The following is a 50,360-nucleotide window of genomic DNA, read 5'->3' on the forward strand; positions in this document are numbered from 1 at the left end:
GTGTCCCACCTTGTGTATGGGGCCCCGGCCAGCCGCCCCGAACACTTATACTAGCACGCCCCCCCCCCACCACCCCTCCCCGCGGGCCAAGTGGCCCCGGCGGCTCCTTTTTCTTGTACCCGGGCTTTTCTTGTACCCGGGCTTTTCTTGTGCTCGGGGCCGGCGCCCGCCGGGTCAGCGCGTACGCCGCCACGGGCCGGTGACGGCCAGCATGATGCCCGGTTCCTGGATGTTCGCGAACAGCGTCCGCCCGTCCGGCGAGAAGCAGACGCCCGTGAACTCCGAGTACTCCGGCGCCTGCGGCGTCCCCCTGTTCATCTCGTTGCGGGCCAGCGGGTACGTGCGCCCCGACTCGGTCGCGCCGAAGAGGTGCTGCAGCCCCTGGCCGTCCTCCGCGATGATCAGACCGCCGTACGGGGAGACCGTGATGTTGTCGGGTCCGTCGAAGGGGCCGTCCCCCGCCGGGTCGGCGTTCACCCCGAACAGGACCAGCAGCCGCATCGTGCGCCGCTTCGCGTCGTAGAACCACACCTGGCCGTCGTGCGCGGCGCCCGGGCTCTCCGCGCGGGCGTAGGAGGAGACGAAGTAGGCCCCGCCGTCGGCCCACCACATGCCCTCCAGCTTGCGCGCGCGGGTCACGGCCGACGCTCCGAACTGCTTGCGCACCGAGGTGGTGCGGGCGTCACGGTCCACCACCGGCACCCAGTCGACCCCGTAGACGGTGCCGATCTTCGTCGCCCGCGAGAGGTCGTCGACGAACAGCCCGGAGCTGTCGAAGCACTTGGCCGCGGCCAGCACCCCGGCGTCGTCGGCGAGCGTACGGAGCCTGCCTCGCCCGTGGCGGAAGCCGGCCGGCGGGGTCCAGCGGTAGAACAGCCCGTTGGGGCCGGATGCGTCCTCGGTCAGATAGGCGTGGCCCTGCTTCGGGTCGATGACCACGGCCTCGTGCGCGTACCGCCCGAAGGCCTTGACCGGCTTCGGGTCGCGGTTGGCGCGGTGGTCGCTCGGGTCCACCTCGAACACGTAGCCGTGGTCCTTGGTCATCCCGTTCTTGCCGGCCAGGTCCTCGGTCTCCTCGCAGGTCAGCCAGGTGTTCCAGGGGGTCGCGCCGCCCGCGCAGTTGGTCGACGTACCGGCGACGCCGACCCATTCGGCGACCTCGCCGCCGCGGCGCACCTCGACCACCGTGCAGCCGCCGGCCGCGCCCGGGTCGTAGACGAGGCCCTCGGCGAGCGGGACGGGGTGGGTCCAGTTCGCGCGCGGGCCCTTCAGCTCGTGGTTGTTGACGAGGAGGGTCACTCCCCGGTGTCCCTCGAAGGCGGCCGTTCCGTCGTGGTTGGACGGGGTGATCTCGCCGGATTCCAGCTTCGTGACCCCGCTGTGGGTGATCACCCGGTAGCTGAATCCGGCGGGGAGGGCCAGGATTCCGGCCGGGTCGGGGAGGAGCGGGCCGTATCCCGGGCCGTGCCCATGCCCGTGGCCCTGCCCGTCGCTCAGCGAGCCGTCGTCTGCGGCGAGGGCCCCCGGGGCGGTGGCGAGTGCGCCGACCGTCCCCGTGAGCGCGACTCCCGCACCGGCGAGTGCGGTGCGGGCGGTGAAGTCTCTACGGCTGAGCGGCATCTGGTCTCCAGGGGTGGGGAGGGGTGCGCTGTCGTACGGTCGTCGGCGCACACGCTCCCGCCCGCACGTGAACGCCGACTGAACTACCCGGGAAAACGAACCAAGCCCTTCCCGGTGTCCGTGATGGCCGACTCCTTTTCGGGAAAGGCTTGTTCACCCCTGCCTCACGCGTTGCGGGACCGGGCCTTGAACGCGGCCTTCCGGGCCTCCTTCGCCGCCTTCTTGTCCGGGTGCAGCCGCCCCATCGCCTCCAGCACGTAGGCCGTCGCCGGGTGCTCCACCCGCCACGCCTGGTCGAAGAATCCGGCGTGGTGTGCGGTCAGCGACTCGATCAGGAGCGCCAGTTCCGGGGTGTCGCTCCCGCCGTCCGCAGCGAGCTGCGCCGCGATCGTGTCGACGGTCAGCCAGAACACCATCGCCTCGCCCGGAGCCGGTACGCCGGCCACCCCGCGCTCGGCCAGCCAGACCCGGGCGAGCCCGCCGAGCTCCGGGTCGTCCAGCACCGCGCGGACCGCGGGCTCGGCCTCCGCGCCCGTCCGGGCGAGGGCCTGCTGGCAGCGCAGCCGGCGCAGCGGGGCGCCCTCGTCGGCGCCGCGGGCCCCGCCGAGCAGCTCCTCGGCGGCTGCGTGCACGGGGCGCCCGGCCAGCCAGGCCTCGATCTCGGCCTGTGCGGCGCCCTCGGAGTAGTGGGAGACCACGTCGAGCAGCACGTCGGCGCCCTTGTCGGCCAGTTCGCCGACGGCAGGGGCCTCGACCCCGGCTTCCAGCATGCGCGCGCGGATCCCGTACAGGCCGAGCGGGGTCAGCCGGACCATCCCGTAGCGGGATACGTCCTCGTCGTCGGCCACCGCACCGGAGCCCGCGCCCCTGCCCGTACCCACATGGGCGCCCGCGGCGAGCTCCTCGTCGTCGGCCTCCGCCATCAGGTCCTCGTCGACGGGGCTGAACTCCACCAGTCCGATGGGCTCCAGCTGCCGGAACTGGTCGTCGAGGCGCATCATCGCGTCCGAGACCTGCTCCAGTACGGCGTCGGTCGGATCGCCCATGTCCTGCGGCACCACCATCGAGGCGGCCAGCACCGGCAGCGGTACGGGGGCGTCGGCCGCGCCTCCCTCGGCGACGGACAGGAGGTAGAGGTTGGCGAGGACCCCGTCGAGGAAGTCGGCCTCGCGGCGCGGGTTCCAGTCGAGCTGGTCGAAGTCGATCTCGCCGCCCGCGTCGAGGGCGTCCACCAGGTCGTCCAGGGCGGGCACCGCCGCGTCGGCGAGGACGGTGTCCAGGGCGGCCAGCCACAGGTCGAGCACGTCGCCGGGGGCTCCGCCGGTCACCAGCGCCAGGTCCTCGCCGGGCTCGGCGGTGCCGAACTCCCCTTGCTCCCCGCCCGGTTCCCCGGCGGCGGGGCCGTCCTCCTCCGGCTCGGTGACATCGACCAGGCCGGTGTCCACGGCCACCCGCCAGGCCTGGCTCGCGTACGCGGCGGAGTCCTCGTCGGCGGCGTCGAGGCCGAGCTCCCGGACGGCCAACGGCAGCTGCGCGGCGACGAGTTCACCGCCGATGTCCACGCGGGTGTCCGGTCCGGCCCAGCGGGCGAGGAGCACGGCGCGGGCGAACAGCGGGGCCGCGAGGGCGTCCCGGGCCAGTTCCGCGTCGGAGAGCAGCCGTACCGGCGGCAGCGTGGGGTGCGAGTCTGCGGACATGGGGGCGGTTCTCCTCGCGGGCACGGGTGATTCGGGTCGTAAGGCGCCGGGTGGTCCGGGCCGTACGGCGCCCCAGCGTAGACGCAATTCGGGCGCGCCCTGCGAGCCATCCCCTTTGGTTCATCCCACAGTCAGCCGCCGTATTCCCTGGAGGGCTTGACAACTTTGCTGGCCAAGAAGGAAATTGACGCGCGTAGATATCTCCTCCCTCCTCCTCACACCGGAGTTCCCGCCCATGCGCTCCTCGCATCCCCGTTCCGCCGCCGTCGCGGCCCTCGTCGCCTCCGCCCTGGCCACCGGCCTCCTCGCGGGCACCGCCGACGCGGCCGAGGGCGCCGCGTCCGCCGATCCGATACGCATCCACGACATCCAGGGCACCACCCGGACGTCCCCGCTCGCCGGCAAACAGGTCACCGATGTCGAGGGCATCGTCACGGGCGTCCGTACGTACGGCTCGCGCGGCTTCTGGATGCAGGACCCGAACGCCGACGACGACGCCGCCACCAGCGAGGGCATCTTCGTCTTCACCAGCTCGGCCCCGACCGTCGCCGTCGGCGACGCCGTCAAGGTCTCCGGCCTGGTCAACGAGTACGTCCCCGGCGGCGTCTCCTCCGGCAACCAGTCGGTCACCCAGATCTCCAAGCCGGCGGTGACCGTGGTCTCTTCGGGCAACGCGCTGCCCGAGGCCACCGTCATCGACGAGGACTCGGTCCCGTGCGAGTACGCCCCGGCCGGCGACCCGGCCGCCGGCGGCAGCATCAACGGCCTGACCCTGGACCCCTCGCGCTACGCCCTGGACTACTACGAGTCGCTGGAGGGCATGAACGTCAGGATCGGCACCTCCCGCGTGGTCGGCGCCACCGACCCGCACGCGGAGCTGTGGGTCACGGTCAAGGGCTGGGAGAACAACGTCAAGCGCGGCGGCACGCTCTACGGTTCCTACGAGTCCCAGAACACCGGCCGGCTCCTGATCCAGCAGCTCGCGCCCCTCGCGCAGCAGCCGTTCCCGGTGGCCAACGTGGGCGACAAGCTGGTAGGCAACACCGAAGGCCCCCTGGACTTCAACCAGTTCGGCGGCTACACCCTGGCGGCCCGCACCCTCGGCACGGTCAAGGCGGGCACCCTCGCCCCCGAGAAGACCAAGGCGCAGGCCAAGAACGAGCTCGCGGTGGCCACGTACAACGTCGAGAACCTCGACCCGACCGACCCGCAGACCAAGTTCGACAACCTGGCGAAGGCCGTGGTCGAGAACCTCGCCTCCCCCGACATCGTGGCCCTGGAGGAGATCCAGGACGACAACGGCGCCAAGAACGACGGCACCGTCTCGGCCGAGGCCACGCTGACGAAGTTCACGGCGGCGGTCGCGGCCGCGGGCGGCCCGGCGTACCAGTGGCGCTACGTCACCCCGGAGAACAACAAGGACGGCGGCGAGCCCGGCGGCAACATCCGTCAGGTGTTCCTCTTCAACCCGGCGCGGGTCTCCTTCACCGAGCGCGCCCCGGGCGACGCGACGACGGCGACCGAGGTGACGACGACGGACAAGGGCAAGGCCGCCCTGACCCACTCCCCCGGCCGCATCGACCCGTCGAACCCGGCGTGGGTGGACAGCCGCAAGCCGCTGGCCGGCGAGTTCGTCTTCCGCGGCAAGACGGTCTTCGTGATCGCCAACCACTTCGCCTCGAAGGGCGGCGACGAGGGCCTGACCTCCTCGCACCAGCCTCCGGTCCGTTCCTCCGAGGCCAAGCGGCTGCTCCAGGCGCAGGCGGTGAACGGCTTCGTCAAGAGCCTGCTGGCGGTGGACAAGAAGGCCGCGGTCCTCGCGGTCGGCGACATCAACGACTTCGAGTTCTCGGGCACGACGAAGGCGCTGGAGGACGGCGGCGCGCTGTACTCGGCGGTCAAGTCCCTGCCGAAGGCCGAGCGGTACTCGTACGTCTACCAGGGCAACTCGCAGGTGCTGGACCAGATCCTGACGAGCCCGGCGATCAAGCACTTCACGTACGACAGCGTGCACATCAACGCGGAGTTCGCGAACCAGAACAGCGACCACGACCCGCAGGTCCTGCGCTTCCGCCCGTAGCGGCCGGTGCGAAGGGGCCGGGCCGCAGCGCCGCCCGGCCCCTTTGGCACACTCGGGCCATGATCTTCCGCACCGCGACCCGCCAGGACCTGCCCGCCGTACTCGCCCTGCTGGCCCAGGATGACGGGGCGCCGGAGGAGGCTCGGCACGACGTGGGCGAGGCCCACGAGCGGGCCTTCGCCGCGATCGAGGCGGACGCGCGCAACGAGCTGCTGGTCCTGGAGGAGGACGGCACCGTCCTGGGCTGCCTCCAGCTGACGTACATCCCCGGCCTCGGGCAGGGCGGGCGGGAGCGGGCGCTCGTGGAGGCGGTACGGATCCGCGCGGACCGGCGGGGCGGGGGCCTGGGGGCCCAGCTGATGGAACGGGCGGCCGAGCGGGCGCGCGAACGCGGCTGCGGCCTGATGCAGCTGACCAGCGACAAGCGCCGCACCGCCGCCCACCGCTTCTACGAACGCCTGGGCTTCGCCCGGAGCCACGAGGGCTTCAAACTCCGGCTGCTCTAGCCTTCCGACCGGCCGCCGGGGGGACGAGACGGGGACCTTATAGGGACCTTTGGCCCTGGCGTGACGCTCAGCACATCCCTACCCATTCGGGCGGTTCTGGTGTTGAGTGTCCCCACGCCCGATCTTGTACCGCTCTCCTTTTGGAGGACCGCGTGTTCCCCTCGATCTCCCTCGCCCAGGAAATCGGCATCGCCGTCCTGCTCGTGGCAGCCCTCGTCTGGGTCATCGGCCTCGGCCACATGCTGTGGGACAGCCGCTTCCACCACCCGCAGCCAGGCGCCTTCGAAGGCCTCTCGGTCATCCCGGCCCAGCGCGGCACCTCCGCGCACCCGCTGGAGTCGGTGGAACTGACCGAAGCGGAACAGCAGGCCTTCGCCGGCCTGGTCCGCACGATCCCCCTCCGCTGACCGACCCGGCCCCGGCCTCGGGCGCCCGCACGGGCCCAGCGCACGCGAAAGCCCTCCCCCGCTCGGGTGGGGAGGGCTTTCGCGTGAGTCCGGGCCGAAGGGGCCGGAGGGTCAGTTGTGGCTGTGGAGGACCTCGTTCAGGCCGCCCCAGGCGGCCTTGTACGGGCGGGCCTCGACGGCTCCGGTGACCGAGTTGCGGCGGAAGAGGATGTTGTTGGCGCCCGAGAGCTCCAGGGCCTTGACGATCTGGCCGTCCGGCAGGGTGACGCGGGTGCCCGCGGTGACGTAGAGGCCGGCCTCGACGACGCACTCGTCGCCCAGCGCGATGCCCACGCCCGCCTCGGCGCCGATGAGGGTGCGCTCGCCGATCGAGATGATCTGCTTGCCGCCGCCCGACAGGGTGCCCATCGTGGACGCGCCGCCGCCGATGTCGGAGCCGTCGCCGACCACGACGCCCGCCGAGATGCGGCCCTCGACCATGGAGGTGCCCAGCGTGCCGGCGTTGAAGTTGACGAAGCCCTCGTGCATGACGGTGGTGCCCTCGGCGAGGTGCGCGCCCAGGCGGACCCGGTCCGCGTCGGCGATGCGCACGCCCTTGGGGGCGACGTAGTCCGTCATCCGCGGGAACTTGTCGATCGAGGTGACCTGGAGGTGCAGGCCCTCGGCGCGCGCGTTCAGCCGGACGGTCTCGACCTGGTCGACCGCGACGGGGCCGAGAGAGGTCCAGGCGACGTTGGCCAGCAGGCCGAAGACGCCGTCCAGGTTCTGGCCGTGCGGCTTGACCAGGCGGTGGCTGAGCAGGTGCAGGCGCAGGTACGCGTCGTGCGCGTCCAGCGGCTTGTCCTCCAGGGAGGCGATCACGGTGCGGACGGCTACGACCTCGACGCCGCGGACCGCGTCCTGGCGGATCGCCTTCGGCGCGGTGGCTCCGAGCAGCTCCACGGCCTGTTCGGCGGTGAGGCGCTCGGTGCCGGCCGGGCCGGGCTCGGCGACCAGCTGGGGGGCGGGGAACCAGGTGTCGAGGACGGTGCCGTCGGCGGTGATGGTGGCAAGTCCGGCGGCGACGGCGCCGGTGGTACGCGTAGCAGTCATGTCCGAAACCTAACCGGCGACGGCCCGCGGTTGCGAACCGGTCTCATGTGCCGGTCGCGCGCGTCGCCGCACCCCCCGCCCGCCCATGATCAGCACGGTCCCCCCGGCGGCCGTGCCGAGCACCGCGCACAGCGGCCACAGCAGGCCCGGCGCAGCCTCGTACAAGGCTCCGCCGAGGGGCGCGGCGAGGACGACACCGGTGACGGAGACGCCCGCGTACAGGCTCTGGAACCGGCCGACGGCATGCTCGGGCGATTCGTCGGCCACGTACGCCATGGCGGTGGTCTTGTAGAGGATCTCGCCGAGGCTGAGCAGCACCATCATCGCGGCGGCGGTCGCGGCGCCCACCCCGAGCATCAGCATGGCGTAGCCGCCGCCCACCAGCACCAGGCCGGTGCCGATGATGTGCAGCGGGGAGCGCCGCCGCAGGGCGAGCGCGGCCGGGATCTCCAGGAGCATGACGACGCCGCCGTTGATCGCGACGAGCAGTCCGTACGCGCGGGCGTCCAGGCCGTGGTCGGCGAGGAAGGCGGGGAAGGTCGTGTACTGCTGCCGGTAGACGAGGTCGATGACGACGATCGCGCCGAGCAGGACGAGTACGGCGGGCCGCGCCCGCAGCTCCCGCCACAGCCCTCCGCGGCCCAGACCCCCGTCCGGGGCCGCGGAAGGCGTGGCGGCTGCCCTGGCCGGGACGACCCGGGCGGTCCAGAGGGCGAAGAAGAGGGTGCCGAGGCCGTCCACGACGAAGAGCCAGTCGTACGAGAGCGCGGTCGCGACGAGGGCCCCCAGCGGTGCGCCCACCGTGAAGCCCGCGTTGGACAGGCAGCGGGTGACGGCGAAGGCCTGGCGCCGGGCGCCTTCCGGCACGGTGACGGCGACCAGTGCGGAATTGGCGGCGCGGATCACCCCTGAGGCGTACTGGGCCAGCGGCAGGACGAGGGCCAGCAGGCCGGAGGGGACCGTCGGCAGGACGATGAGGGCGGCTCCGCCGAGCGCGGAGGCGGCGAGCAGCACCCGGCGGTGGCCGAAGCGGTCGCCGTACCAGCCGCCGGTGAAGTTCCCGGCGACCAGTCCGACTCCGCCGACGCCGACGACCAGGCCCGCCTGGGCGGCGCCGAGGCCGCGCGGGCCGGTCAGGTAGAGGAAGACGAAGACGAAGGTGAAGCTGACGACGGCGTTGACGAAGATCCCCGCAGCCAGCAGCCACACAACCCGCGGTACGTCCTTGACCCCTTGCAGCACACGCGTGCCCCCGTATCTCAAATGAGTGAGTTCCCTTTGGGAACTAACCATGTCACCATGTAAGCCTCGGGTCAACGGACAAAGGAGTGCCATGGCCCAGCGCACGCAGCTCGACGACGCGGACTGCTCCATCGCCCAGGCCCTCGACGTCGTGGGCGACTGGTGGACGCTGCTGATCGTGCGGGACGCCGCGCGCGGCATCGCCCGCTTCGACGAGTTCCAGCGCGAACTGGGCATGTCCCGGAAAGTGCTGACGGAGCGGCTGAAACTGCTGGTCGAGGCGGGGGTTCTGACCCGCGAGCCGTACCAGGAGCGCCCCGTGCGGCACGAGTACCGGCTGTCCCCGCGCGGGCGCGCGCTGCTTCCGGTCCTGGTCGCCCTCCAGGACTGGGGAGACACCTGGATCCTGGGAGAGGGAGAGATGACGGCGACCACTGAGGAAGCCTCGCGCGAGGCCGTACGGGTCCACGCGCTGCGCGGCACCCGACTGCCGGAGCTGCTGCTGCCGGACCGCTTCGGCGAGCTCCGCGATCCGGTGGCGCAGACCCCGTTCACCGTCCTGTACTGCTTCCCGGGCGCGTACGCACGGGCCGAGTCCTACCCCCCGGGGTGGGCCGGGATCCCCGGGGCCCGGGGATGCACCCTGGAGTCGTGCACCTACCGGGACCAGCTCGCGGAGTTCACCCGGGCGGGTGCGACCGTACACGGGGTGTCGACGCAACGACCGGACGAGCAGCGGGAGTTCGCGGAGGCGGAGGCGCTGCGCTTCCCCCTCCTCTCGGACGCGGAGCTGGGGCTCGTGGCGGCGCTGCGGCTGCCGACGTTCCGGGCGGGGGGCGTCAGCCGGCTGAAGCGGCTGACGCTGGTCGTGGACCGGGACCGGAGGATCCGCGAGGTCATGTACCCGATCCGGGACATCGAGGCGAGCGTGGCCGCCGCGCTGGCGGCGGTCCGCGAAGGCTGATGCCGTGGCTGGGCGGGCCCCCGGCGCGGGGGCGTGGCCGCGTCAGCCCCGCAGCACGCGCCCGAGGATCTCGCGCGCGTACGCCTCGTCGTACTCCCCGCCCGTCAGGAGCACCTGAAGGCTGATCCCGTCCATGACCGCCACCACCGCCCGCGCGGTCACGGGGTCCACCCGCTCCGCCAGGGCCACGGCGACGGCCTCGCACCATTCGGCCGCCACCGGGCGCAGCGCCGGGCGGCGCAGGGCGGCCAGGTAGAGCTCGTACTCCAGCTCCGCGCGCGCCCGGTCCGCCGACAGCAGCTCCCCCAGCAGCCGGGCCAGCGCCTCCGCGAGGTCGCTCCCGGGGGCCAGCACCGGGGTGAACGCCTCGTTCGCCTGCCGCAGCGCCGCCACCAGCAGATCGTCCAGGGTGGCGAAGTGGTACGTGGTCGACCCGAGCGGGACGTCCGCCTCCGCCGCCACGCTCCGGTGGCTCAGCCCCGCGATGCCCTTGGCGCCGACCACCCGGATCGCCGCGTCGATGATGCGCTGCCTGCGCTCGGGGTCGTACCGGCGGGCCATCAGTGGCTCGCCCCGCCGAGGTTCAGCAGGACGACCCCGGCGATCACGAGCACGATCCCGCCGATCTTCGCGGCCGTCGCCGCCTCCCCCATGAAGACCATGCCGATGGCGGCGATGGCCGCCGTGCCGACGCCCGCCCAGATCGCGTAGGCCGTCCCGACCGACATCGACTTCAGCGTCTGCGCGAGCAGGGTGAAGGCGATGACGTATCCCACCAGCGTGATCAGCGAGGGCCACAGCTTCGTGAACCCCTCGCTGAACTTCATGGCGGTGGTGCCGGCGACCTCGGCGGCTATGGCGGCGGCGAGCAGTACGTAGGGCATGCGTACGACAGTACACACCGTTGTGGACGCACGTACACATCTGCGTGTCCACGAGACTTCTCCGGCTCCGGCCGCTACGGTGTCCGCTCGATCGGGGGACGGGAGATCCGCATGGCCAAGCAGTGGACCCACTGGGGTGGCGGCTGGCTGCCCCCGCAGCCGCCCAGGCCGGGCGTGATATCCCTGCGGCCCCTGGGGCCGGGCGACATACTCGGCGGCTCCTTCGCCGCCCTGGGCCGCTACGGCTCCCGGCTCGTCGCCGCCATGTTCCCCGGCCAGCTCGGCGCCCTGCTGCTCGTCGCCGCGGCCACCGGCTGCGGCCTCGCGCTGGGGATGCGGCCCATCACCGTCCTCGTCCCGGCCATGGCCCTGGCCACGCTGCTGACCTGCGCCCTGGCCGCCGCCCTGACCGCGGCCGTACTGCGCGAGGCGGTACTCGGCCGCCCCGCCGCCACCCGTACGCTGCTGCGCGCCGCCCGCCCCCGCTTCGCGGCGGTCCTCGGCACCCAGCTCCTGGTCCTGGCCGCCCTCGCCGGTCCCGGCGCCGCCGTCCTGGCCGCCGGGCTCCCGCCGCTGCTCGCGGCGGCCACCCTCCCGGTCGCGCTCGGACTCGGGGTCCTCTTCGCCCTCGCGCCCACGGCCGCCGCGTACGAGGGCCTCGGCCCGGTCGCCTCCCTGCGCCGCTCGGCCCGCCTGGTGCGCGGGGCCTGGTGGCGCACCTTCGGCATCACCGCCCTGGCCGCCGCCATCGCGGCCGGGGCGGCGTACGCGGTCCAGCTGCCGTTCGCCTTCGCCGGCGCGCTCAGCCTGCTCCCCGCGATCGACGGCGGCATCGCCCACGCGACCCTCGCCGCACTGGGCGGGATGGTCGCGCAGACCCTGCTGCTCTCCTTCCCGCAGCTCGCCGCCGGCCTGGTCTACGTGGACCGGCGGATCCGCCGCGAGGGCCTGGCGGCCGAACTCACCAGGGAGTCCGAGGCCGCCCAGGCCCTCTGAAGCCGTTCGGCTGCGGTCAGTTCAGCGTGAACCAGGCCGCGCGCGCCTTCTTCCACTCCGGGTGGGTGAGGTCCTTGGCCGCGATCCCGTCCCCGTACAGGTCGGCGGAGCCGCTGTCGGTGACGAGCTGCACCCGCGCGCCCGCGACCGACAGGTCCGGGACGGCCACGATGGCTTCCCAGCCGCCCGGGTCGGTGGTGGGCAGGTCGGCCCGCTTGACGGGGGCGTGACCCGCGACGCCGTCCCACTGGTAGAGCGCGTACGGGTCGGAGTTGTCGTCCGCCGCCCACGAACCGGCCAGGATCAGGTACTGGTCGGCCGCGTTCTTGCGGATGTCACGGATCGCGAGGCCGCCGAGGTCGAGCTCGATGCCCGAGCCGAAGGTGGCCTTGGCGCCGCTGGAGAGCACCTTGTCGAAGTTGGTCACCGGCACGATCAGCGCCTTGCCGCCCATCACGGCCGGGGCCAGCGGGGCGCGGAAGCCCAGGTAGGCGGTGCTCGTGGAGCCCGGGGCGAACTCCAGGCCCTCCACGTTGAAACCGTCGATCTGCTTCGGCGCCTGGCCGTCGGCCGTCCCCGCCGCGAAGCCGTAGCAGTCCCCGTTCGCGGTGTCCCAGGCCACCAGGTCGTCGCGGAGCTGCTTGTACGAGCGCCCGTACGCGAGCTGCGTGCTCGCGCCGGAGCCGCTCAGGGTGGTGGTGAACACCGTGTTCCGGGGCGCCTTGTAGATGCCGTCCTTGTTGTTGCCGAGCGAGCCCGTCCAGTAGATGGTGTTGCCGATCAGGGTCCCGCCCTCGATGTCCACCTCCTTGGTGACACCGAGCTGCGCGCTGAAGTCCCAGGTCTTGACCGGGGCGGCCGAGCGGGAACGGTCGTACAGGCGCAGGACGTTGTTCTCGTCGTCGGCGACCACCGTGTAGCCGCCGCCGACGTCCACGGCGGCCGAGGAGTCGGAGGCTCCGGTGAAGTAGCGGGCCTCGGCCGGGTTCTGCACGGCGGGCGAGGCCGCGTAGTACAGCGTCTTGGTGGCGGTCTTGCCGCCCAGCCCGGTCACCTTGACGGTGAGGTTGGTGTAGCCGCGGCCGCGCGCGGTGACGGCCAGCTGCCGGACGGCTCCGGCGCCGGTGACGGTCACGTCTCCGGTCCCGGCGACCGAGGTCTTGGTGGAGGCCGAGGCGCTGACGGTGAGCGCGGAGACGTCCGCGCCGCTCTGCGCCACGGTCACGTCCACCGTCGGGTCACCGACCGCGCCGACGGCGCCGGAGAGGTAGGCGGCGGACAGGGAGATGGTCGGCGTGCCGTAGGTGGCGGCGTGCGCGGACACGAGGGGCGTGCCCGCGGCGAGCATCAGCGCCGCGGTGCCGGCGATTGCGAGCTTCTTCTTCATCGGTGTCCTCCACGAATCGGGCCGAGCGTGAACCATGCGGACCGGGACTTCTTCCACTCGGGGAAGGTGAGGTCCTTGGCCTCCGTGCCGTCTCCGTACAGGTCGGCGGAGCCGCTGTCGGTGATCAGCTGGACCCGGGCGCCGGGCACCCTCAGGTCGGGTACGGCGACCACGGCTTCCCAGCCACCGGGGTCGGTGGTCGGCAGGTCTGCCCGTTTGACGGGGGCGTGGGCGGGGATGCCGTCCCACTGGTAGAGCGCGTAGGGGTCGGAGTTGTCGTCCGCCGCCCAGGAGCCGGCCAGGATCAGGTACTGGTCGGCCGTGTTCTTGCGGATGTCACGGATCGCGAGGCCGCCGAGGTTCAGCTCGACCGGCTCGCCGAAGACCGGCTTGGCCGCCCCGGCCACGACCTGGTCGATGTTGGTGACGGGAACGATCAGAGCCTTGCCGCCGGGTACCGCGGGCGCCAGCGGGGCGCGGAAACCCAGGTAGGCGGTGGTCGTGGAGCCCGGGGCGAACTCCAGGCCCTCCACGTTGAACCCGTCGATGCTCTTGGGGATCCGGCCGGCCGCCGTGCCCGCGGCGAAGCCGTAGCGGTTCCCGTGCGCCGCGTCCCAGGCGATCAGGTCCTCGCGCAGGCCCTTGTAGGCGGAGCCGAAGGTGACCTCGGTGGCGGCGCCCGTGCCGGTGATCCTGGTCGTGAAGACGGTGTTGCGGTCGGCCTTGTACTTGCCGTCCTTGTTGTTGCCGAGCGAGCCCGTCCAGTAGACGGTGTCGCCGACCCGGGCCGCGGCCTCGATGTCGACTTCCTTCTTGGCGCCGAGCGCGGCGCCCAGGTCCCAGGTCTTGACCGGGGCGCCCGAGCGGGAACGGTCGTACAGGCGCAGCACGTTGGTCTCGTCGTCGGCGACCAGCGCGTAACCGCCGCCGGCGTCGACGGCGGCCGAGGAGTCGGCGGAGCCGGTGAGGTAGCGGGTGCCGAGGGTCCCGGTGCTCACGCGGGCCGAAGCCGCGTAGGCGAGGGTGGCCGTGGCCGTCCTGCCGCCGCGGCCGGTCACCTGGAGCGTCAGGTCGGTGTAGCCGCGGCCGCGCGGGCGGACGGTCAGCTCGCGGCCGCCGTGGCCGGTCCGCTCGATCCGTACGTCGCCGGGCCCGGCGACCGCCGGGTTGCTGGAGGAGAGGACGGTGACCTTGAGGAAGGAGGCCTGCACCCCTTCCTGCTCGACGTCCACCGCGACGCCCGGGTCGCCGATCGCGCCGACGGCCCCGGACAGGTGGCCGGCGGAGAGCGCGATGGTCGGTGCGGGTGCGGCGTCCTGCGAGGCGTACGACGCGGACGCGGTCAGCCCCGCGACGAGCAGGGCCGCGGCCCCGGCGGCTCCCACGGCACCGAAACGGCGTGCCGGTGAAGAACGAACGGTCACAGGTGGTCCTCTCGGGTGCGCCGTCACGTCATGACGGCCGTCGAGAAGATTCGGCCACTGCGGCCAACTCCCGGTGCACTCGATCCGTCCACCGGGAAAACAGAGGACCCCCGGCACACCCGTGCCGGGGGTCCTGCGTTCACTTGGCGATCAGACGTTGAAACCGAGCGCGCGCAGCTGCTCGCGGCCGTCGTCCGTGATCTTGTCCGGGCCCCACGGCGGCATCCAGACCCAGTTGATGCGCAGCTCGCTGACGATGCCGTCCGTAGCCGACTTCGCCTGGTCCTCGATGACGTCCGTCAGCGGGCAGGCCGCCGAGGTGAGGGTCATGTCGAGGGTGGCGATGTTCGCGTCGTCGATGTGGATGCCGTAGATCAGGCCCAGGTTGACGACGTCGATGCCCAGCTCGGGGTCGACCACGTCGTAGAGGGCCTCGCGGACCTCTTCCTCGGTGGCCGGCTTGATGGACGCCTCGGGCGTCGCGTTCTCGGTCATGCCGTCTTCCTCTCGGCGTCGCCCAGTGCCTGGGCGGTCGCGTCCTTCCACGCCATCCAGCTCAGCAGAGCACACTTCACCCGCGCCGGATACTTGGAGACACCGGCGAACGCGACCGCGTCCTCCAGCACCTCCTCCATGGCCTCGTCGGGCTCGATCTTGCCCTTGGACTGCATCAGCTCCAGGAACACGGCCTGGATCTTCTGCGCCTCGGCCAGCTCCTTGCCGACGAGCAGCTCGTTCAGTATCGAGGCGCCGGCCTGGCTGATGGAGCAGCCCTGGCCCTCGTACGAGATGTCGGTGAGCGTCTCGCCGTCGTACTTCACGCGCAGCGTGATCTCGTCGCCGCACGTCGGATTGACGTGGTGCACCTCGGCGTCGCCGTCGCGCAGGCCACGCCCGCGCGGGTGCTTGTAGTGGTCCAGGATCAGTTCCTGGTACATGGATTCCAGCTTCACTGCGCCCTCGTCCTCGTCCTCGTCAGCCGAAGAAGTTCCGTACGTGCTCCAGCCCGTCGATCAGCGCGTCGACTTCGGCGGGAGAGGAGTACAGGTAGAACGACGCCCGCGTGGTCGCAGGAATTCCGTAGCGCAGGCAGACCGGGCGCGCGCAGTGGTGTCCCACGCGGACCGCGATGCCCTGCTCGTCCAGTACCTGGCCGACGTCGTGCGGGTGGATGTCGCCGAGCACGAACGAGATCGCGGCGCCGCGGTCCTCGGCTGTGGTCGGGCCGATGATGCGCAGGTCGGGGACCTCCGCGAGCCGCTTGATCGCGTACTCCGTGATCGCGTGCTCGTGCGCGGCGATCTTGTCCATGCCGATCGCGGTCAGGTAGTCCACGGCCGCGCCGAGGCCGACGGCCTGGGCGATCGGGGGCGTACCCGCCTCGAACTTGTGGGGCGCCGGGGCGTACGTCGAGGCGTGCATCGACACGGTCTCGATCATCTCGCCGCCGCCGAGGAACGGAGGCAGGTCCTCCAGCAGCTCCTGGCGGCCCCAGAGGACGCCGATGCCGGTCGGACCGCACATCTTGTGGCCGGTGAAGGCCACGAAGTCCGCACCGAGCGCCTGCACGTCCAGCGGCATGTGCGGGGCGGCCTGGGAAGCGTCGATCAGCACCAGGGCGCCGACGTCCTGGGCGCGCCGGACGATCGCCTCGACCGGGTTGACCGTGCCCATGATGTTGGAGACCAGCGTGAAGGAGACGATCTTCGTCTTCTCCGTGATGACCTCTTCGATGTTGGACAGGTCGAGCCGGCCGTCGTCGGTGAGGCCGAACCACTTCAGCTTCGCGCCGGTGCGCTGCGAGAGCAGCTGCCACGGCACGATGTTGGAGTGGTGCTCCATCTCCGTGATGGCGATCTCGGTCTCGCGGTCGACCCGGTAGGGCTCGTCCGCCCAGCCGAGCATGTTCGCGACCAGGTTGAGCGACTCCGAGGCGTTCTTGGTGAAGATCACCTCGTCGCGGCTCGGCGCGTTGATGAAGGCGGCGACCTTGTCGCGAGCGCCCTCGTACAGCGCCGTGGCCTCCTCGGCGAGCACGTGCACGCCGCGGTGGACGTTGGCGTTGTGCTGCTCGTAGTACTCGTTCAGCGCGTCGAGCACCTGGCGCGGCTTCTGCGAGGTCGCAGCGTTGTCCAGGTAAACGATCTTCTTCCCGTCGTGGACCACACGATCCAGAAGGGGGAAGTCCTTGCGGATCGCCTCGATGTCGAGGAGGCCAGGCAGCTGTGTCACGCGGTCGCGCCACCCTTCGTGCTGTACGACTCGTAGCCTTCCGCCTCCAGCTTGTCGGCGAGCTCGGCGCCGCCGGACTCGACGATGCGGCCTTCGGAGAAGACGTGGACGAAGTCGGGCTTGATGTAACGGAGGATCCGCGTGTAGTGCGTGATCAGCAGGGTGCCGACCTCGCCGGTGGCGTGCACGCGGTTGACGCCCTCGGAGACCTGGCGCAGGGCGTCGACGTCGAGGCCCGAGTCGGTCTCGTCGAGGATCGCGATCTTCGGCTTGAGGAGCTCCAGCTGGAGGATCTCGTGGCGCTTCTTCTCACCGCCGGAGAAGCCCTCGTTGACGTTGCGCTCGGCGAAGGCCGGGTCCATCTGGAGCTGCTCCATCGCGGACTTGACCTCCTTCACCCAGGTACGCAGCTTCGGGGCCTCGCCGCGGATGGCGGTGGCCGACGTACGCAGGAAGTTGGAGACCGAAACACCGGGGACCTCGACCGGGTACTGCATGGCGAGGAAGACGCCGGCGCGGGCGCGCTCGTCGACGGTCATCTCCAGGACGTCTTCGCCGTCCAGGGTCACCGTGCCGCCGGTGATCGTGTACTTCGGGTGGCCCGCGAGGGAGTAGGCCAGGGTGGACTTGCCGGAGCCGTTCGGACCCATGATGGCGTGCGTCTCGCCGGCCTTGACCGTGAGGTCGACACCCTTGAGGATCTCGCGGGCGCCGTTCTCGGCCTCGACGGAGACGTGCAGGTCGTGGATTTCAAGCGTTGCCATGGATACCTCAGGACTCCTGGGTGAGGGAGACGAGCACGTCGTCCCCTTCGATCTTTACGGGGTATACGGGTACGGGGCGCGTCGCGGGCAGACCCGAGGGCTTGCCGGTGCGCAGGTCGAAGGCCGACCCGTGCAGCCAGCACTCGATCTGGCAGTCCTCGACCTCGCCCTCCGAGAGGGAGACGTTCGCGTGCGAGCAGATGTCGTTGATCGCGAACACCTCCCCGTCGGTGGAGACGATGGAGACGGGCGTGCCGTCGAGTTCCACCCGCTTGGGGGTGTTCTCCTCCAGCTCGCTCAGCGCACATGCCTTAACGAAGGTCATCAGACGGAACCCTGGAGCTCGGTCTCGATCTTGGCGAGCAGGCGCTCCTCGATGTCGTCGACACCGATCTGCTGGACGAGCTCGGCGAAGAAGCCGCGCACGACCAGGCGGCGGGCCTCACCGGCCGGGATGCCGCGCGACTGGAGGTAGAAGAGCTGCTCGTCGTCGAAGCGGCCGGTGGCGGAGGCGTGGCCGGCGCCGACGATCTCGCCGGTCTCGATCTCCAGGTTCGGCACCGAGTCGACCCGCGCGCCGTCCGTGAGGACGAGGTTGCGGTTCATCTCGTAGGTGTCGGTGCCCTCGGCGGTCTTCTCGATGAGGACGTCACCGATCCAGACCGCGTGGGCGTCCTGGCCCTGGAGCGCGCCCTTGTAGACCACGTGCGACTTGCAGTGCGGGGCCTTGTGGTCGACCAGGAGGCGGTGCTCCTGGTGCTGGCCGGCGTCCGTGAAGTACAGGCCGAGGAGCTCGGCCTCGCCACCGGGGCCCGCGTAGTTCACGCGCGGGTGCAGGCGGACGACGTCGCCGCCGAAGGTGACGATGATCGACTTGAAGGTCGCGTCCCGGCCGACCAGCGCGTTGTGCTGGGAGCAGTGGACGGCGGTGTCGTCCCAGTCCTGCACGGACACGACGGTGAGCTTCGCGCCGTCGCCGACGAGGAAGTCGACGTTGGCGGCGCGCACGCCGTCACCGGTGTGGTCGATGACGATGACGGCCTCGGCGAAGGCCTGGACGTCGAAGACCGTGTGGCCGAAGGTCGTGCCGCCCTCGCCGTGCAGCGAGACGCGCACGGGCTCGGTCAGGACGGCCTCCTTGGGCACGGTGACGACCGTGGCCTTGGCGAAGGACGAGAACGCCTGCGCGGCGATCCGGTCCACCGGGGTGCCGGCCTTGCCGATGCGCGCGTCGTCGCGCTCCACCGACTCGACCGTGACGCCCTCGGGCGCGTCGATCTGGGCCTTCATGGTGCCGTTGGCGACCGCGGTGCCGTCGTGCAGACCCTTCAGGCGGGCGAGCGGCGTGAAGCGCCACTCCTCCTCGCGGCCGTGGGGCACGGGGAAGTCCGCCACGTCGAAGGACGGGGGGGCACTCATCCGAGTGGCGACGGTGGACTCGGCGGCCACCGCGATCGCGCCGGCGGTGGTCGAACCCGCCGGAATGTTCTGAGCCTCAGCCATGGCTGTCTTCGTGCTCTCTTCCTACGTCAAAGAATGTCTGCGGACTCGGGCGGTCGGGACTAACCGACCGACCCCTCCATCTGCAGCTCGATCAGCCGGTTCAGCTCCAGCGCGTACTCCATCGGCAGCTCACGCGCGATCGGCTCGACGAAGCCGCGCACGATCATGGCCATGGCCTCGAACTCCGTCAGACCGCGGCTCATCAGGTAGAAGAGCTGGTCGTCGGAGACCTTGGAGACGGTGGCCTCGTGGCCCATGGACACGTCGTCCTCGCGGACGTCCACGTAGGGGTACGTGTCCGAGCGGGAGATGGTGTCGACCAGGAGCGCGTCACAGAGCACGTTCGACTTGGAGCCGTGGGCGCCCTCGCCGATCTCGACCAGACCCCGGTAGGAGGTGCGGCCGCCGCCTCGCGCCACCGACTTGGAGACGATGTTCGAGGAGGTGTTCGGCGCCATGTGGACCATCTTGGAACCGGCGTCCTGGTGCTGGCCCTCGCCCGCGAAGGCGATCGACAGGGTCTCGCCCTTGGCGTGCTCGCCCATCAGGTAGACGGCCGGGTACTTCATGGTGACCTTGGAACCGATGTTGCCGTCGATCCACTCCATGGTCGCGCCCTCGTACGCCACGGCGCGCTTGGTGACCAGGTTGTAGACGTTGTTCGACCAGTTCTGGATGGTCGTGTAGCGGCAGCGGCCGCCCTTCTTCACGATGATCTCGACCACGGCGCTGTGCAGCGAGTCCGAGGAGTAGATCGGGGCGGTGCAGCCCTCGACGTAGTGGACGTAGGCGTCCTCGTCGACGATGATCAGCGTCCGCTCGAACTGGCCCATGTTCTCCGTGTTGATACGGAAGTAGGCCTGGAGCGGGATGTCGACCTTGACGCCCTTGGGGACGTAGATGAACGAGCCGCCCGACCACACGGCGGTGTTCAGCGAGGCGAACTTGTTGTCGCCGACCGGGATGACCGTGCCGAAGTACTCCTGGAAGAGCTCCGGGTGCTCCTTGAGCGCGGTGTCCGTGTCGAGGAAGATGACGCCCTGCTCCTCCAGGTCCTCACGGATCTGGTGGTAGACGACCTCGGACTCGTACTGGGCCGCGACACCGGCGACGAGGCGCTGCTTCTCCGCCTCCGGGATGCCGAGCTTGTCGTACGTGTTCTTGATGTCCTCCGGCAGTTCCTCCCACGAAGCGGCCTGCTTCTCGGTGGAACGCACGAAGTACTTGATGTTGTCGAAGTCGATGCCCGAGAGGTCGGAACCCCAGTTGGGCATGGGCTTCTTGCCGAACAGCTTGAGGCCCTTGAGGCGGAGGTTCAGCATCCACTCCGGCTCGGACTTCTTCGCCGAGATGTCGCGGACGACCTCTTCGGACAGACCCCGCTTGGCAGCCGCACCGGCCGCGTCGGAGTCGGCCCAGCCATATTCGTAGGTGCCCAGGCCATCGAGCTCAGGGTGAGCAGTCTCCGTGGTCATGCGGGGTTCCTCCCGGCCGTACTTGCAGATACTGATGTATTGGTCTGTGTGGCGCCTGCGGCACCGGCGCCGCTTCCGCTGCGCGGAATGAACGTCGTGCACACCCCGTCGCCGTGGGCGATCGTGGCGAGACGCTGCACATGCGTCCCGAGCAGGCGGGAGAAGACCTCGGTCTCCGCCTCGCAGAGCTGCGGGAACTGCTCGGCGACGTGTGCGACCGGGCAGTGGTGCTGGCAGAGCTGTTCACCGCTGTGCGGACCGGGAGCGCTCTTCGCCGTAGCAGCGTACCCGTCCACGGTCAACGCCTTGGCCAGGGCCTCGGCCCGGCCCTCGGGGTCGGCCGCTTCCACCGATTCGCGGTACGTCTCCGCCTGCGCGGCCAGTCTCGCCTTGGCGAAGGCGGCGATCGCCGCCTCACCCTCCTCGCCTCCGCCGGCGGCCTGCGCGATCCAGCGCATGGCGTCCGCGGCGAGCGAGTCGTAGGACTGGTCGAAGGCGTCGCGTCCGCAGGCGGTCAGCGCGAAGACCTTGGCGGGCCGACCCCGGGTGCGCGCGCCGTACACGCGCTGCTCACGGGGTTCGACCACGTCGTCGGCGACGAGCGTGTCGAGGTGGCGGCGGACGGCGGCCTGGGTGAGGCCGAGGCGCTGGGCGAGGTCGGCGACGGTGGAGGGACCGTGGTCCAGGATCGACCGCGCGACCCGGTTGCGGGTTGACCGCTCCCCGGTCGCGAGTTCGCCCTGGGGGGCCTCGCTCATCCGTTCGCCGTATTTCACAACGCCATTGTTGCGTAATTAACCGGCGCGCGACAAGCGGCGATGGAGGCCACCTCTGGTGGCCTCCATCACTAAGGGTTACCTAATTTGTCCACGGAGCGTTACGCGGAATCCATCCGTCCACCCTCGCGCAGGGCCCCTCCGGTGAACCAGTAGACGGCTCCCACCAGCAATCCCCCGCCCACGACGTTCCCCGGCACGGTGAACATCAGATTGCGGAAAAGATCACCGAATCCGGCTGAGCCATCCAGGATCGCGAGGCTGAAAAGAGCCATGTTCGCTACACAGTGTTCGAATCCGACGGCGACGAAAACGGCCACCGGCAGCCACAGGACGAAGATCTTGGCGGCATCGCCCCGGGCCCGGGTGAACATCCAGATGGCCAGGCAGACGAGCATGTTGCAGAGCACCGCGCGCCAGAACAGCTGCCCGCCGCCGAGCGCCATCTTGCCGTGCACCATCTCGGTCAGCATGGCCCGCGCGGAGGGCGAGGAGGTCACCCCCGAGGCGTGCACCATCGCACCGAAGGCGAAGGCCCCCGCCAGGTTGCCGGCCAGCGAGAGCACCCAGGACGCGACCAGGTCCCGGGGGCCGGTCCGCCCCGACAGGGCGCCGACCAGCATGACCATCACATTGCTGGTGAAGAGCTGGGCGCCGGCGAACATCACGATGGTCAGGGCCACCGGGAAGACCGCGCCCTCCAGCAGTTTCACGGCCGCCGAGCCCTTGGCCACGAACGGCGAGATCGCGACGAGGAGCAGCACCTCTCCGATGCCGATGTAGGCGCCCGCGAGCATCGCCGACACGAAGTAGCGCGGCGGATGACCAAGGTCATGGGCCTTGTGCTCGGCCTGCCCCGAGGTGGCTTCGACGTTCTGAGCGATGCTGTTCACCATTCGACGTTAGGGCCCCGAACCCTCCCTAAGAGGTCCGAAAAAGTCATGAATGCGCAGGTCCACGACCCTTCGGCGGCGGGACCTACGACCCCGCCCCGGCCGCTTCCCACGGCTCCGTAGACTCAAGCCCCATGAGCAACGACCCCGCCGTGGAAATCCGCGGACTGGTGAAGCGGTACGGCCCCAGAACAGCGGTGGACGGCCTGGACCTCACCGTCCGGAGGGCCTCGGTCACCGCAGTCCTAGGTCCCAACGGCGCGGGCAAAACGACCACTGTGGAAACCTGCGAGGGCTACCGCCGCCCCGACGCCGGATCCGTCCGCGTCCTCGGTCTCGACCCCGTCGCCCAGGCCGAGGCCCTGCGCCCGCGCATCGGCGTGATGCTCCAGTCCGGCGGCGTCTACTCCGGCGCCCGCGCCGTCGAGATGCTCAGCCACATGGCCAAGCTCTACGCCGACCCCCTGGACGTGGACACCCTGGTGGAACGCCTCGGCCTCGGCGGCTGCGGCCGCACCGCCTACCGCCGGCTCTCCGGCGGCCAGCAGCAGCGCCTGGCCCTCGCCATGGCCGTCGTGGGCCGCCCCGAGCTGGTCTTCCTCGACGAGCCGACCGCGGGCCTCGACCCGCAGGCCCGCCGCGCGACCTGGGACCTCGTACGGGAACTGCGCGCCGACGGGGTCACCGTCGTGCTCACCACCCACCACATGGACGAGGCCGAGCAGCTCGCGGACGAGGTCGCCATCGTCGACGCCGGCAAGGTCATCGCCCACGGCAGCCCCGACCAGCTGTGCCGCGGCGGCGCCGAGAACACCCTGCGCTTCACCGGCCGCCCCTCCCTCGACCTGGCCTCGCTGCTGAAGGCGCTGCCCGACGGCACCCAGGCCGCCGAGCTCACCCCCGGCGTCTACCGGGTCACGGGCGAGGTCCACCCCCAGTTGCTCGCCACCGTCGCCTCCTGGTGCGCGCAGCACGGGGTGATGCCGGACAGCCTCTCGGTGGAGCGCCACACCCTCGAAGACGTCTTTCTGGAGCTCACCGGTAAGGAGCTGCGCGCATGAGCGCCGGTACGTTCACCCCGAACCCGGGGGCCGCGCCCGTGTCCCGCATGATCCTCGCGCAGACCGCGCTGGAGACGCGGATGCTGCTGCGCAACGGCGAGCAGCTGCTGCTGACGGTGATCATCCCGTCGCTGCTGCTGGTGCTGTTCTCCGCGGTCGACATCATCGATGTCGGCGGCGGGAAGTCCGTGGACTTCCTCGCCCCCGGCATCCTGGCGCTGGCCGTGATGTCCACCGCGTTCACCGGCCAGGCCATCGCCACCGGTTTCGACCGCCGCTACGGGGTCCTCAAGCGGCTCGGGGCCTCCCCCCTGCCGCGCTGGGCGCTGATGGCCGCCAAGACGCTGTCCGTGCTGGTCACCGAGGTGCTCCAGGTCGCGCTGCTGACCGTGATCGCCTTCGCGCTGGGCTGGTCCCCGCACGGGAACCCGCTGTCCGCCGCCCTGCTCATCCTGCTGGGCACCGCCGCGTTCTCCGGGCTCGGGCTGCTCATGGCGGGCACCCTCAAGGCCGAGGCGACCCTGGCCGCCGCCAATCTGGTGTTCCTGCTGCTGCTGGTCGGCGGCGGGGTGATCGTGCCGCTGGACAAGTTCCCGGACGCGGTCCAGTCGGTCCTCGGGCTGCTGCCGATCTCCGCGCTCTCCGACGGGCTGCGCGAGGTGCTCCAGCACGGGGCCGCGTTGCCCTGGGGCGACGCGGCGATCCTGGCGGGCTGGGCGGTGCTCGGTCTGGGCGCCGCCGCGCGCTGGTTCCGCTGGGAGTGAATCCCTTCCCCTGAGCGTTACCCGGGCGGGAGGATGGACGCCTCCACACGACAGCGCACCACAGACGCCGGGGGGCGGGCATGGCGCAGCGGGAGGCCGTTCTTCGGCTGGACGAACAGTGGGCACGGATCCGGTCGGGCGCCGCGCAGGCGGAGCCCGCGGAGGCCGACGCCCTGCTGGCGGAGCTGATCGGCGCGCTGCGGGAGCCGGCCCGCGGCGACGCCGAGTGCGCGGCCCGGCTGGGTCTGCGCCTGAGCGATCTGGCGGCCCGCCGCTTCGCCGCCGGCGACCGGGGCGGAGCACTGGCCGCCATCGAGGAGGGGCTGCGGTTCTCGCAGCAGGCCGCCGGCCACACCCCCGAGTACGCCCGCTGGTACGCCCGGGGCCTGATCAACCAGGGGGTCTGGCTGTCCTGGCCGCTCAGCGACGGGGAGCGGCTGCCCTTGCATCCCCTCGGGCCCGGGGCCGAGAGCGGGCCGAGCGCCATGGAGCGGGCCGCCGGTGAGCGGGCCCGGGACCTGACGCGGAGCGCCGTAGAGGTGTGGGCGGCGCTGGACCAGGAGGATCCGGTCAATCAGCGGGGCCTGGCCCAGGCGAAGGTGTTCCTCGGCGACCGGCTCTCGGAGCTGGGCATGGCCGAGGACTCGGTGGCCTGGGCGGTGGACGCCGAGGGCTCCTTCCGGCGGCTGCTGCTCGCCGATCCCGGACCGGACGAGTCCCAGGAGGCCGAGGAGGCCCTGGACCACATCGGCCGCCAGCTCGAACTGCGGCTGCGGTTCCTGGCGTTCGGCTCCCTGGTGAATCTGCGTGCGCGGGGCCTGCTGCCCGAACGGCTGCTGCCCCAGGCCGTGGTGGCCGCCCGGATCCAGGGGGTCGCCGAGCCGGAGATCGCCCTCCGGCTGGGTCTGGAGGCCGATCAGGTCCGCACGATGCTGGAGGTGACCCCCTGGGTCGCGGTCTGGCGCATCGAGGTCCGCGGTTCTGACGGACTGTGGAACGTCACCTCACATCCCTGGCGCGGTGGGGCAGAAGTGAGAAACAGGACGGCCAAGGACGTAGCGGACGAATTGGTACGCGCCTTCGCGGCCTCGCCCGACTACCCGGGCGACGGGGCGCATTGGCGGATCCTCGTCTGGTGGCACGCGGAAGGCGACCCCGCCGGCGCCCGGTTCCGACGGGTGATCGGCCCCGACGCACCAGCCGCCACCCCCTCGTGAAACTTTGCACAAGGGTCCGCGTACGATAAGGGCCGTGTTGACCCCTCTCGCATACCTCGCCCGCCGCTGGACCCCGTCACCCCGGACCGTCCAGCGGGCCGCCTTCGCGGCGGTGCTCATGAGCGTCGTCATCGTCGTCACCGGCGGCGCGGTGCGGCTGACCGGATCCGGTCTCGGCTGCGACACCTGGCCCAAGTGCACGAGCGACAGCCTGATCGTCACCGAGGCGCAGGGCTTCCACGGCGCCATCGAATTCGGCAACCGCATGCTGACGTACGTGCTCTGCGCCGCCGTCGGTTGGGCCATCACCGCGGCCCGCTGCGCCAAGCCGTGGCGCCGCTCGCTGACCCGGCTGGGCTGGCTCCAGTTCGCCATCGTGATGGGCAACGCGGTACTCGGCGGCATCACCGTCCTAACGGGGCTCAACCCCTACAGCGTGGCCGGCCACTTCATGCTCGCCACCTCGCTGATCACCGTGACCACGATCACTTGGCAGCGCACCCGCGAGGGCGACGGCCCCGCCCGGCCGCGCGTTCCCGCCCCCGTGCGCAAGCTGTCGTGGGCCCTGGTCGCGGCCACCGTCGTCCTGGTCGCGGCGGGCACCGTGGTCACCGGGTCCGGTCCGCACGCGGGCGACAGCAGCGAGATCAAGCGGATGCCGTTCGACTGGTCGACCACCGCCCACGTGCACGCGATCTCCGCCTGGCTGGTGTGCGCGCTCGCCGTCGCGATGTGGCTGGTGCTGCGCGTGGCCGACGCCCCCACCGACACCCGGGCGCGCGCCCGGGACCTGCTGATCGTGCTGCTCGCCCAGGGCGCCATCGGCTACGTCCAGTACTTCACCAAGGTTCCCGAGGCCCTGGTCGCCGCCCACATGTTCGGCTCCTGCCTGGTGTGGATCTCGGTGCTCCGTGTCGCGCTGAGCCTGCGCGAGCGCCCGTCCGAGCAGGCCGGGATCCCGGCCCAGGGCGACGCCCGCCTCACCACGGTCTGATCCGGGCCGCCGCGGTCCGGCCCCCTCACCGGGGTCCGGGCCGTCAGCGTCGTCAGCGTCGTCAGTTCCGTTCGTCCAGCCGGTAGACGGGGGGGGGGGGGGGGGCCGGCGCCCCCCCCCCCCCCCCCCCCCCCCCCCCCCCCCCCCCCCCCCCGCCCCGCGCCGCCCCCCCCACAGACCGCGGGCCGCTCTCTCTCTGATAGCGGACCGCTCTGCTACTTCGCCACCGCCCCCCACCCGGGGGCCCCCCCCCCCCCCCGCGACCATCGCCGCCACCCGCTCCGCGTCCCGCCAGGACCAGGACCCGTCGGCGACCCAGCCGCCCAGGACCCGGCCCAGCGCCTCCCGGAAGACCAGCGCGCCCACCGCGTGCAGTTCGGCCAGCTGCCTCCCGCCCCCGGCGAACATCAGCTTCCCGAAAGGGGCGCTCTCCAGGGACTCGGCCAGCACCCCGGCCGCCCGCGCCCCGGACTGCCCGAGGGCCGCTCCCAGTTCGGCGTGGACGTGCGGGAAGGCCGCCGCCAGCCGCGCGGTCTGGCGGTGGTACGGGTATCCCCCGAGCAGGACCAGCCGCGTCCCCAGGCCCGCCGTCGCCCGTACGAACTCCGTCAGCGGCCCCGGCTCCCCCGCTCCCCCTCCCACGTGCAGCTGGAGCGGCAGCCCGGAGGCCACCGCGCTCCACAGCAGGTGCCGCAGGAGCACGGGGTCCCGTACGGCCCCGCCCCTGGCCCGTCCGGCCAGCCACCGCCCGGCCGCCCCGCGCACCTCGCCCGGACCGGGCGGCTCGGGCGAGCGCGCGAGGGCGGCCGGATAGCCCGCCTCGGGTCCGCAGGTGAAGGCCACGGCCACGGCGGTGGCGTGGTGGACGGCCTCGGCCAGGTTGGCGAGGAAGGCTCCGGCGGTCCCGGAGGTGTCGGCGGCCTGTTCGGCCAGCAGTTCCAGCCGGGCCAGTTCGAAGGCCTCGCCTTCGCCGGCCAGGGCCAGTTCCTTGGGCCCGGTGAGGTCCCCCGACACCCCGGTGTCGACCAGCCGGGCGCCGACCCCGGAGCCGCGCAGCAGTCTGCGGGCCGACTCGGCAGCGCCCAGTTCGCGCCGCCGGGCGAGGTAGCGGGCGGGGGCGCAGTGCGGTTCCAGCCCGAGCAGCGGCGGGCACCAGCGGCGCAGCGCGAAGCCGGTCTGGGTGTCGAAGAACGTGGTGCCGGCGGCGGGCGGGCCGGTCGAGTCGATCAGCTGGGCCTCGAAGGTGGCGAGGCCCAGCTCCGTGCGGAGCACTCCCTGGCAGTACTGGTCCACCAGGGGCGGCGTTTCGATCATCCGGGCATCCCGTTGCGGACGTGAGGAAGGGGCTTCCACACGTCCTAACGGGTGAGCGGGGTGTGAGGTGTTGCTCGCGCTGTTGACCGAGAGGGTGACGCGGCCGGGGAGCGGCCGCGGTCGCGGTCTTCAAGCCAATGTTGCGGGCGGAATCCGCCGTTCTCCACGAACCGTCAGGCTCGGGCCAGTGGCTTCAGGCCGCCGGGTTCGCCGTTCCGCCCAGCTGCATGCCCGCCATGCGGGTCCACTCGTACGGGCCGGTCTTCACGCGCGCCGCGAACTCGCCGTCGAACTCCTCGTGGAGGGTCAGCCCGGCCTTCTCGGCCGCGAGCCGCGCGGTGTCGTACGCCGGGGCCACCAGGTCGCCCCAGCCGCCGTCCGTGCCGACGAGGACGATCCGGGTGCCCGCCTGGCCGATGTGCGCGAGCTGGCCTTCGGCGCCGCCGTGCCGCTTGGCGAACGCGCCGATCTGCTTGGCCAGCTTCGCGGCCGTACGGTCCTGCTTCTTGTCCGCCGTGTTCGCGGTCTCCTCGGTGTCTGCCATGGAAGGCATGCTACCGGCCGGTAATGAGCGGAGGAAGGACCAACGGAGGAAGGTTCGACAGAGGAGGGTCAGCGGAGGAAGGGATCCACCGCGACCGCCACGAAGAGCAGCGACACATAGGTGATCGACCAGTGGAACAGCCGCATCTCCTTGAGCTTCGCACCCGCCAGCCCCGCCTTGGCCCGCGCGTTGAGCGCGTGCGCCTCCCACAGCCACCAGCCGCCGGCCAGCAGCGCCACCGAGGTGTAGAACCAGCCGGTGTAGCCGAGCGGGGTCAGGAGCAGCGAGACCGCCACCATCACCCAGCTGTAGAGGACGATCTGCTTCGCCACGGCCTTGTTGCCCGCCACGACCGGCAGCATCGGCACGCCGACCCGCGCGTAGTCGTCCTTCACCTTCATCGACAGCGGCCAGTAGTGCGGCGGCGTCCAGAAGAAGATGACGAGGAAGAGGATGACCGCGGCCCAGGAGACCTCGTTCTTGATGGCCGACCATCCGATGAGGACCGGCATGCAGCCGGCGATCCCGCCCCAGACGATGTTCTGGGAGGTGCGCCGCTTCAACAGCATCGTGTAGACGACGACATAGAAGAGGAGCGCGCCGAGCGAGAGCGCGGCCGAGAGCCAGTTGATCAGCAGGCCGAAGAAGAGCGTGGAGACCACGCCGAGGCCGATGCCGAAGGCCAGGCACTCCCGTGGGCTGACCATGCCGGTCACCAGCGGGCGGCCGGCGGTCCGGTCCATCAGCGCGTCGATGTCGCGGTCGATGTACATGTTCAGCGCGTTGGCGCCCCCCGCGGACAGGTAGCCGCCGAAGCAGGTCGCCAGGACCAGCCACATCGGAGGCACGCCCTGCTGGGCGAGGAACATCACCGGGACTGTGGTGATCAGCAGAAGTTCGATGATCCGCGGCTTGGTCAAAGCCACGAACGCCATGACCCTGGCCCCGAACGGCCGGTCACCGGGGTTCGTCCCGAGTACCCCCGCTGGACGGGATTCGACGGCCGTCACACGCACCCCTGAAAGAGAATCCAGCAAGCATCCGACTCGGGCCGCTCAGAGATGAGGGTCCGGTAAAGGCTTGCGCGTACCACGCCACTCTAGACGTAGCTCTTACCTCGCCCCGCGCGGGGGTCACCTCGTGTTGGTCCGATCGGCGCTCAGATGCCATGACCGGACCGTGGGTACTCGAATAGCTGCACGCCGTGGCGGGGGTAGGCTCGGAATCGAGCCGGTGCGCCGTTCGTCACCGGGACTTAGACATGTGGAGAGGAGCCCTGACCAACGGTGAGCACCAAGCCGACGACCACAGAGCTCGACTGGACCGAACTGGACCAGCGTGCTGTCGACACCGCCCGGATCCTGGCCGCCGACGCGGTCCAGAAGGTCGGTAACGGCCACCCGGGTACGGCGATGAGCCTGGCCCCCGTCGCATACACCCTCTTCCAGAAGGTGATGCGGCACGACCCGGCGGACCCGGAGTGGGTCGGTCGCGACCGTTTCGTGCTCTCCGCGGGGCACTCGTCCCTGACTCTCTACACCCAGCTGTACCTGGCCGGTTTCGGCCTTGAGCTGGACGACCTGAAGGCCTTCCGCACCTGGGGCTCCAAGACCCCCGGCCACCCGGAGTACGGCCACACCGCGGGCGTGGAGACCACCACGGGACCCCTCGGCCAGGGCATCGCCAACGCGGTGGGCATGGCCATGGCCGCCCGCTACGAGCGGGGCCTGTTCGACCCGGAGGCCGCCCAGGGCGCCTCCCCGTTCGACCACATGATCTACGCGATCGCGGGCGACGGCTGCCTCCAGGAGGGCATCTCCCACGAGGCGTCGGCGCTGGCCGGCCACCAGAAGCTCGGCAACCTGGTGCTGCTGTGGGACGACAACCACATCTCCATCGAGGGTGACACGGAGACCGCAGTCTCCGAGGACACCATCGCGCGCTACGCGGCGTACGGCTGGCACGTCCAGCGCGTGGCCCAGCAGGCCAACGGCGACCTCGACCCGAAGGCCCTGTTCGAGGCCCTCCAGGCCGCCAAGGCCGAGACGGAGCGCCCCTCCTTCATCGCGGCCCGCTCCATCATCGCCTGGCCGGCCCCGCACGCCCAGGGCACCGAGGCCTCCCACGGCTCGGCCCTCGGCAACGACGAGGTCGCCGCCACCAAGGTCGTGCTCGGCTTCGACCCGGAGCAGACCTTCGAGGTCTCCGACGCGGTCATCTCCCACACCCGCAAGGCGCTGGACCGGGGCCGCGAGGCCAAGGCCGCGTGGGAGAAGGAGTTCTCCGCCTGGCGCACCGCCAACCCGGAGCGCGCCGCCGAGTTCGACCGCATCAACGCCAACGAGCTGCCCGCCGGCTGGGAGGACGAGCTCCCCGTCTTCGAGACCGGCAAGGGCATCGCCACCCGCGCCGCCTCCGGCAAGGTCCTCGAAGCGCTCGGCGCGGTCATCCCGGAGCTGTGGGGCGGCTCGGCCGACCTGGCCGGCTCCAACAACACCACCATCGACAAGAACTCCTCGTTCCTGCCGGTGGGCAACCCGCTGCCGGAGGCCGACCCGTACGGCCGCACCATCCACTTCGGCATCCGCGAGCACGCCATGGCCGCGGCCATGAACGGCATCGCGCTGCACGGCCACACCCGCATCTACGGCGGCACCTTCCTGGTGTTCTCCGACTACATGCGCAACGCCGTGCGCCTCTCCGCCCTGATGCACGTGCCGGTCACCTACGTGTGGACGCACGACTCCATCGGCCTCGGCGAGGACGGCCCGACCCACCAGCCCGTCGAGCACGTCGCCTCGCTGCGCGCCATCCCGGGCCTGAACCTGGTCCGTCCGGCCGACGCGAACGAGACCGCCATCGCCTGGCGCGAGATCCTCAAGCGCCACACCAAGGTCTTCGGCAAGGGCGCCCCGCACGGTCTGGCGCTGACCCGCCAGGGCGTTCCGACCTACGAGCGCAACGAGGACGCCGCCAAGGGCGGGTACGTGCTCTTCGAGGCCGAGGGTGGAGACGCCCAGGTCGTCCTCATCGGCACCGGCTCCGAGGTCCAGCTCGCCGTCGCCGCCCGCGAGGCGCTGCAGGCCGAGGGCGTCCCGGCCCGCGTGGTCTCGATGCCCTCCGTCGAGTGGTTCGAGGAGCAGTCCCAGGAGTACAAGGACAGCGTCCTGCCGCCTTCGGTCAAGGCGCGCGTCGCCGTCGAGGCCGGCATCGGCCTGACCTGGCACCGCTACGTCGGCGACGCCGGCCGGATCGTCTCGCTGGAGCACTTCGGTGCGTCGGCCGACGGCGCCGTGCTGTACCGCGAGTTCGGCCTGACCGCCGAAGCCGTGACCGCCGCCGCCCGCGAGTCGCTCGCCGCCGCCGCGCGCTGACGACCGTACCCAGACCAGTAGGAGATGCAATTCCCATGACAGACGCACTGAAGCGCCTTTCCGACGAGGGCGTGGCGATCTGGCTGGACGACCTGTCCCGCAAGCGCATCACGTCCGGAAACCTGGCCGAGCTCATCGACCAGCAGCACGTGGTCGGTGTCACCACCAACCCGGCGATCTTCCAGAAGGCGATCAGCGGCGGCGAGGGGTACGGACAGCAGCTCGCCGACCTGGCCGCCCGCAAGGTCACCGTCGAAGAGGCGATCCGCATGATCACCACGGCGGACGTCCGCGACGCCGCCGACATCCTGCGCCCGGTCTACGACTCGACCGAGGGCCAGGACGGCCGGGTCTCGATCGAGGTCGACCCCCGGCTGGCCCACAACACCGCGGCGACCGTCGCCGAGGCCAAGCAGCTCGCCTGGCTGGTGGACCGCCCGAACACGCTCATCAAGATCCCGGCGACCAAGGCCGGCCTGCCGGCGATCACCGAGGTCATCGGCAAGGGCATCAGCGTCAACGTCACGCTGATCTTCTCGCTGGAGCGCTACCGCGAGGTCATGGACGCGTACGTGGCGGGCCTGGAGAAGGCGAAGGCCGCGGGCCTGGACCTCTCCAAGATCCACTCCGTCGCCTCCTTCTTCGTGTCCCGCGTGGACTCCGAGATCGACAAGCGCCTGGACGCCATCGGCACCGACGAGGCCAAGGCCCTCAAGGGCAAGGCGGCGCTCGCCAACGCCCGTCTGGCCTACGAGGCGTACGAAGAGGTGTTCTCCACCGAGCGCTGGGCCGCCCTCGACAAGGCGCACGCCAACAAGCAGCGTCCGCTGTGGGCCTCGACCGGCGTCAAGGACCCGGCGTACAAGGACACCCTGTACGTGGTGGACCTGGTCGCCCCCGGCACGGTCAACACCATGCCGGAAGGCACCCTGGAAGCCACCGCCGACCACGGCGTGGTGACCGGCGACACCATCCGCGGCACCTACGAGCAGTCGCGCGACGAGCTCGAAGCGGTCGCGAAGCTGGGCATTTCGTACGACGATGTGGTGCAGCTGCTTGAGGACGAGGGCGTCGAGAAGTTCGCGGTGTCCTGGAACGACCTGCTGAAGTCGACCGAGGCGGAGCTTCTGCGCCTCGCCCCCACGGAGGCCTGAACACTTTGTCTGTGAACGGAGCGAACCCGCTTCGTGACGCACAGGACCGGCGGCTCCCGCGCATCGCGGGGCCGTCCGGCCTGGTCATCTTCGGCGTCACCGGTGACCTGTCACGCAAGAAGCTGATGCCCGCCGTCTACGACCTCGCCAACCGCGGCCTGCTCCCGCCGGGCTTCTCGCTCATCGGGTTCGCCCGTCGCGAGTGGCAGGACGAGGACTTCGCGCAAGAGGTCCACGACGCCGTCAAGGAGCACTCCCGCACGCCCTTCCGCGAGGAGGTCTGGCAGCAGCTGGTGCAGGGCTGCCGCTTCGTCCAGGGCGACTTCGACGACGACCAGGCGTTCGAGACGCTGAAGTCGACGATCGAGGAACTGGACAAGGCACAGGGCACGGGCGGCAACTTCGCCTTCTACCTGTCGGTCCCGCCGAAGTTCTTCCCCAAGGTGGTCCAGCAGCTCAAGGACCACGGTCTGGCCCAGAAGGAGGGCTCCTGGCGGCGCGCCGTCATCGAGAAGCCCTTCGGTCACGACCTGAAGAGCGCCCAGGAGCTCAACAAGGTCGTCCACGAGGTCTTCCCGCGTGACGAGGTCTTCCGGATCGACCACTACCTGGGCAAGGAGACCGTCCAGAACATCCTGGCGCTCCGCTTCGCCAACACGATGTTCGAGCCGATCTGGAACCGGTCCTACGTGGACCACGTGCAGATCACCATGGCCGAGGACATCGGGATCGGCGGCCGGGCCGGCTACTACGACGGCATCGGCGCGGCCCGCGACGTCATCCAGAACCACCTGCTCCAGCTGCTCGCGCTCACGGCGATGGAGGAGCCCGGCTCCTTCCACCCCAAGGCGCTGGTGGCCGAGAAGCTCAAGGTGCTGACCGCCGTGGAGCTGCCCGAGGACCTGGGCAAGCACACCGTGCGCGGCCAGTACTCGGCGGCCTGGCAGGGTGGCGAGAAGGTCGTCGGGTACCTCGAAGAGGACGGCATCGACCCCAAGTCGAAGACCGACACCTACGCGGCCATCCGCCTGGAGATCAACAACCGCCGCTGGGCGGGCGTCCCGTTCTACCTGCGGACCGGCAAGCGCCTGGGCCGCCGGGTGACCGAGATCGCGGTCGTCTTCAAGCGGGCCCCGTACCTGCCGTTCGAGTCGGGCGCGACCGAGGAGCTGGGGCAGAACGCCCTGGTCATCCGGGTCCAGCCGGACGAGGGCGTCACGGTGCGGTTCGGCTCCAAGGTTCCGGGCACCTCCATGGAGGTCCGGGACGTCACGATGGACTTCGCCTACGGCGAGTCCTTCACCGAGTCCAGCCCCGAGGCCTACGAGCGGCTCATCCTCGACGTCCTCCTCGGCGACGCGAACCTGTTCCCGCGCCACCAGGAGGTCGAGCTGTCCTGGAACATCCTCGACCCGATCGAGCAGTACTGGGACAAGCACGGCAAGCCCGCGCAGTACCCGGCGGGCACCTGGGGACCGGTCGAGGCGGACGAGATGCTCGCACGAGACGGACGGAGCTGGCGCCGGCCATGAAGATCGACCTCACGGAGACCAACTCCAGCAAGATCAACTCCGCGCTGGTGCAGGCGCGGCGGGACATCGGCACGCCTGCCATCGGCATGGTGCTCACGCTGGTGATCGTGACCGACGAGGAGAACGCGTACGACGCGCTCAAGTCGGCGAACGACGCGTCCCGCGAACACCCTTCGCGGATCATCGTCGTCATCAAGCGGGCCAGCCGCTCGCCCCGCAGCCGCCAGGGTGCCCGCCTCGACGCGGAAGTCCGCGTCGGGACGGACTCCGGCACCGGGGAAACGGTTGTGCTCCGCCTCCACGGCGAACTGGTCAACCATGCCCAGTCGGTGGTTCTCCCGCTGCTCCTCCCGGACGCGCCCGTCGTCGTCTGGTGGCCCCTGGGTGCTCCGCAGGACCTGGCGGGCGACCCCCTGGGCTCGCTCGGCCAGCGCCGGATCACGGACACCTACTCCACCGAGGACCCCATCAAGGCCCTCGGTACGCGGGCGGTCGCCTACGCCCCCGGGGACACGGACCTGTCCTGGACCCGGATCACCCCGTGGCGTTCCATGCTGGCGGCCGCGCTGGACCAGCAGACCCACTCGGTGGCCTCGGCGACCGTCGAGGGCGAGGCCGACAACCCGAGCTGCGAGCTGCTGGCCATGTGGCTCGCGGACCGGCTCCAGGTCCCCGTCAAGCGCACCGCTTCGGCGGGCCCCGGGCTCACCGCGGTCCGCCTGGCGACCAAGGGCGGCGAGATCGTCCTGGACCGCGCGGACGGCGCGCTGGCCACGCTCTGCATGCCGGGACAGCCCGACCGCGCGGTGGCGCTCAAGCGCCGCGACACGGCCGAGCTGCTGGCGGAGGAGCTGCGCCGGCTGGACCCGGACAACACGTACGAGGCCTCGCTGAAGTTCGGCGTGGCGAAGCTGACGGCGTCCTCCCAGCCGACGGCCGAGGCCGAGCCGGCGGCGGCGGACGCTCCGGCGGCTCCGGCCGCGAAGCCGGCACCGGCGAAGCCGGCGAAGAAGGCCGCGGCCAAGTAGCACGACCGCTGCGCGGAGCCGTCCCCCACCCGGGGAACGGCCCCGCGCAGCGGCGTTCGCACCCGCACCCCGAACTACCGACAAGGCGGCAGCACATGGGTATGACGACTCCCCAGGTCGTCGTCCACCGGGACAAGGAGCTGATGGCCCAGGCCGCGGCGGCCCGGCTGATCACGAAGATCGTGGACGCGCAGGCGGCCCGCGGCAGCGCGTCGGTGGTCCTCACCGGCGGCCGCAACGGCAACGGCCTGCTGGCCGCGATGGCCGCGGCCCCGGCCCGGGACGCGATCGACTGGGCCCGGCTGGACCTGTGGTGGGGGGACGAGCGGTACCTGCCCGCCGACGACCCCGAGCGCAACCACGTCCAGGCCCGCGCGGCCCTGCTGGACGCCGTCCCGGTGGACCCCTCGCGGGTCCACGTCATGCCCGCCTCCGACGGCCCGTACGGGGCCGACGTGGACGCGGCGGCCGCCTCCTACGCGGCGGAGCTCCGCAAGGCCTCCGGCCCCGAGGACCACGGGCCGGTCCCCCGCTTCGACGTCCTGATGCTGGGCGTCGGCCCGGACACGCACGTGGCCTCGCTGTTCCCGGAGCACCCGGCCGCGCGGGAGACCGAGCGCACGGTGGTGGGCGTCCACGGGGCCCCGAAGCCGCCGCCGACCCGGATCTCCCTGACCCTCCCGGCGATCCGGGCCGCGCGTGAGGTATGGCTCCTGGCGGCGGGCGAGGACAAGGCGGGCGCGGTGGCCATCGCGCTGGGCGGGGCCGGCGAGGTCCAGGCCCCGGCCGCGGCGGCGTACGGCCGCTCCCGGACCCTGTGGCTCCTCGACCGCGCGGCGGCCGCGAAGCTCCCGTCGGGGCTGTACCCCCCGGCCTCCGCCTGACCCCGTAGGACGGCAGCAGCCGAAGGGGCCCGCCCTCCTTCCGGAGAGCGGGCCCCTTTTGGCATTCGAAGTCCCTGCCGGTCAGCGGCCCCTGAGGGACCGGTACGTCGCCACCAGCGCCCGGGTCGAGGCGTCGAGGCCGTCCACCTCGGTGCCTTCCACGAGCGCCGGCTCGATCCGCTTCGCCAGGACCTTGCCCAGCTCCACGCCCCACTGGTCGAAGGAGTCGATGTTCCACACCGCTCCCTGGACGAACACCTTGTGCTCGTACAGGGCGATCAGCTGGCCCAGCACCGCCGGGGTCAGCTCGGCCGCCAGGATCGTCGTCGTCGGGTGGTTGCCCGCGAAGGTCTTGTGCGGGACCAGCGGTTCCGCGACCCCCTCGGCCCGGACCTCCTCGGCCGTCTTGCCGAAGGCAAGCGCCTGGGTCTGCGCGAAGAAGTTCGCCATCAGCAGGTCGTGCTGGGCCGCCAGCGAGGGCCGCAGCTCCTCCAGCGGCCGGGCGAACCCGATGAAGTCCGCGGGGATCATCCGCGTGCCCTGGTGGATCAACTGGTAGTACGCGTGCTGGCCGTTGGTGCCGGGCGTACCCCACACCACCGGTCCGGTCTGCCATTCCACCGGATTGCCGTCCCGGTCCACGGACTTGCCGTTGGACTCCATGTCCAGCTGCTGCAAGTACGCGGTGAACCGCGACAGGTAGTGGCTGTAGGGCAGCACCGCGTGCGACTGGGCGTCGAAGAACGCCCCGTACCAGATCCCCAGCAGACCCATCAGCAGCGGCGCGTTCTCCTCCGGCGGCGCCGTGCGGAAGTGCTCGTCCATCTCCCGGAAACCGCCGAGCAGTTCGCGGAAGGCGTCCGGCCCGATCGCGACCATCAGCGAGAGGCCGATCGCGGAGTCGAAGGAGTAGCGCCCGCCGACCCAGTCCCAGAACTCGAACATGTTGGCCGGATCGATGCCGAAGCCGGCCACCTTCTCCGCGTTGGTCGACAGCGCCACGAAGTGCCGTGCCACGGCCGCCTGGTCGCCGCCGACGCCCGCGAGCAGCCATTCGCGCGCGGAGGTGGCGTTGGTGATGGTCTCGATGGTCGTGAAGGTCTTCGACGCGATGATGAAGAGCGTCTGTTCCGGGTCCAGGTCCCGCACGGCCTCGTGCAGGTCCGCGCCGTCCACGTTGGACACGAAGCGCAGGGTCAGGCCGCGGTCGGAGAAGGCGCGCAGCGCCTCGTACGCCATCGCCGGGCCCAAGTCGGAGCCGCCGATGCCGATGTTGACGACGTTCTTGATGCGCTTGCCGGTGGAGCCCTTCCACTCGCCCGAGCGGATCTGGCCGGCGAAGGCCGCCATCTTGTCGAGGACGGCGTGCACGCCGGGTACGACGTCCTCCCCGTCCACCTCGACGACCGCGTTCCTCGGGGCGCGCAGCGCGGTGTGCAGGACCGCCCGGTCCTCGGTCGTGTTGATCTTCTCGCCGCGGAACATCGCCTCGCGGAGTTCCGCCACTCCCGTGGCCTTCGCCAGTTCGCGCAGCAGCGTCAGCGTCTCGTCGGTCACGAGGTGCTTCGAGTAGTCGATGTGCAGGTCCCCGGCCCGCAGGGTGTATCCGGCTCCCCGGCCCGGATCCGCCTCGAACAGCTCCCGCAGATGCGTCTGTCCCAGCTCGTCCCGGTGCTTTCCGAGTGCGAGCCACTCCGGCATCCGGTTGAGCTTCGTACGTCCCTCCCGTCGCCCACCACCACCCTCGCTTGACGCGCTTCGCGCGGCGGCCTGGTTTGCGTTCATCTCGGACATCACCACTTCTTCCGTCCTGTCGTGCCCCGCCGTTCTCCAACCTAAGGGATAAGAAGCGGCACAACCGACACAAAGCGGCCCGGCCCGCAAGAGAGGAAGACTCCTGCGGGCCGGGCCCGATGTCACATCAGTTCGTTTATCAGGGAAGCGTCAGATCTCGCCGCGCAGCTTGGCGAGTGCCTCGGCGAGAATTGCCTCGCCGTCGGCGTCCGTCCGCCGTTCCCGTACATATGCCAAGTGCGTCTTGTACGGCTCGGTGCGCGGCGGCGCCGGAGGGTTGTCCCGGTCCTGACCGGCCGGGAACCCACAGCGCGGGCAGTCCCAGGTATCCGGCACCTGCGCGTCGCTGGCGAAGCTCGGCTGCGTCTCGTGCCCGTTCGAGCACCAGAAGGAGATGCGCAGGCGGGGCGCGGACTCGCCGCGCTCGGCCTCACCCATCGGCCCCGCTCCGACCCGACTACCACGGATCGCGTTGCCACTTGCCACGGTCGTAACTCCCTGCGTGATGGTGCCGCGAAGCGTGAGTGGATTCCGTCGCGGGCGCCCAAGTCTACGTAAGGCCCAACGCGCGTCCAGTGACTGGAGTTACCCATTCCAGACGTGAACGCCGGACCTCATGATAGGCCGGGGAGAGCCGACCGGACTGCCGGAATGGCCAGAACGCTCAGCTGCCGGACTTCATGAGCAGGCCGAGCGCGACGATGCACGCGAACCACAGCAGACCGATCACCACGGTGATGCGGTCCAGGTTGCGCTCCGCGACAGAGGAGCCGCCGACCGACGACTGCATGCCGCCGCCGAACATGTCGGAAAGGCCGCCGCCCTTGCCCTTGTGCATCAGCACGAGCAGCATCAGCAGGGCGCTGAAGACGACCAGGGCGATCGAGAACCCCATAATCACGGCTGATTCCTACTTTCTGGCTTTCTGGGCTTTCCCGCATTGCCGGTTACGTGCGCGGGGGCCAGCGGCTGATGTTTCAGCCTGCTGGCCCCCGCAAGGGTACGACGGATCCGTCCTACCGCATACTCACTGGTCGCGGAAGCGGACGATCTTGACGAACTCGTCCGCGTCCAGCGCCGCGCCGCCGATCAGGGCGCCGTCGACATCGGGCTGGGCCATGATCGCGGCGATGTTGCCGGACTTGACCGAGCCGCCGTACTGGATGCGGACCTTGTCGGCCAGCTCCTGCGAGTACAGCTCCGCGAGGCGCACGCGGATGGCACCGCAGACCTCCTGGGCGTCCTCGGGGGTGGCGACCTCGCCGGTCCCGATCGCCCAGACGGGCTCGTACGCGATCACGATGGACTCGACCTGCTCGGCCGGAACGTCCTTGAGGCCGCCGTCGAGCTGGCTCAGCGTGTACTGGACCTGCTGGCCGGCCTTGCGGATGTCCAGGCCCTCGCCGACGCACAGGATCGGGGTGATCCCGTGCTTGTAGGCGGCCTTGACCTTGGCGTTGCAGACCTCGTCGTTCTCGGCGTGGTACTGGCGGCGCTCGCTGTGGCCGACGGCCACGAACGTGCATTTCAGCTTCGACAGCATCGGGCCGGAGATCTCGCCGGTGTAGGCACCGGAGTCGTGCGCGGAGATGTCCTGGGCGCCGTACTTGATCTTCAGCTTGTCACCGTCGACCAGCGTCTGGACCGAGCGGAGGTCGACGAAGGGCGGCAGCACCGCGACCTCGACGGCGTCGTAGTCCTTGTCGGCCAGGGCGAAGGCGAGCTTCTGGACGTGGGCGATGGCCTCGAGGTGGTTGAGGTTCATCTTCCAGTTGCCCGCCATCAGCGGGGTACGCGTGGTCATGCGGTTCAGACCTCCAGTGCGGCGAGGCCGGGGAGCGTCTTGCCCTCGAGGTATTCGAGGGAGGCGCCGCCACCGGTGGAAATGTGGCCGAAAGCGTTCTCGTCGAAGCCGAGGATGCGGACGGCGGCGGCGCTGTCGCCACCGCCGACGACCGTGAAGGCGCTGCTGTCGAGGAGCGCCTGCGCGATGGCCTTGGTGCCGTTCGCGTAGTCGGGGTGCTCGAAGACGCCCACGGGACCGTTCCAGAACACGGTCTCGGCGTCGGTGATCTTCGAGGCGTACAGCGCGCGGGTCTTGGGACCGATGTCCAGACCCTCCTGGTCGGCGGGGATCTTGTCCGCGTCGACCGTGATGAACTCGGCCGGGGCCTTGGTCTTCAGGTCCGGGAAGTCCTTGGAGGTCAGGATGTCGACCGGGAGGACCAGCTCGACGCCGTTGGCCTTGGCGCGCGCCATGTACTCCTTGACGGTCTCCACCTGGTCCTTCTGGAGCAGGGAGATGCCGACCTCGTGGCCCAGGGCGTACAGGAAGGTGTACGCCATGCCGCCGCCGATGAGGATGCGGTCGGCCTTGCCGAGCAGCTGGTCGATGACGGCGAGCTTGTCGGAGACCTTGGCGCCGCCGAGGACGACCACGTACGGGCGCTTGACCTCGGCGGTCAGCTTCTTCAGGACGCCGACCTCGGTGGCGATGAGGTAGCCGGCCGCGTGCGGGAGGCGCGCGGGGAGGTCGAAGACCGAGGCGTGCTTGCGGTGGACAGCGCCGAAGCCGTCGCCGACGTAGATGTCGGCCAGCTCGGCCAGCTGGTCCGCGAAGGCGCCGCGTTCGGCGTCGTCCTTCGCGGTCTCACCGGCGTTGAAGCGCAGGTTCTCGATGACGGCGACCTGGCCGTCGGCGAGGGCGGCGACGGTCTCCTTGGCGGAGGCGCCGACGGTGTCGGTGGCGAACGCGACGTCCGTGCCGAGCAGCTCACCGAGCCGGGCCGCGGCGGGGGCCAGCGAGAAGGCCGGGTCCGGGGCGCCCTTGGGGCGGCCCAGGTGCGAGGCCACGATCACGCGGGCGCCGGCCTCGGCGAGCTTCGCGATGGTCGGCTGGACGGCGCGGATGCGCCCGTCGTCGGTGATCTCACCGTTCGCCAGCGGCACGTTCAGGTCGGCGCGGACGAAGACCCGCTTACCGGATACGCCCTCGGCGAGAAGTTCGTCGATCGTCTTCATGCTGTTTTCTACTCCTTTTCCCAGCCAGGGACTCTACCTGTGCGGGGCGAGAGGGGTACGAGGCAAGCAACAGGGGCCCGCACAGCGCTTCGTCGCGCTGCCCGAGCCCCGGTGCTCACATCGTGGTGCCTGCTTTGGTGCTTAGAGCTGACCGCCGACGAACACGGTCAGGTCGACGAGGCGGTTGGAGTAGCCCCACTCGTTGTCGTACCAGCCGATGACCTTGACGCTCTTGCCCTGGACCATGGTCAGGGACGAGTCGAAGGTGCAGGAGTACGGCCAGTTCACGATGTCGGAAGAGACGATCGCGTCCTCGGTGTAGTCCAGGATGCCCTTGAGCTGGCCCTGAGAAGCCTTCTGGAAGGCCGAGTTGACCTCGTCCTTGGTGACCTCGCGCTCAAGCTCGACGACCAGGTCGGTCACGGAACCGGTGGGGACCGGGACGCGCATGGCCATGCCGTCGAGCTTGCCCGCCAGCTCCGGGATGACCAGCGCGGTGGCCTTGGCGGCACCCGTGGTGGTCGGGATGATGTTCTCGGCGGCGGCGCGGGCGCGGCGCAGGTCCGAGTGCGGGAAGTCCAGGATGCGCTGGTCGTTCGTGTACGCGTGGACCGTCGTCATCAGGCCCTTGACGATGCCGAAGTTCTCCAGGAGGACCTTGGCCATCGGCGCCACGCAGTTGGTGGTGCAGGAGGCGTTGGAGATGACGTGGTGGTTGGCCGCGTCGTACTTGTCCTGGTTGACGCCCATCACGATCGTGATGTCCTCGTCCTTGGCCGGAGCCGAGATGAGGACCTTCTTCGCGCCGGCCGCGATGTGCTTGGCGGCGTCGGCCTTCTTGGTGAAGATGCCGGTCGACTCGATGACGATGTCGGCGCCCAGCTCGCCCCAGGGGAGGTTCGCGGGGTCGCGCTCAGCGAAGGTCTTGAAGGTGTTGCCGCCGACGGTGATCGTGTCGTCGGTGTGGCTGACCTCGGCCTTGAGGCGGCCCAGGATCGTGTCGTACTTGAGAAGGTGCACCAGGGTGGCATTGTCAGTCAGGTCGTTGACACCGACGATCTCGATGTCCGCTCCCTGCTCCAGGAGCGCACGGAAGTAGTTGCGGCCAATTCGGCCAAAACCGTTGATGCCTACGCGGATCGTCACGAACCGATCTCCTCGTTGGTGCGCCGGCCTGTCCGCCGGCGAGCTGTATGGGATGTCCCCGACCGCTTACGACCCTACCTCTCCGTGAGCTTTCAAGTGACATCGACCATCGTCTGACACGCCCCGAGGCCCCGCACTCCAGGACGGATACGGGACCTCGGGGACTTTCTGCCCCGTCACTCAAAGTGAGGGGAACGGGGGTACCTGGTCAGTGGTTCAGCGAGCGGAGCGCCTTACCGACGAGTACGGCGCGGTCCGCCGCCGCCGGCACGTGTTCCAGGCCGAAGCCCAGGAGCACGGTGTTACGCGTAGTGACCGAGGCATATGACTTGAACAGCTCTCCCGACCGGGCCCAATCGCCCGGAACATCAGGACTTCCGGCAGGCGCGCCCTGGGCGGTCCAGACCCCGAGCGAGGTCTCGAACCCCTCGGCCGCCTGGTCCGTGCCGCCGACCGAGACCCGCGCCTCGTCCGCGAAGACCCCGCGGCCGCCCGAGCCCGGGTCGGTGATGTAGGAGAGGGAGACCTCGACGCTCTTGCCGGCGTAGGCGCTCAGGTCGAAGGAGACCTGCTTCCACCCGTTGGAGCTGCCGGTGAAGCTGTTCCAGGAGCCGCTGGTGCCCTTCGGGGCGCAGCCGGCGGAGTCGAGGGTGAGGTAGCGGCGCAGGAACGGGTGGTCGTTGACGAAGAACCCGGCCTCGCACTCCGCGGGAACCGCGGTGCTGCTCAGGCCGCTCGCCTCGGGCAGCGTGGTCCAGTCGTCGCCGCCCACGGTGTGGGACTCCAGCACCGCGTGGTCGTAGCCCTCCTCGGTGTTCCAGTTCAGCGCCATCTTGAGCTGCGGCTTGTCGGCCGCGGTGACCCCGGTGAGGTCGATGGTGCGGGTGAGCCGCTTCCAGTCGTCGTCGGTGTGGGTGGCCGCGGCCATCCCGCTGCCGGCGTACGGGGCGTAGGGGTTGACGACCCCGTCGTACTGGCCCGCCTGCGCGCTCTTGAACTGCGGGAAGCGGTCCGCGGGCAGGCTGTCGGAGGTGACGGTGAAGGAGCCGGGGCGGTCGAGCGGGTTGCCCGCGGCGTCGCCGAGGGCGCCCTTGGCCCCGGAGAGGGAGCCCGCGCCGGTGAAGCCGGTGGGGCCGCTGACGGTCGCGCGCCCGTAGGCACCGAGGTAGTACTGGCTGAAGTCGTTGGTCACGGCGCGGCCGACCTGGGCGTTGCCGCCCGCCAGCTCACCGGCCTCGATCAGCTTGCCGCCCTCGTTGAGGAAGTCGCGTACCGCCAGCTGGGTGGGACCGCCCGGGGACTTGGCCCCCGTGTAGTGGACGGCCGTGCGGAAGTGGGAGAGCACGCCGAGGTGGTGCGGGGCCCCCTGGGTGGCCACGTCCCAGACCGCCGCGCTCTTGCCGTTGGCGCGCAGGGCGTCCACGTACTCCTGGGTGTGCTGGGCCGGGGCGCCCTCCTCCGCGATCACGAGGACGTCGGCGCGCGGCCGCTCGGCCACCGTGTACGTGAAGTGCTCGCTGGAAACCTGCTTGTCGCCGCGGTCGCGGCCGGTGAACCAGACCTCGACCTTGTCGCCGGGCTTGGCGCCGTCGACCTTGGCCCGGTACTCGTCGAAGTAGTTGTTGTCGTCGCCGCCGTAGACGTCACCGCCCTGCCAGGCCCTGAGGTCGTCGTCGTGGGTGCGGCCACCGTTGATCTTGAAGTTGAGTTCCTTGTCCTTCAGCGCCTTGCGGGCCGTGACGGCGACCGTCTGGTCCTCGCCGCGGGCCACGTAGGAGGTGGTGAAGGGGTCGAGGGTGAAGTCCGCGGCGGTCAGGCCGACGGAGGACTTCGGCTGGTCCGGGTGCGCGGCGCTCTCGCCCACGGAGAGGGCGAAGGGGACGTTCTTGGCGAACTCCGCCTGGATGAGCTTCTCGTCGTCCGGGAAGTTGAAGACGGAGGGGCAGTCCTCGGGCTTCCAGCGGTCGTTCGGGTCGACGGCGGAGGCCGTCTGGCAGGTGCTCATCTCCGGCGTGAACATCATGACGCCGTTGGCGTTGGCGGCCTGGCTGTCGGCCTCGCCGTTGGTGGTGTAGAGCTCCGAGGACACCTGGGGGTAGTAGCCGGGCACGGCCGAGTTCTCCGGGGTGCCCGCGAGCGCCTTGTAGGCGATGTCGTCGGGGGTGGGGGTCGCCACCTGCCAGCCCACTCCGTAGAGCAGCAGCTCGGCGGCCGAGTGGTAGTTGATGGCGTACTTGAAGCCGATGCGCTTCTCGAAGGTGTCGAGGGCGACGGTCTCGGGCTCGGAGGAGGCCTTGGGGCCGCGGTAGGTCTCGCTCGACGGGTTGGGCGAGGAGCCCTCGTCGTCGTAGCCCCAGTGGTAGGCGAAGTTGCGGTTGGGGTCGACCCCGTCGCCGGCGGTGATCTTGCCGTCGCCGTTGTTGTCCCGCAGGTTCTTGCGCCACAGCCGCGCGCTGTCGGACGTGAAGGTGTAGTCGTACCCGTCCGGGTTGGCCGAGAGCAGGAACCACAGCTCGGTGGAGTCCACCAGCTTGGTGATCCGCTGGTCCTTGCCGTAGCTGTCGATGGTCTGGTGCATCAGCCGCCGGGTCATCTCGGGGGTGATCCACTCGCGGGCGTGCTGGTTGGACATGTAGAGCACGGACGGCTTGTCGCCGTCCTTGGACTTCTTGGCGTTCTTGGTGACCTTCAGGGCGAGGATGTCCTTGCCCTGGACGGTCTTGCCGATGGAGACGACCTTGGTGAGGCCCGGGTTCTCCTGGGCGGTGCGCAGGATCTCCTCCTGGAGCCCGCCCTTGCCGCTGTACGGGCGGAACACCCCGTCGCCGGCGGCGGCCAGGGAGCGCGCGGCCGCCTTGGCCACCTTGTGTTCGGCGAGCTTGACGCCCTGGGCGGCCAGCCCCTTGGCCTGGTCCGCGGTGAGGTAGAGCTCGACCTTGGCGGTCCCGGACTCCGGGACGTGTCCGGAGAACTCCTGCGCGTCCTGGCCCGCGGCCTGGACGAGCGGGACCTGTTCCTTGGTGATGTCGGCTACGTAGACCCGTACTTCGTCCGCCGCTGCCGCCGCGTCCGCCCGGGCCTGGGCACTGGCCGCCGCGGGTAGCGCGGCGAGTGTGGTTCCGAAGACGAGTGCGCTTGCGGCGAGGATCGATCTCGCGCGGTGCCTCATGTGCCCCCCTGGGCGTCGTCTGCCACGAAAGCTTCGGACGACAGGCTCACGACCAGTCCATGCTCATGTCAATGGGGCCTACCGAAAGAGGTCCGCACGAGTGATCGCGCGGACCTCTTACGGTCTCTTCCGGAGGACCGCAGTCCGGCTACGGGTGCCTCAGCCGGCCATGTTGTCGGCCAGCTCCTCGCTGTCGCTGAGGTCGAGGTTGGACTCGGTGCCCGGGATCCCTAGGTCCTGGGCCCGCTTGTCGGCCATGGCCAGCAGGCGGCGGATGCGGCCCGCGACCGCGTCCTTGGTCAGCGGCGGGTCGGCGAGGGCGCCCAGCTCCTCCAAGGAGGCCTGCTTGTGCTCCATGCGCAGCCGGCCGGCCGCGGCCAGGTGCTCCGGAACCTCCTCGGCGAGGATCTCCAGGGCGCGCTGCACCCGGGCTCCGGCGGCCACCGCGGCCCGCGCCGAACGGCGCAGGTTGGCGTCGTCGAAGTTGGCGAGCCGGTTGGCGGTGGCGCGCACCTCGCGCCGCATCCGCCGCTCCTCCCAGGCCAGCACCGAGTCGTGGGCGCCGAGCCGGGTCAGCAGGGCGCCGATGGCGTCCCCGTCGCGTACGACGACCCGGTCCACCCCGCGGACCTCGCGGGCCTTGGCGGCGATGGAGAGCCGGCGGGCCGCGCCGACGAGCGCCAGGGCGGCCTCCGGGCCGGGGCAGGTGACCTCCAGCGAGGAGGAGCGGCCCGGCTCGGTGAGCGAGCCGTGGGCGAGGAAGGCCCCGCGCCAGGCCGCCTCGGCGTCACAGGTGGCCCCGGAGACCACCTGCGGGGGAAGACCCCGGATGGGGCGTCCGCGGCCGTCCACGAGCCCGGTCTGGCGCGCCAGCTGGTCGCCGCCCGCGACCACGCGGACCACGTACCGGTTTCCGCGGCGCAGACCGCCCGGAGCCATGATCACCAGGTCCGAGGAGTGCCCGAAGATCTCCAGAATGTCCTTGCGCAGGCGGCGGGCCGCGATCCCCGCGTCCAGTTCCGCCTCGATGACGATCCGGCCGCTCACCAGGTGCAACCCGCCCGCGAACCGAAGGATCGCCGAGACCTCCGCCTTCCTGCAGCAGGTGCGGGTGACGGGCAGGCGGGCGATCTCATCCTTCACCGCGGGCGTCATCGCCATGGGCCGATCCTTCCATGCATCCGAAAAATACGGTCGTACGCGGCGGCGAGCAGCTCCGGATCATGCTTCGGAGAGCCGTCTTGCCTGGCGACCGGCGCCAGCTCGACCGCGGCGCCGAACCGTTTTGCGGCATCGGCGAGGGACTCGCGGTCGGGCACGGCAGCCTGATCGGCCAGCACCACGTCCAGGGCGAGTTTAGGGGCGTGTCGGGCCAAAACCTCCAAATGACGCTGCGGAGAGAAGCCCTCTGTTTCGCCGGGTTGTGGCGCGAGGTTCAGCGAGAGGACCCGCCGGGCCTTCGTCTCGACCAGCGCGTCGAGCAGTTCCGGCACCAGCAGGTGCGGGATCACGGACGAGAACCAGGACCCCGGACCGAGCACGACCCAGTCGGCGTCGAGCACCGCGGCGACCGCTTCCGGCACGGCCGGCGGGTCGGCGGGCACGACCTGTACGGAGAGCACCTCGCCGGGGGTCAGGGCCACGGTGGCCTGCCCCCGTACGGTGTCCACGTCCTCGGGGCGCGCCGGATCGTGGCCCTTGACCAGGGCCTGGAGCTCCAGCGGGACCGCCGACATCGGCAGCACCCGGCCCTGCGCGCCGAGCAGCCTGCCGACGAGGTCGAGGGCCTGGACGGGATCGCCGAGCTGTTCCCACAGGGCGACGATCAGCAGGTTGCCGACCGCGTGCTCGTGCAGGTCGCCCTGGGACTGGAAGCGGTGCTGGATGACCCGTGCCCAGGTCTGGCCCCAGTCGTCGTCCCCGCACAGCGCGGCCAGCGCCTTGCGCAGGTCCCCGGGCGGCAGGACGCCCAGCTCCTCGCGCAGGCGGCCGCTGGAGCCGCCGTCGTCGGCGACGGTGACGACGGCGGTCAGCTCGCCCGTGATCCGGCGCAGGGCGGTCAGCGAGGCCGAGAGGCCCATGCCGCCGCCGAGCGCCACGACCTTGGGAGCGACGACCTTCGGGCCCTCGCCGCGACGGAGGCCGGTGCGGACCGCGCCGTCCTCGCCCTTGCCGGAGGTGAGCCGGCGAAGGCGGCGCAGCCGCATGTTGCGTCCGGTCACTCGCGCCCCATGTCCCTGTGGACGACGACGGTCTCGACCCCTTCGGAGGCGAGGCGGGCGGCGAGCTTCTCCGACATGGCGACGCTGCGGTGCTTGCCGCCGGTACAGCCGACGGCGATGGTCACGTACCGCTTGCCCTCGCGCCGGTAGCCGGTGGCGATGAGCTGGAGCAGCTCGGTGTAGCGGTCGAGGAACTCCTTGGCGCCGGGCTGGCCGAAGACGTACGCCGACACCTCCTCGTTGAGCCCGGTGAAGGGGCGCAGCTCCGGAACCCAGTGCGGGTTGGGGATGAAGCGGCAGTCGACGACCAGGTCGGCGTCGACGGGGAGGCCGTACTTGAAGCCGAAGGACATGACCGTGGCCCGGAGCTCGGGCTCCTCGTCGCCCGCGAACCGGGCGTCCATCTTGGCGCGCAGTTCGTGCACGTTCAGGCTGGAGGTGTCGATGACCAGGTCGGCGTCGCCGCGCAGCTCGCGCAGCAGGTCGCGCTCGGCGGCGATGCCGTCGACGATGCGGCCGTCGCCCTGGAGCGGGTGCGGGCGGCGGACCGACTCGAAGCGGCGTACGAGGGCGTCGTCCGAGGACTCCAGGAACACGATCCGCCGGGTGACCCCGCGGGCCTCCAGGTCGGCGAGGGACTCGCGCAGGGCGTCGAAGAACTGGCGGCCGCGGACGTCGACGACCACGGCGATGCGCGCCACGTTGCCCTGCGAGCGGGCGCCGAGTTCCACCATGGTGGGGATCAGCGCCGGCGGGAGGTTGTCGACGACGAACCAGCCGAGGTCCTCCAGGCACTTGGCCGCCGTACTGCGGCCGGCCCCGGACATTCCGGAGATGATCACCAGCTCGGGGATGACCGCCTCGGCGGTATCTCCGGGCTCCGCTGTCGTGCCCGTGCTCACCTGTGCTCCGTCTCGGTCGTACTCGGTCTTGTGGTCGGTTTCGTGCTGGGTGTCGTACTGGGATTCGTGCTCGGTCATTGCTCGGTCCCCCGTTCGGATGCTGCTCCCGCGGTCGCGGAGGTCTCATCCTCGATGATCTCGCCAGTCGCCGTGTTGACCGCGGGACCAGCGGGAACCGCCTGGGCGAGGGCCGCGGCCACGGTCTCGGCCGTCTTGCGGCCTATGCCCGGGACCTCGCAGATCTGGTCGATTGTCGCCTGCCGGAGCTTTTTCACCGAACCGAAATGCTTCACCAAGGCCAGTTTGCGACTCTCGCCCAGTCCGGGGACCTCGTCCAGCGGGCCGGACTTCAGCCGCTTCCCGCGCTTGTTGCGCTGGTACTGGATGGCGAAACGGTGGGCTTCGTCACGCACCCGCTGGAGCAGGTAGAGGCCCTCGCTGGTCCGGGGCAGGACCACCGGGTCGTCCTCGCCGGGCAGCCAGACCTCCTCCAGCCGCTTGGCCAGGCCGCACACGGCGACGTCGTCGATCCCGAGCTCCTCCAGGGCCCGCTTGGCGGCGGCCACCTGCGGCTGCCCGCCGTCGACCACGACGAGCTGGGGCGGGTACGCGAAGCGCTTGGGCCGCCCGTCGTCCGCGGTCGCGTCCACCTCGAACCCGTCGGCCCCAGGGGCGGCCGAGCCGTCCACGCCCTCCTCACCGTCCCCTCCGTCCTCGCCGTTCCCGGGGGACCACTCCCCCGTCTTCAGCTTCTCCTGGAGGTAGCGGCGGAAGCGCCGGGAGACCACCTCGTGCATGGAGCGGACGTCGTCCTGCCCCTCGAACGATTTGATCTGGAACCTGCGGTACTCGCTCTTGCGCGCCAGCCCGTCCTCGAAGACGACCATCGAGGCCACCACGTCGTCGCCCTGGAGGTGCGAGATGTCGAAGCACTCGATGCGCAGCGGCGCCCCGTCCAGCTCCAGCGCCTCGGCGAGCTCCTCCAGGGCCCGGGAGCGGGTGGTGAAGTCGGCGGCGCGCTTGGTCTTGTGCAGGGCGAGGGACTGCTGGGCGTTGCGGTGGACGGTCTCCATCAGCGCCTTCTTGTCCCCGCGCTGCGGGATGCGCAGGCTGACCTGGGCGCCTCGCCGCTCGGCCAGCCACTCGGAGAGCGCCGGGGTGTCCTCGGGGAGCGCCGGGACCAGCACCTCCTTGGGGACGGACTCGCCCTTCTCCTCCCCGTAGAGCTGCTGAAGGGCGTGCTCGACGAGCCCGGCCGTGTCCACGGCCTCCACCTTGTCGGTGACCCAGCCGCGCTGGCCGCGGACCCGGCCGCCGCGTACGTGGAAGATCTGCACGGCCGCTTCGAGCTCGTCCTCGGCGACCGCGAACAGGTCGGCGTCGGTGGCGTCGGCGAGCACGACCGCGTTCTTCTCCATGGCCCTGCGCAGGGCCCCTATGTCGTCGCGCAGCCGAGCGGCCTTCTCGTACTCCATCTCCTCGGCGGCCTCGCGCATCTGCCCTTCGAGGCGGCTGAGGTGGCTGCCGGTGCGGCCGGCCATGAACTCGCAGAAGTCCTCGGCCAGTTCCCGGTGCTCCTCGGGGGTGACCCGGCCGACGCAGGGCGCGGAGCACTTGCCGATGTAGCCGAGGAGGCAGGGGCGGCCGATCTGGGCGGAGCGCTTGAACACGCCGGCGGAGCAGGTGCGGACGGGGAAGACCCGGAGCATCAGGTCGACGGTCTCGCGGATGGCCCAGGCGTGCCCGTAGGGGCCGAAGTAGCGCACGCCCTTCTTCTTGGGCCCGCGCATGACCTGGACCCGGGGATACTCCTCGTTCATCGTCACGGCGAGGGAGGGGTAGCTCTTGTCGTCCCGGTACTTGACGTTGAACCGGGGGTCGAACTCCTTGATCCAGGAGTATTCGAGCTGGAGCGCCTCGACCTCGGTGGAGACCACGGTCCACTCGACGGAGGCCGCCGTGGTCACCATGGTGGCGGTACGGGGATGCAGTCCGGCGAGGTCCTGGAAGTAGCTGGCCAGCCGCTGGCGCAGGCTCTTGGCCTTCCCGACGTAGATCACCCGGCGGTGCTCGTCGCGGAATTTGTAGACCCCCGGGGAGTCGGGGATCTGTCCCGGCTTGGGGCGGTAGCTGGAAGGGTCGGCCATGCCAACCACCCTACTGTCGCCCGCCGACAACCGAGCCGTTCCCCCTGCTGCGGCGCGGACCCGCGGCGGGGGGGGGGGGGGGGCGCCCGGGGGGGCGCGGCCGCGCCCCCCGCCCCCCCGCGCCCCCCCCCCCCCCCCCCCGCCCCCGCGC

The 50,360-nt window shown here is 70.8% G+C and carries 44 protein-coding genes and 1 pseudogene; 14 read left to right on the top strand and 31 right to left on the bottom strand.

Annotated elements, in window-relative coordinates; all coding sequences use genetic code 11:
• Positions 1-174: 174 nt before the first annotated feature.
• Together ACFXDJ_RS23905 and ACFXDJ_RS23910 are read right to left on the bottom strand one after the other, a co-directional pair.
• A complete protein-coding gene (locus ACFXDJ_RS23905; protein WP_384652654.1) occupies positions 175-1,620 on the bottom strand; it encodes an alkaline phosphatase PhoX in 1,446 nt (481 codons plus the stop codon).
• 164 nt (positions 1,621-1,784) lie between these two features.
• Positions 1,785-3,317 (bottom strand): hypothetical protein, encoded by a 1,533-nt coding sequence (locus ACFXDJ_RS23910; RefSeq protein WP_384652652.1) that lies wholly within the window; start codon positions 3,315-3,317, stop codon positions 1,785-1,787.
• 235 nt (positions 3,318-3,552) lie between these two features.
• On the opposite strand from ACFXDJ_RS23910, the gene ACFXDJ_RS23915 reads away from it, so the two are divergent.
• The 3 genes from ACFXDJ_RS23915 (at position 3,553) to ACFXDJ_RS23925 (ending at position 6,310) form a co-directional block, all read left to right on the top strand.
• On the top strand, positions 3,553-5,397 hold the full coding sequence (locus tag ACFXDJ_RS23915; protein ID WP_384652671.1) for an endonuclease/exonuclease/phosphatase family protein: 1,845 nt from the start codon (positions 3,553-3,555) through the stop codon (positions 5,395-5,397).
• 59 nt (positions 5,398-5,456) lie between these two features.
• Positions 5,457-5,903 carry a GNAT family N-acetyltransferase gene (locus ACFXDJ_RS23920; protein ID WP_384652650.1) on the top strand — a complete coding sequence of 149 codons (447 nt, stop codon included), beginning with the start codon at positions 5,457-5,459 and terminating at the stop codon, positions 5,901-5,903.
• A 152-nt stretch (positions 5,904-6,055) separates the two neighbouring features.
• Positions 6,056-6,310, top strand: coding sequence for a hypothetical protein (locus ACFXDJ_RS23925; protein ID WP_384652648.1), 255 nt, complete (start codon positions 6,056-6,058; stop codon positions 6,308-6,310).
• Positions 6,311-6,421: 111 nt separating this feature from the next.
• On the opposite strand, the gene dapD is transcribed toward ACFXDJ_RS23925, so the two are convergent.
• The gene (gene dapD / locus ACFXDJ_RS23930; protein WP_384652646.1) at positions 6,422-7,402 is read right to left on the bottom strand and encodes a 2,3,4,5-tetrahydropyridine-2,6-dicarboxylate N-succinyltransferase; all 981 of its coding nucleotides are present in this window, start codon (positions 7,400-7,402) and stop codon (positions 6,422-6,424) included.
• Between the two features lie 9 nt (positions 7,403-7,411).
• A complete protein-coding gene (locus ACFXDJ_RS23935; protein WP_384652668.1) occupies positions 7,412-8,641 on the bottom strand; it encodes an MFS transporter in 1,230 nt (409 codons plus the stop codon).
• 94 nt (positions 8,642-8,735) lie between these two features.
• Here ACFXDJ_RS23935 and ACFXDJ_RS23940 point away from each other — a divergent pair, with 94 nt between their 5' ends.
• A complete protein-coding gene (locus ACFXDJ_RS23940) occupies positions 8,736-9,608 on the top strand; it encodes a winged helix-turn-helix transcriptional regulator (RefSeq protein ID WP_384652644.1) in 873 nt (290 codons plus the stop codon).
• Positions 9,609-9,650: 42 nt separating this feature from the next.
• Here the strand turns inward: ACFXDJ_RS23940 and ACFXDJ_RS23945 are convergent, their stop codons facing one another.
• Together ACFXDJ_RS23945 and ACFXDJ_RS23950 are read right to left on the bottom strand one after the other, a co-directional pair.
• The gene (locus ACFXDJ_RS23945) at positions 9,651-10,169 is read right to left on the bottom strand and encodes a TetR/AcrR family transcriptional regulator (protein ID WP_384652643.1); all 519 of its coding nucleotides are present in this window, start codon (positions 10,167-10,169) and stop codon (positions 9,651-9,653) included.
• Positions 10,169-10,492, bottom strand: coding sequence for a DMT family transporter (locus tag ACFXDJ_RS23950; RefSeq protein WP_384652641.1), 324 nt, complete (start codon positions 10,490-10,492; stop codon positions 10,169-10,171). The genes ACFXDJ_RS23945 and ACFXDJ_RS23950 overlap by 1 nt, the downstream gene beginning before the upstream one ends.
• Before the next feature lie 111 nt (positions 10,493-10,603).
• On the opposite strand from ACFXDJ_RS23950, the gene ACFXDJ_RS23955 reads away from it, so the two are divergent.
• The gene (locus tag ACFXDJ_RS23955; RefSeq protein ID WP_384652639.1) at positions 10,604-11,488 is read left to right on the top strand and encodes a hypothetical protein; all 885 of its coding nucleotides are present in this window, start codon (positions 10,604-10,606) and stop codon (positions 11,486-11,488) included.
• 16 nt (positions 11,489-11,504) lie between these two features.
• Here ACFXDJ_RS23955 and ACFXDJ_RS23960 read toward each other — a convergent pair whose 3' ends face one another.
• The 11 genes from ACFXDJ_RS23960 to ACFXDJ_RS24010 all read right to left on the bottom strand — a co-directional run bounded on the left by ACFXDJ_RS23960 (position 11,505) and on the right by ACFXDJ_RS24010 (position 21,942).
• Positions 11,505-12,875: a DUF3616 domain-containing protein gene (locus ACFXDJ_RS23960; RefSeq protein WP_384850253.1), complete on the bottom strand. Its 1,371-nt coding sequence runs from the start codon at positions 12,873-12,875 to the stop codon at positions 11,505-11,507.
• Positions 12,872-14,299, bottom strand: coding sequence for a DUF3616 domain-containing protein (locus tag ACFXDJ_RS23965; RefSeq protein ID WP_384652635.1), 1,428 nt, complete (start codon positions 14,297-14,299; stop codon positions 12,872-12,874). Before ACFXDJ_RS23965 ends, ACFXDJ_RS23960 begins: the two co-directional genes overlap by 4 nt.
• Positions 14,300-14,449: 150 nt before the next feature.
• Positions 14,450-14,794, bottom strand: a complete 345-nt coding sequence (locus ACFXDJ_RS23970) for a metal-sulfur cluster assembly factor (protein ID WP_030009139.1) — start codon at positions 14,792-14,794, stop codon at positions 14,450-14,452.
• Positions 14,791-15,252: a Fe-S cluster assembly sulfur transfer protein SufU gene (gene sufU, locus ACFXDJ_RS23975; protein ID WP_384652633.1), complete on the bottom strand. Its 462-nt coding sequence runs from the start codon at positions 15,250-15,252 to the stop codon at positions 14,791-14,793. The genes ACFXDJ_RS23970 and sufU overlap by 4 nt, the downstream gene beginning before the upstream one ends.
• A gap of 22 nt (positions 15,253-15,274) precedes the next feature.
• On the bottom strand, positions 15,275-16,531 hold the full coding sequence (locus ACFXDJ_RS23980; RefSeq protein WP_030009137.1) for a cysteine desulfurase: 1,257 nt from the start codon (positions 16,529-16,531) through the stop codon (positions 15,275-15,277).
• Complete coding sequence (gene sufC, locus ACFXDJ_RS23985; RefSeq protein ID WP_384652631.1) at positions 16,528-17,295, bottom strand: Fe-S cluster assembly ATPase SufC; 768 nt, start codon at positions 17,293-17,295, stop codon at positions 16,528-16,530. The genes ACFXDJ_RS23980 and sufC overlap by 4 nt, the downstream gene beginning before the upstream one ends.
• 7 nt (positions 17,296-17,302) lie before the next feature.
• Positions 17,303-17,620: a bifunctional 3-phenylpropionate/cinnamic acid dioxygenase ferredoxin subunit gene (locus ACFXDJ_RS23990; protein ID WP_384652629.1), complete on the bottom strand. Its 318-nt coding sequence runs from the start codon at positions 17,618-17,620 to the stop codon at positions 17,303-17,305.
• Positions 17,620-18,798: a Fe-S cluster assembly protein SufD gene (gene sufD, locus ACFXDJ_RS23995; RefSeq protein WP_384652627.1), complete on the bottom strand. Its 1,179-nt coding sequence runs from the start codon at positions 18,796-18,798 to the stop codon at positions 17,620-17,622. The genes ACFXDJ_RS23990 and sufD overlap by 1 nt, the downstream gene beginning before the upstream one ends.
• 59 nt (positions 18,799-18,857) lie before the next feature.
• A complete protein-coding gene (gene sufB / locus ACFXDJ_RS24000; protein ID WP_254383815.1) occupies positions 18,858-20,273 on the bottom strand; it encodes a Fe-S cluster assembly protein SufB in 1,416 nt (471 codons plus the stop codon).
• A complete protein-coding gene (locus ACFXDJ_RS24005; protein ID WP_384652625.1) occupies positions 20,270-21,049 on the bottom strand; it encodes a helix-turn-helix transcriptional regulator in 780 nt (259 codons plus the stop codon). The genes sufB and ACFXDJ_RS24005 overlap by 4 nt, the downstream gene beginning before the upstream one ends.
• 101 nt (positions 21,050-21,150) lie before the next feature.
• Complete coding sequence (locus tag ACFXDJ_RS24010) at positions 21,151-21,942, bottom strand: formate/nitrite transporter family protein (RefSeq protein ID WP_384652623.1); 792 nt, start codon at positions 21,940-21,942, stop codon at positions 21,151-21,153.
• A gap of 134 nt (positions 21,943-22,076) precedes the next feature.
• Between ACFXDJ_RS24010 and ACFXDJ_RS24015 the strand changes: the two genes are divergently transcribed.
• The 4 genes from ACFXDJ_RS24015 to ACFXDJ_RS24030 all read left to right on the top strand — a co-directional run bounded on the left by ACFXDJ_RS24015 (position 22,077) and on the right by ACFXDJ_RS24030 (position 25,978).
• The gene (locus ACFXDJ_RS24015) at positions 22,077-23,003 is read left to right on the top strand and encodes an ABC transporter ATP-binding protein (protein ID WP_384652621.1); all 927 of its coding nucleotides are present in this window, start codon (positions 22,077-22,079) and stop codon (positions 23,001-23,003) included.
• Positions 23,000-23,767, top strand: a complete 768-nt coding sequence (locus tag ACFXDJ_RS24020) for an ABC transporter permease (protein ID WP_384652619.1) — start codon at positions 23,000-23,002, stop codon at positions 23,765-23,767. Before ACFXDJ_RS24015 ends, ACFXDJ_RS24020 begins: the two co-directional genes overlap by 4 nt.
• A gap of 80 nt (positions 23,768-23,847) precedes the next feature.
• On the top strand, positions 23,848-24,984 hold the full coding sequence (locus tag ACFXDJ_RS24025) for a hypothetical protein (RefSeq protein ID WP_384652617.1): 1,137 nt from the start codon (positions 23,848-23,850) through the stop codon (positions 24,982-24,984).
• A gap of 4 nt (positions 24,985-24,988) precedes the next feature.
• On the top strand, positions 24,989-25,978 hold the full coding sequence (locus ACFXDJ_RS24030) for a heme A synthase (protein ID WP_384652615.1): 990 nt from the start codon (positions 24,989-24,991) through the stop codon (positions 25,976-25,978).
• A 252-nt stretch (positions 25,979-26,230) separates the two neighbouring features.
• Here ACFXDJ_RS24030 and ACFXDJ_RS24035 read toward each other — a convergent pair.
• From ACFXDJ_RS24035 to ACFXDJ_RS24045, 3 genes and pseudogenes are all read right to left on the bottom strand, one after another.
• Positions 26,231-27,292: pseudogene (locus tag ACFXDJ_RS24035) on the bottom strand (amidohydrolase); the annotation flags it as partial.
• Between the two features lie 193 nt (positions 27,293-27,485).
• Positions 27,486-27,836, bottom strand: coding sequence for a hypothetical protein (locus ACFXDJ_RS24040; RefSeq protein WP_384662078.1), 351 nt, complete (start codon positions 27,834-27,836; stop codon positions 27,486-27,488).
• 68 nt (positions 27,837-27,904) lie between these two features.
• Positions 27,905-28,852 carry a heme o synthase gene (locus ACFXDJ_RS24045; protein ID WP_384662075.1) on the bottom strand — a complete coding sequence of 316 codons (948 nt, stop codon included), beginning with the start codon at positions 28,850-28,852 and terminating at the stop codon, positions 27,905-27,907.
• A 270-nt stretch (positions 28,853-29,122) separates the two neighbouring features.
• On the opposite strand from ACFXDJ_RS24045, the gene tkt reads away from it, so the two are divergent.
• The 5 genes from tkt to pgl all read left to right on the top strand — a co-directional run bounded on the left by tkt (position 29,123) and on the right by pgl (position 35,808).
• Positions 29,123-31,210 (top strand): transketolase, encoded by a 2,088-nt coding sequence (tkt, locus tag ACFXDJ_RS24050; RefSeq protein WP_384662072.1) that lies wholly within the window; start codon positions 29,123-29,125, stop codon positions 31,208-31,210.
• Between the two features lie 35 nt (positions 31,211-31,245).
• The gene (gene tal, locus ACFXDJ_RS24055; RefSeq protein ID WP_384662070.1) at positions 31,246-32,364 is read left to right on the top strand and encodes a transaldolase; all 1,119 of its coding nucleotides are present in this window, start codon (positions 31,246-31,248) and stop codon (positions 32,362-32,364) included.
• A 5-nt stretch (positions 32,365-32,369) separates the two neighbouring features.
• The gene (zwf, locus tag ACFXDJ_RS24060; RefSeq protein ID WP_384662067.1) at positions 32,370-33,896 is read left to right on the top strand and encodes a glucose-6-phosphate dehydrogenase; all 1,527 of its coding nucleotides are present in this window, start codon (positions 32,370-32,372) and stop codon (positions 33,894-33,896) included.
• On the top strand, positions 33,893-34,924 hold the full coding sequence (opcA, locus tag ACFXDJ_RS24065; RefSeq protein ID WP_384662064.1) for a glucose-6-phosphate dehydrogenase assembly protein OpcA: 1,032 nt from the start codon (positions 33,893-33,895) through the stop codon (positions 34,922-34,924). The genes zwf and opcA overlap by 4 nt, the downstream gene beginning before the upstream one ends.
• A gap of 101 nt (positions 34,925-35,025) precedes the next feature.
• Positions 35,026-35,808: a 6-phosphogluconolactonase gene (pgl, locus tag ACFXDJ_RS24070; protein WP_384658236.1), complete on the top strand. Its 783-nt coding sequence runs from the start codon at positions 35,026-35,028 to the stop codon at positions 35,806-35,808.
• Positions 35,809-35,889: 81 nt separating this feature from the next.
• On the opposite strand, the gene pgi is transcribed toward pgl, so the two are convergent.
• From pgi to uvrC, 11 genes are all read right to left on the bottom strand, one after another.
• Positions 35,890-37,593, bottom strand: coding sequence for a glucose-6-phosphate isomerase (gene pgi / locus ACFXDJ_RS24075; RefSeq protein ID WP_384658255.1), 1,704 nt, complete (start codon positions 37,591-37,593; stop codon positions 35,890-35,892).
• 159 nt (positions 37,594-37,752) lie between these two features.
• The gene (locus ACFXDJ_RS24080) at positions 37,753-38,088 is read right to left on the bottom strand and encodes an RNA polymerase-binding protein RbpA (protein WP_007263454.1); all 336 of its coding nucleotides are present in this window, start codon (positions 38,086-38,088) and stop codon (positions 37,753-37,755) included.
• A 178-nt stretch (positions 38,089-38,266) separates the two neighbouring features.
• The gene (gene secG, locus ACFXDJ_RS24085) at positions 38,267-38,497 is read right to left on the bottom strand and encodes a preprotein translocase subunit SecG (RefSeq protein WP_330300854.1); all 231 of its coding nucleotides are present in this window, start codon (positions 38,495-38,497) and stop codon (positions 38,267-38,269) included.
• A gap of 132 nt (positions 38,498-38,629) precedes the next feature.
• A complete protein-coding gene (gene tpiA / locus ACFXDJ_RS24090; RefSeq protein WP_384658238.1) occupies positions 38,630-39,406 on the bottom strand; it encodes a triose-phosphate isomerase in 777 nt (258 codons plus the stop codon).
• A 5-nt stretch (positions 39,407-39,411) separates the two neighbouring features.
• Positions 39,412-40,623, bottom strand: a complete 1,212-nt coding sequence (locus tag ACFXDJ_RS24095) for a phosphoglycerate kinase (RefSeq protein WP_384658241.1) — start codon at positions 40,621-40,623, stop codon at positions 39,412-39,414.
• A gap of 141 nt (positions 40,624-40,764) precedes the next feature.
• Positions 40,765-41,769 carry a type I glyceraldehyde-3-phosphate dehydrogenase gene (gap, locus tag ACFXDJ_RS24100; RefSeq protein ID WP_384658243.1) on the bottom strand — a complete coding sequence of 335 codons (1,005 nt, stop codon included), beginning with the start codon at positions 41,767-41,769 and terminating at the stop codon, positions 40,765-40,767.
• A 208-nt stretch (positions 41,770-41,977) separates the two neighbouring features.
• A complete protein-coding gene (locus tag ACFXDJ_RS24105; protein ID WP_384658246.1) occupies positions 41,978-44,938 on the bottom strand; it encodes a M14 family zinc carboxypeptidase in 2,961 nt (986 codons plus the stop codon).
• 159 nt (positions 44,939-45,097) lie between these two features.
• On the bottom strand, positions 45,098-46,099 hold the full coding sequence (whiA, locus tag ACFXDJ_RS24110; protein WP_112449750.1) for a DNA-binding protein WhiA: 1,002 nt from the start codon (positions 46,097-46,099) through the stop codon (positions 45,098-45,100).
• Positions 46,090-47,160 (bottom strand): uridine diphosphate-N-acetylglucosamine-binding protein YvcK, encoded by a 1,071-nt coding sequence (gene yvcK / locus ACFXDJ_RS24115; RefSeq protein WP_384658248.1) that lies wholly within the window; start codon positions 47,158-47,160, stop codon positions 46,090-46,092. Before yvcK ends, whiA begins: the two co-directional genes overlap by 10 nt.
• Complete coding sequence (gene rapZ / locus ACFXDJ_RS24120) at positions 47,157-48,140, bottom strand: RNase adapter RapZ (protein WP_384658251.1); 984 nt, start codon at positions 48,138-48,140, stop codon at positions 47,157-47,159. Before rapZ ends, yvcK begins: the two co-directional genes overlap by 4 nt.
• Entirely contained in the window at positions 48,137-50,209 is a 2,073-nt protein-coding gene (gene uvrC / locus ACFXDJ_RS24125) for an excinuclease ABC subunit UvrC (protein WP_384658253.1), read from the bottom strand. Before uvrC ends, rapZ begins: the two co-directional genes overlap by 4 nt.
• Positions 50,210-50,360: the final 151 nt, after the last annotated feature.

Origin of the sequence: Streptomyces sp. NPDC059443, from assembly GCF_042750105.1 — a bacterium.
Taxonomy (GTDB): Bacteria; Actinomycetota; Actinomycetes; order Streptomycetales; family Streptomycetaceae; genus Streptomyces.

What these genes read in the sequence shown, in the direction of transcription:
- ACFXDJ_RS23905 (WP_384652654.1), bottom strand. Translation starts at nt 1,620, where the DNA reads ATGCCGCTCAGCCGTAGAGACTTCACCGCCCGCACCGCACTCGCCGGT.
- ACFXDJ_RS23910 (WP_384652652.1), bottom strand. Translation starts at nt 3,317, where the DNA reads ATGTCCGCAGACTCGCACCCCACGCTGCCGCCGGTACGGCTGCTCTCC.
- ACFXDJ_RS23915 (WP_384652671.1), top strand. Translation starts at nt 3,553, where the DNA reads ATGCGCTCCTCGCATCCCCGTTCCGCCGCCGTCGCGGCCCTCGTCGCC.
- ACFXDJ_RS23920 (WP_384652650.1), top strand. Translation starts at nt 5,457, where the DNA reads ATGATCTTCCGCACCGCGACCCGCCAGGACCTGCCCGCCGTACTCGCC.
- dapD (WP_384652646.1), bottom strand. Translation starts at nt 7,402, where the DNA reads ATGACTGCTACGCGTACCACCGGCGCCGTCGCCGCCGGACTTGCCACC.
- ACFXDJ_RS23940 (WP_384652644.1), top strand. Translation starts at nt 8,736, where the DNA reads ATGGCCCAGCGCACGCAGCTCGACGACGCGGACTGCTCCATCGCCCAG.
- ACFXDJ_RS23945 (WP_384652643.1), bottom strand. Translation starts at nt 10,169, where the DNA reads ATGGCCCGCCGGTACGACCCCGAGCGCAGGCAGCGCATCATCGACGCG.
- ACFXDJ_RS23950 (WP_384652641.1), bottom strand. Translation starts at nt 10,492, where the DNA reads ATGCCCTACGTACTGCTCGCCGCCGCCATAGCCGCCGAGGTCGCCGGC.
- ACFXDJ_RS23955 (WP_384652639.1), top strand. Translation starts at nt 10,604, where the DNA reads ATGGCCAAGCAGTGGACCCACTGGGGTGGCGGCTGGCTGCCCCCGCAG.
- ACFXDJ_RS23960 (WP_384850253.1), bottom strand. Translation starts at nt 12,875, where the DNA reads ATGAAGAAGAAGCTCGCAATCGCCGGCACCGCGGCGCTGATGCTCGCC.
- ACFXDJ_RS23970 (WP_030009139.1), bottom strand. Translation starts at nt 14,794, where the DNA reads ATGACCGAGAACGCGACGCCCGAGGCGTCCATCAAGCCGGCCACCGAG.
- sufC (WP_384652631.1), bottom strand. Translation starts at nt 17,295, where the DNA reads ATGGCAACGCTTGAAATCCACGACCTGCACGTCTCCGTCGAGGCCGAG.
- ACFXDJ_RS23990 (WP_384652629.1), bottom strand. Translation starts at nt 17,620, where the DNA reads ATGACCTTCGTTAAGGCATGTGCGCTGAGCGAGCTGGAGGAGAACACC.
- sufD (WP_384652627.1), bottom strand. Translation starts at nt 18,798, where the DNA reads ATGGCTGAGGCTCAGAACATTCCGGCGGGTTCGACCACCGCCGGCGCG.
- sufB (WP_254383815.1), bottom strand. Translation starts at nt 20,273, where the DNA reads ATGACCACGGAGACTGCTCACCCTGAGCTCGATGGCCTGGGCACCTAC.
- ACFXDJ_RS24015 (WP_384652621.1), top strand. Translation starts at nt 22,077, where the DNA reads ATGAGCAACGACCCCGCCGTGGAAATCCGCGGACTGGTGAAGCGGTAC.
- ACFXDJ_RS24020 (WP_384652619.1), top strand. Translation starts at nt 23,000, where the DNA reads ATGAGCGCCGGTACGTTCACCCCGAACCCGGGGGCCGCGCCCGTGTCC.
- ACFXDJ_RS24025 (WP_384652617.1), top strand. Translation starts at nt 23,848, where the DNA reads ATGGCGCAGCGGGAGGCCGTTCTTCGGCTGGACGAACAGTGGGCACGG.
- ACFXDJ_RS24040 (WP_384662078.1), bottom strand. Translation starts at nt 27,836, where the DNA reads ATGGCAGACACCGAGGAGACCGCGAACACGGCGGACAAGAAGCAGGAC.
- tal (WP_384662070.1), top strand. Translation starts at nt 31,246, where the DNA reads ATGACAGACGCACTGAAGCGCCTTTCCGACGAGGGCGTGGCGATCTGG.
- opcA (WP_384662064.1), top strand. Translation starts at nt 33,893, where the DNA reads ATGAAGATCGACCTCACGGAGACCAACTCCAGCAAGATCAACTCCGCG.
- pgl (WP_384658236.1), top strand. Translation starts at nt 35,026, where the DNA reads ATGACGACTCCCCAGGTCGTCGTCCACCGGGACAAGGAGCTGATGGCC.
- pgi (WP_384658255.1), bottom strand. Translation starts at nt 37,593, where the DNA reads ATGAACGCAAACCAGGCCGCCGCGCGAAGCGCGTCAAGCGAGGGTGGT.
- secG (WP_330300854.1), bottom strand. Translation starts at nt 38,497, where the DNA reads ATGGGGTTCTCGATCGCCCTGGTCGTCTTCAGCGCCCTGCTGATGCTG.
- tpiA (WP_384658238.1), bottom strand. Translation starts at nt 39,406, where the DNA reads ATGACCACGCGTACCCCGCTGATGGCGGGCAACTGGAAGATGAACCTC.
- ACFXDJ_RS24095 (WP_384658241.1), bottom strand. Translation starts at nt 40,623, where the DNA reads ATGAAGACGATCGACGAACTTCTCGCCGAGGGCGTATCCGGTAAGCGG.
- ACFXDJ_RS24105 (WP_384658246.1), bottom strand. Translation starts at nt 44,938, where the DNA reads ATGAGGCACCGCGCGAGATCGATCCTCGCCGCAAGCGCACTCGTCTTC.
- whiA (WP_112449750.1), bottom strand. Translation starts at nt 46,099, where the DNA reads ATGGCGATGACGCCCGCGGTGAAGGATGAGATCGCCCGCCTGCCCGTC.
- rapZ (WP_384658251.1), bottom strand. Translation starts at nt 48,140, where the DNA reads ATGACCGAGCACGAATCCCAGTACGACACCCAGCACGAAACCGACCAC.
- uvrC (WP_384658253.1), bottom strand. Translation starts at nt 50,209, where the DNA reads ATGGCCGACCCTTCCAGCTACCGCCCCAAGCCGGGACAGATCCCCGAC.